Source organism: Psychrobacter sp. TB67, from assembly GCF_000511065.1.
GTDB lineage: Bacteria > Pseudomonadota > Gammaproteobacteria > Pseudomonadales > Moraxellaceae > Psychrobacter > Psychrobacter okhotskensis.
Genome location: NZ_AYYA01000030.1, coordinates 1 through 57671, shown reverse-complemented (window position 1 = coordinate 57671; position 57671 = coordinate 1). Strand labels below are relative to the sequence as shown.

Sequence of the window (57671 nt, the reverse complement as noted above, 5' to 3'; positions counted from 1 at the left end):
ACATGGTCGACGACCGACTGCTTATCACCACTCATCAAAATGACATTGATGCCAGCATCTTGCAGCGCCTTAATTGCTTGCGGCGTATCGTCTTTTAAATCGTCCGCTAGGGCAAACGCCCCCAACGCTTCATCATTAATACTAATGGCTACGGTACTGGCGATTTGCCATACCTTGGGCATCAGCTTTGGCAATGTTAAATTAGCAAACTCTGCGCTACCAACTTTTACCAGTCCCAACCCTTCGATGTTTGCCTGTATGCCTGCACCTTTGATGACGCTAATATCAGTGACAGTCATTAACGGTAAGTTGCGTTCACTAGCCGCGTTAATCAATGCCGTCGCTAAAGGATGGCTAGCGTGCACCTCAACGCTTGCAGCAATTTGTAGCACATCATCGACGGCAAGCGACTTATCCACCATCACCTGATCGACGATACTAGGCTTACCCATGGTTAATGTGCCCGTCTTATCGAGCACCACGGTATCGATATTGCCTGCCGCTTCTAGGCTTTGCGCGTCTTTGAACCAAACTCCATGACGCGCGGCGACCCCCATACCAGCCATAATAGCCGCTGGCGTGGCTAAACCTAAGGCACAAGGACAAGCAATGACCAGCACCGACACTGCATGCATCAATGCGGTATCAATCATACCCGTTAGCCACCACGTCAGCCCAAAAGTGATCAAAGCAATGGCAACAACGACTGGGACAAAAATAGCCGTTACTCTATCAGCAAGGCGCGCTAGATTGGCTTTTGAGCCTTGTGCATCGCTGAGCGCTTGTACCATATCACCCAGCTTGGTATCGCTACCTTTAGCACTGACGCGATAAAGCAAACTGCCGTTTTCGACCAGTGCTCCTGCTAATAAACCATCGCCTACTTCTTTTTTGAGCGGTACCGACTCACCCGTTAAATGACTCTCCACACACCAACCGCTACCATCGATAACGACCCCATCCGTTGCAACACGGCTGCCTTGTTTGGCACGCAAAATATCATCAATTTGCACATCTTTAAGAGCCACATTATGAAAATCACCATTTGGCTGTTGCTGTTCAACTTCATCAGGCGTTAAGGACAACAATAAATCGATACTGTTAAGGCTGTGCTTTTTAGTGCGCTCTTCTAGATATTTACCCGTTCGCACAAAAGCAATGACCATGACGCCTGCTTCAAAATACACAGCAGGGCTATTGCCAGTTCCATGACCACCAGCGTGACCACTTTGCAATAGACTGTTTAACGTGCCATCGCCATGGGTCAGCCATAGATAAGTCGAGTACGCCCATATGGTTACCGTACCAATGACGACCAGCACATCCATATTAGCAAGACCACCTTTGATGGATGCCCAAGCGCTTTTATAAAATGGCAATGCCAGCCCAAATTGGACAATGGTCGCTAGGACAAACTGAATCCAAACCGGTGGCATCCACGCCATACCAAAACCTGTCAGCATACCTGCCATACCCACTAAAAACGGCAGCAAACATAACCACAAGCCAATCAAGCGCCACGGGTACTGAGTCGCGGTATCTTTATCCGTTTGGGCAAACAAGCTATCAGCTGCCTGCAAATTGGCGACGAAACCAGTTTTATTTACCCATTCTTTGACTTGCTCAGGCGTCGTCTGGGTCGGATCATAATCGACATTCGCGGTCTCGCCAGCGAAGTTCACACTCACCTCGTATACCGACGGCTTTTTGTTTAGTACCTTCTCGATTCTTGAGGCACAGGCCTGACATGTCATGCCATCAATGGCCAGCTGCAGGTGTGCACGCTCCGGTGCAAGCGTTGTATTGGACTGAATATCAGTCTCAACTTCATAGGATTGCTCAGTGGCGGTACGGGTAGCGTCATTCATAGAGAGAACTCGTTATTGCGTTAAAGCGCATGATAGCGTTTATACATTTGGGCATTCGTTTGCGCGAAAAAAAACTCAGCGACTTGATAAAATTTTTAGGCAAAAGCGTATTTGAAGACCAGTTTTCTAAAACTACTGGGATAAATATTAAATGGTTATGATTGGCGATAATTCAAATTTTTCTATTGTTTCAACGCATCAAGACCTATTCGTACATACATAAAAAGCAGTTAGTTATTGCTGCCTCATTATTTTTTAGCCATTAAAAAAACCAGCCATCAGAGCCGGTTCTTTTATAAATAAAAAAATCTTAAGAGTTAGCGACGGTGGCATCAAAGCCTGCTTCCTCGATAGCCGATGCAATAGCTTCTGCACTGGTCTTACTATCATCGAAGCTAACTGTTGCTAGATTGTCAGTGAGATCAACAGTAATAAGATCTAAACCATCAATCTCACCAGTAGCAGCATGGACACTTGCCACACAGCCACCGCAAGTCATGCCATCAATTTTAATAATACGTGTTTGATTTGCCATGGTAGGCTCCTTATTTTTGTAAATGAATTTTTATTAATTAGGACGTGTCTTCAATTCACTCGATAGTTATCTAAATGAGCTAAAAATGGCTAAATCTTGCCAAACATCGTCAAATAGCTGATTAATATCCCGATATTATCTGCGCTGTTTTTCTTATTTAACGGCAATTTATCTCATTTTTATCACCATTTTTGAAATGAAGACACGCCCTAGTATTTTTATAAGTCAAATAAACTGCTTTTATAGTTTTTTATAACATTCACTTTAAATGCAGGATGTCACTCTAGCATAAGCCGAATTGAAGCGAACAACAAGTTTGACTGCTAATATCTTTAAGAAAGCACTTTATTAAACGACTTTTTCTTTATAAGTGCCTCACCGCTAATCATGATGATGTGGATTTTGCGGTGAATCAATCGGAAACGGCTGGGTAACATAATCGACCATGCTAATCGCGGCAGTTAACGCATGGATACTGGTATCGGTATCATCATAGCGTACGGTAGCAACGTCCTTAGCAGGATCAAGCTCAATCTCAGTGACTCCTGTAATATTCTTAAGCGCGGTCATCAAGCTATCAAGACCTTCCGCGTCATCGATATTGTCGATACTGACGTGTGCAATTTGTATGGCCATTGTCTTACCCTCTTATCGTTTATAGCATTAATGCGTATCTAATACCTCAAAGCCTTTGACCAACTCATCAATCTGCTTGAGTTGACGTAAGAACGGCTCTAACTGACTGGTTCTTAAGGCACACGGACCATCACATTTTGCGGTTTCTGGGTTCGGATGCGCTTCCAAAAATAGCCCTGCCAACCCTGTCGCCATACCTGCACGTGCAAGGGTGGTGATTTGCTCACGGCGTCCACCGGCGCTATCACTACGACCGCCCGGCTGCTGCAAACTATGGGTTACATCAAAGAATACCGGTATATCCATCTGCTTCATGGTATCGAAGCCTAGCATATCAACGACCAAATTATTATAACCAAAGGCACTACCACGCTCACAAAGGATGAGCTTATCGTTACCACCTTCAAGGCACTTGTTAACGATGTGACGCATCTCATGTGGGGCTAAAAACTGGGCTTTTTTAATATTGATAATCGCATCGGTCTTCGCCATCGCATGCACCAAATCCGTTTGACGCGACAAAAATGCTGGCAACTGGATAATATCCGCAACCTCAGCGACGGGCGCGGCTTGATACGGCTCATGCACATCAGTAATAATCGGCACTTGGAACTTTTCTTTAATTTGCCCCAGCCAATCGATACCCTTCTCTAAACCTGGGCCGCGATATGAATGCAGACTTGAACGGTTGGCTTTATCGAAACTGGCTTTAAAAACATAGCCGATACCCAAACGCTGGCAAATCTCGACATACTGCTCGGCAATCTCGAACGCCAATTCTTTTGATTCTAAAACATTCATGCCACCGAACAATACAAATGGCTGGTCGTTGCCTATATTAATCGTATTGCCACTTGGCGTCGTAAGCTTTATATGCGATTGTGCAGTTAATAAATTTTCCATAAAGTAGTGACCCTCATTATTGTTATATACTGTTGTTATGAACAGTTATTATTAATATTACTCTCCCATATTGTAACCGATAGCCCAATGAATAAAAGTATCCAAGCGTAATTACATCTCGCTGATACTGTAGATTACTTAATCAAACCACTATTGCTAGGGCGTGTCCTCATTTTAAAAATGGTGATAAAAATGAGATAAATTGCAGTCAAACAAGGAAAATAGCGCAGATAATATCGGGATATTAACCAGCTATTTAACGATGTTTGGCAAAATTTAGCCATTTTTAGCCCGTTTAGATATGATCAATTGAATTGAGGACACGCCCTAGAAAAAACTATTAAAAAATGGCTAAATAAACAGTCAAAAAAAAGACCAATCCGCAGATCAGTCTTTTCATTTATATTAAAAATTCATTTTAAAACAGTAAAGCTTTTAATATTATTTAGTGTCGCTATAGATTTTTGCGGCTTTTACAAAGCTGTTAAACAGTGGATGACCACCACGTGGCGAGCTGGTAAATTCAGGGTGGAACTGTACCGCAACGAACCAAGGATGATCAGCAATCTCAACCGACTCGACCAAATGCTGCTTGGCAGAATAACCCGATATCGTCATACCTGCTTGCTCTAATGGCTCGATATAGCGATTATTCATCTCATAGCGATGGCGATGACGCTCAGTGATATTGGTTGAACCATAGATTTGCGCAAGCTTACTACCAGCCACCAGTTCCGCTTGCTGCGCGCCTAAACGCATGGTGCCACCGAGGTCTGAATCATCGCTACGAATCTGCAATTCGCCGCGCTCATCCAACCACTCGGTAATCAAACCGATGATAGGCTCAGCGGTCTTACGATCAAACTCAGAAGAGTTGGCATTAATATTAAGTACGTTACGGGCATATTCAATCACCGCCAACTGCATACCAAGACAAATGCCTAAATACGGAACGTTGTTTTCACGAGCATAAGTGATGGCTTTTATCTTGCCCATCGTACCGCGCTCACCGAAACCGCCTGGTACTAAGATAGCATCAGCATCATTTAGCTGCACAAGTAAAGTATCGTCATCTTCTAGACGTTCAGCATCGATGTAGTCAATCTTCACGTCTACTTTATGAGTGATACCTGCGTGAAGCAATGCTTCGTTAATAGACTTATAAGCATCTGGTAGCTCAACATATTTGCCAACCATCGCAACAGTCACTGTTCCTTCTGGATTCAACTGTGCTTCAACCACTCTGTCCCAATCGCTCAAATCAGCTTCAGGCACATCAAGACCGAAACGCTCACAGATTAGATCATCAAGATCCTGCTCGTGTAATGTGCGCGGTATCTGATAGATACTTTGTGCATCTTCACACATAATGACCGCACGCTCTTCAACGTTAGTAAATAGCGCAATCTTGCGACGGTTGTCTTGTGAGATATGATGATCAGAGCGACAGATTAAGATATCAGGCTGTAGGCCAATAGAGCGCAGCTCTTTTACGGAATGCTGCGTTGGCTTGGTTTTGGTCTCACCAGCACTAGCAATATAAGGGACTAGGGTCAAATGCATTAGCATGGCTCTATTACGACCAAGCTCTACTTGCATCTGACGTACGGCTTCCATAAACGGAAGTGATTCGATATCACCAACGGTACCGCCAATTTCGATAATAGCGATATCATACCCTTCGCCACTGGCAAGGATTTTGTTTTTGATTTCATCAGTGATATGCGGAATCACCTGTACCGTACCACCCAAATATTCACCGCGGCGCTCTTTATTCAAAACGTTTTGATAGATACGACCACTGGTGAAGTTGTTGCTCTTACTCATCTTAGAGTGGCGTAAGAAGCGCTCATAATAGCCCAAGTCCAAATCGGTCTCAGCGCCATCTTCGGTGACGAACACTTCGCCATGCTGGAACGGACTCATCGTACCTGGATCGACGTTGATATACGGATCCATTTTGGTCATCGTCACGCTCACGCCACGTGCTTCAAGGACTGCGGCAAGAGAGGCTGCGGTAATACCTTTTCCTAGTGAGGACACTACCCCACCGGTCACAAATATAAACTTGGTCATAGTACTCTGTCGGTAATTGGTAAAGAAGGATTTTACTAAAAATACGCTACAAAATATAGGGCAAAAGCGCAAACTCTTTAAAACACTCAGTTTTTAACGCTTAATTGTCATAAGTGCGTAATCATCGTAAATACGTAGCTATTATAACCCACTGCGGCTTTAAAAAGGTCACAACAAAAAAACTCACCCCGAAGGATGAGTTTTTTATAATACGTTTTCTAATGTTTAGATTAGAATTTGTATTCAATACCCGTACCTACAATCAAGTCATCTTTGTTATTGTCACGGCTGATTTGCCCTGCATAAATATGACCCGTGGTCGCTTTATTGAATGCATATTCTCCACCAACTGCGATTTCATTTACATCAGCATCTTTTACGCCTTTTTCGTCAGTGGTATTAACATACTGTGCTTTAACTGCCCAAGGTGTTGCACCAACTTTATATTTACCACTAATTAGCCAAGATTTTTCATCTTCACTGGCTTTGTTAACGCGGTTGTTGTTAACGATGCTATAATTATCGTAGTATTGGCTTTGTTGGTATAGAGCACCTAAAGTTAAGCCCGAAACCATATTCATTTTGCCCATATCTAAACCAGCAACCAAACGCCACGTATTATCAATCACGCCAGTATTTACATTGTTAGCACCCATGTCTTTGTCATAAGCACCGGCTAGATAAACACCATTTTTGTCATAGGCTAATAAAGCAGAATAACCGTTATCTTTTACTTTTCTATCACGATAGACTGCAGGCTTCGCACCAGATGCTGCGGAAACGAGAATATCACCGTCGGCATCAGTTTCTGATAATGCGGTAGCTGCCATAAAACTCACTGGCATACCGACAATAACAGGTGATTGATAGGCCACCATATTGTTAGCACGGTATTCACCTGAAACACCCGCATTTTTAATATCAAATAAGCTATCATTAAACACGTCAACTTTGTTTTGTGCAAGTTTCAATGGGGTATCATGGCGTCCCGCTAGTACAGTACCTAAAGTGTTGTGGGCTAAGCCTACATAAGTATTACGTGATCTAAACTGTTGGCTATCGTCATCAACATCAATACCATATTCCAATTGATAGACTAATTTAGTGGTATCAGTAAGATCATCTTCACCTTTAAAACCGATACGTGATTGATTAGAGTTAAGTTTAAATGTATCTTCATCTGTCTTGTTAGCTGCATCGTAGTCTGTACTAACATAATCTAAGGTTAAAAATGCTTTACCATATACAGTTGGCGCAGCATGGGCAGCAGAAACTGAAAGTGCAGCGACGGCTGTGGCTAAAAGTAATTTTTTCAAAGGATATCTCCACTTTACGATTTGAGTGATAAATGGTCTAAGATCATTAGATATATAATGGCAAGGTCCTATACCTTCGAAACCATATATATAGCGAGCCATAAGAACTGCTTAGACATAACTTTACCAAGCAAATATTACAGTAAGATGAAAAAACCAAAGTTTACACAAATGTTATTATTAATTTTACGGATTCTGTTATTTAAGACACGCTGTTGTTCAAGACACAGTATTGATTACAAAACAAAAAAACCCACCCCGAAGGATGAGTTTTTTATAATACGTTTCTAATGTTTAGATTAGAATAAGTATTCTAGACCGCCACCGATAGCGAGTACATCAATATCACCACGTAAGTCGATTTCATTAACATTGCCGTCTTCGTCTCTCGAACCAAAACGACCATTGTTTAATTCCGCTGAATTTAGACCAGCATAGGCATGAGCGATCATATTATTTTTAAACGCATATTTGCCACCTACAACGACTTGATTTGAGTCATTATTCTCAAGACCACTGATATTGTCGGTTTTGTCATACTGAATATAAACAGAGGCTGGACGGGCAAAATTCGAAAGACCCATTTCAGCACTCACCACTAAACCGTCCTCTGTTGCAGTAGTAGTACCGGCATAGTCAGCTTCTTGATATAGAACGCCTAACTTTACAGGAGCTGCGATATATTTACCTAAATCGACGCTAGCACTGCCACGGATAATATCACCACTAACACTCATGTCTTGCTCATAAGCAATACCAGCGGTAATGCCTGTACCTGGATCAAACATCAATGAGGCACCATAGCCTGCGTCACGATCACTCTCAGATATAAAGTCTTCATCAGCACCATACATCAGCGCAAGCGCTAATGGTAGGTCATTGTATTTAGGCGCTTTCCAAACGATTGAATTATTGATACGGTTACCAACGGTCGGGGTCAAAATATTAGCAAAGCTGTCGTTGTTGTTCAGAGTACTAGAGCCAAGATTATCCCAATAACCTTCATTAACTGATACGTTATTGATATAGTCAATGACTGTGTAGTTACGACCAAAGCGGAATTCACCGAAGTCTTTATTTTTTAAACCTAAATAAGTATCACGACTTTTGAAGCCAATGTTATCGCTACCACTATCATCAACTTGAACGCCGTACTCTAATTGGTAAATTACGTCAGTGTTGGCCGTTATCGCTTCAGAGCCTCTGAAGCCTAAACGTGAAAGCTTAGAATTAACTTGTAATGAACCGTTGTCTTCATTAATTCTGTTATTATTATCCATATTCTGACCATCAATTTCAGCATTAACGTAATCAGTAGTAACGAATACTTTACCATAAACGGTAGGTGCTGCCTGTGCTGCAGATACAGATAGGGCGGCGATTGCTGTCGCTAAAAGTAGTTTTTTCATGGGGGTATCTCCACTTTACAATTGTAGTAATGAGCAAGCTGTGATTAGCTGGCGCCCATAATGGTATCGTCACAAATCCTCAAAGATATAATGTGTAACTAGCTACCGAGATTAGTCAGAAACAAGTGTGGCGAAGTTCTATTACAGTAAGATAAAAAACCATGACTCACATGACTGGGATTAAACAACGTAACTGCCATGTAAACTTAAGTCTTATGCGTCCTACTGCGTAACATCCGTTACCAAACTCATACTTAGAGTATAAGCATAACAACTTTGACATAATTTGCAACATATTTTTAAGTCTTTGATGACGAAAAATCCTTAAACCCATATTTAATCTAAGGTTTAACGATTATTTAGATAAAAACAAAAAAATACCCCTACTCGCCATTGGCAAATAGGGGTAACTTTTATAAATAAATAAAAGAAATACATTGCTTTAAATATGCTTGAGTAATACTAAGTATTGAAGGACTACTCAACCATGGGTAAGTAGCCCCAAAATAACGTTTAAAAATAACGAACTAGCAATGCGTATTGGCTTTTAAGTCTAAACGCGCTTGATGCAATAATGGCTCAGTGTAACCACTTGGCTGCTCACGACCTTTAAAGACCAAATCGCAAGCAGCTTTAAAGGCGTAAGAATTATCAAAGTTATTGGCCATTGGCTGATAGCCATTATCGCCCGCATTTTGCTCATCGACGACTTTTGCCATGCGCTTCATGGTATCCATGACTTGTTCTTCGCTTACCACGCCGTGATGCAACCAGTTAGCGATATGCTGACTTGAGATACGCAAGGTTGCACGGTCTTCCATTAGACCTACATCATTGATATCTGGTACTTTAGAACAGCCAACGCCTTGGTTTACCCAGCGTACGACATAACCTAGGATACCTTGAGCGTTATTATCAAGTTCTTGCTGCTTTTCTTCTTCTGTCCAGTTGGTATCTTTGGCCAATGGAATGGTCAAGATATCATCTAAGCTGGCACGCTCACGGGATTTTAGGCTATCTTGTACATCGGCAACATTGACCTCATGGTAATGCATGCTGTGCAAAGTAGCGCCCGTTGGGGATGGAACCCAGGCAGTACTCGCACCAGACTTAGGATGGGCTGCTTTAGTATCCATCATCTCTTTCATCTCATCAGGCTTCGCCCACATACCTTTACCAATCTGAGCCACACCCTGTAGGCCAGTCTCCAGACCGATATCAACGTTCCACTGCTCGTAGGCTGGCTGCCATGCTTGTGACTTCATATCACCTTTAGGGACAAAAGGCCCAGCGTTCATACTGGTATGCATCTCATCACCCGTGCGATCTAAGAAGCCGGTATTGATAAAGATGACGCGCTCTTTTGCTTGGCGAATGGCTTCTTTTAAGTTGACCGTCATGCGGCGTTCTTCGTCCATGATGCCGATTTTTAGAGTATTGCGCTCTAGACCCAATAGATCTTCTGAAGCGTTGAACAAATCATTGGCCATTTTGACCTCTTCAGGGCCATGCATTTTTGGCTTAACGATATACATCGAACCTTTGCGTGAGTTCGATAGCGCAGTTTTACCTTTCAAATCATTTAAAGACAATAGCGGCGTGATTAAGCCATCCATCAGACCTTCAAAGATTTGCTCTTGCCCATTACCCAAGTCGACCAAGATGGCTGGGTTTTGCATCAAGTGACCAACGTTACGAATCAATAGTAGTGAACGGCCTGGCAGGATAAGCGTGCTGCCATCTGGTCTGATATATTCACGGTCTGGGTTTTGTTTACGCGTACGGGTCTTGCCACCTTTTTCAAAGGTTTCTTGCAAGTCACCATTCATTAGACCAAGCCAGTTACGATACACTTCTACTTTTTCTTCTGCATCGACAGCAGCGATTGAATCTTCGCAATCTTGAATTGCCGTAATCGCTGATTCTAATAGTACATCTTTAATACTTGCTGGATCATCTTTGCCCACTGGATGATTGCCATCGATTTGAATCTCAGCATGCAGGCCGTTATTCTTGAGCAAAATACCAGTAGGCTGCTCTGCTTCACCAACGAAACCAACAAATTTCGCGGCGTCTTTTAGCTCAGTGCTATTATCACCTTGAACAATTTCAAGTTTGCCATCGACCACTTTAAAGCCGGTCACATCGTTATATGACCCTGATGCTAAGGCAAAATGTTCGTTTAGAAATGCTTTGGCATAAGCAACAACAGCAGCACCGCGCGTTGGGTTATAACCACCTGTTGCTTGTTGGCCATTTTCGTCACTGATGACGTCAGTACCATATAATGCATCATATAAACTGCCCCAACGCGCGTTGGTGGCGTTCAATGCGTAGCGAGCATTACGGACTGGTACGACCAGCTGTGGACCTGCAATATGGGCAATCTCGTCATCGACGTTTTGAGTACTGACTTTGAAATCATCACCTTCTGGTAACAGATAGCCAATTTCTTGCAAGAATGTTTTATACGCGGGGTAATCAATTTCGCCATCTTTGGCAGGGTTGTCCAGATGCCATTGGTCAATCTGCGCTTGAATCTTGTCACGAGTTTCTAGCAGCGCTTTGTTACGCGGGGTAAACTCTTTGATGACCTTTTCAAAACCTGACCAATAGCTGTCTGAATCAACACCGACTTTCGGCAGCACTTCGTTTTCAATAAAGTCATACAATTGCTGGTCGATGGCAAGAATGCCTTTTTGAATACGATTGGCGTTAGAAGACTGGCTCATATTGTTATCCTTATCTGTTCGTGAGGTGTGTTAATGCTAAGTTGCTACAATAACGGTGTGAAAATATGTGCTCTTGGAGCATTTATCCCTAGTTTGCTTTGCGGTGAATAAATAGCAAACATGACAATGCGAACTGTTGGTGGTGATTGAGCATCTATTAATGTAATAACTGTTTAAGACTGAATTTGTCTGATGCAGCGTCTGTGATTTTGGGATTGTCTGTAAGCAGAGCTGTCTATAATTCTTAGGTTTTAATACAGGATTGGCACTTGATATAATGCCTATCGCCCGCTACTAAGTAATGATCAATAGTAAGACAAAATGCCTGAAAAGCAAAATCTCATCCTACTATCAAATAATAAAATAAACAAGGAAACGTCATTCACCAAGTAAATACTTAGGCTGTATAATAATGATACTCTATAAGCCACCTACTCTAGAGGCTTTAATCAATACTTTAGAGTTAGACCATTATACGTTCAGTATAAACTGTAAGTAATCATTACAGCATTCATTTATGCTTAACGGTTATCTATTTAACTTTTAATATTTGATTAAGAGATGTTGAACCTTCGACTATGGCAAAGACTATGAATAATGAAAATATGAAAATCAATAACAGTAATGACAAGGCTGTGAGCGACAGCCATACAGAAGAATACAAGATAGAAAAAGACGGTCTAACAGAGGAAAGTATGGAACCAGACAGTATCGATATCGCACAGCTGCGCACCCCTATTAAGGTCGACTTATCTGCTGTCTATGATTTTTTGGGAGCGCGAACCACACAGGCTTGGGTGGAGGCTGCCAGCGCTGATGTGCCTTTAATCATCCAAGATCATGCCAATTGCGAAAAGAAAGCAGCCGGTACAGCGATGAATCTACTATTCCGCTATGAGTTTTCTTACGACTTACAGCGAAAATTGGCGCAGTTAATACGTGAGGAGATGCTGCACTATGAGCAAGTCCTAGGCATTATGAATGAGCGCGAGCAAGAGTGGGGATATCTGAGTGCGGGGCGTTATGCCAAAGGGTTGCTCAAGCATAAACGTACGCATGAGCCAGCAGCAATGGTTGATGTATTAATCATCGGGGCGTTTATCGAAGCGCGCTCTTGTGAGCGCTTTGCCGCGCTTGCTGAAGTCATCGATGATGAACGCTTAGCCAAGTACTACCGTTATCTATTAAAATCAGAGAGTCGCCATTTTGAGGATTATTTGGCACTGGCACAATCGCTATCTGACGACAATATCGATGAGCGTGTCGCATTCTTTAAAGAAGTAGAAGCAGAGTTGATATCCAGTCCTGACACTGAATTACGCTTTCACAGTGGTACACCTGCTGAGCGCTTCAGCTGATAGCTTCTGTCAAATAAGCGCTATGCAAAGATACTCATATCGTATCCATAAAAAAGCCAACACTAGCGTCTTAAACCATGCCTAGCGTTAGCTTTTTTATTTGTCTGTACAGAATATGATGCTCAGTTATGACTGTTTCTTATCTTCCATAAGTGGACTGTCATACTGCTTGGTATTTTTTGCGACATTATGCGGATCATGATCATCAGTCGCTTGCTCTGCAGCGGCTGGATTTGCCTTTTGTAATGCATCATCAGGGACGATACCATTATTATCATCTGCATCTTTGAGCTGATGGTTATCATGGTTAACTGTATCATTAGACTTATTCATAACCGATCCTTATTATAATAACTTTCTTCCACATCGAGCATTCGATAACTTGACTATACTCATATTAATAATGCTCAGATTAGCAATATTCAGAAATATCTTGCTAAGAAATCAGTCTTTTTCATCCGGATTTAAGACACGAGTTTGAGCGTTATCAACGTTGGCATATCGATTCATATCCGTAATACCTTCACTTTTTGGCGCTTCACTGCCCACGGTATCTTCGTTAATATTGTCATCAAACGGACTGCTGCCCTGTTGATCACGGCGATCTGGCTGGCGTGCAGGATTGTCATCGTCATTCACGTGCTCTGAGTCCACTACCTCTTCTTCGAAAGTGTCAGTACCTTTATTATGATTGGTATGGTTTTCAATATCAGTGTGCTGATTGGCTAAATTTTTACTCACTTCTTGAGGATTAGCACCGTCAATAGGGGTTCTGCTTAACGCGGGATCTTGAGGTTCCATGGTTATGTCCTTAATTGTTGTTTTAATTGGCTAACCAGTATCTATTGTCAGCACTTTATTTTTGATGATATACCCAGACTACATAAGTAGGTACACAATTATTAAATATTATTATTTTTACTCAAATCATGAGCATTGAGATCTGCCACGTTTTTCCCACCTGCTGGTAAGTTCTCTTCTTTACGTGGGTCGGAATATATCTCGTCTGTTTCCTGTGAGTCCTGCTCTGGTCCATCGATATCAGGTTCGTGTTTACGGCCTTCATAGCTGTCTGGCGCATTGTCCGGGTGTAAGGCTGCTGGATCACGAACAGCTACCGCTTCTTCATGATTTGGCTTGGTATTATCTGGCATAGCGTGTCCCTCGCGTTTATGATGTTAATTGTTCATTTGACCTGATCGTTGATATTGTTGTTGCTATTGATATCTTTGCTATCAATATCGCTCAAACGGCTCCTTACTTATCTGTCCGTAACTCTTCATCAATAAAAGAGGTTTGCTCTTCTTCACTCAGTTTTTCGGGAGTATCAACATTTTTGTCATCGTTTAGATTTTTTTCGATTTGTTGATTATCGGCCTGCTCTGCTGCTTTTTTGATGTCTGAAGTATCGTTGTTAGTATTACTCATGGTGCAATTCCTATTATTATTGTTTAGTGAACCAATAGTCCTCTATGACACAGATTTATAAACTTGGATACTATCCTAGAAGAGTAAATCGACTGGTTTAATTTTCAATTGAACTTATTTTTGCCATAGCATAGGACTGACATTAATTATAAGTAAGTCAAGCAATAGCACACCAGTGTACTGCCGTATCAATATGTGAATAAATGTGAGGTTACCAGACAGTTTGTAACTTATTTTCGCCACAAAAAAACCAAGCATCGGTGATTACCAACGCTTGGTTCAGTGGATAGTTAAGATTGTCGTAAAGCAAACCCCATCGCTGAAAGGCCATCAATATGGTTACATTGAATAACCAACCACGAACTACAGCATCCAAGCCGTTTATGATTAAAGGTCTTGCCTATACTGGCTCGCCAACGTGATTGATTACCCGTAATAAATGGTCTTGAGCAATATGCGGCGCTTCGTCAGCAGCTGGTTGGATTTGCTGCCAAATACCATCGCCATTAAGCGCCCAAGCTTGGACATTGTCTTGCAGATAGTTAAGTAGCCCATCTTGATATATCTGTTTAAACAGTTTTTTATCTTCGATCGGAAAGGCGACTTCGACGCGATGGAAGAGGTTACGATCCATCCAGTCAGCACTGCCGCAATACAAGCGCTCATCACCATCATTATAAAAGTAATAAATGCGTGTGTGCTCTAAAAAGCGCCCAATAACCGAGCGTACAGTGATGTTTTCAGACAAGCCTTTGACTTGGGGGCGCAGACAACACATGGAGCGCAAAATTAATTCTATTTTGACACCTGCCTGCGAGGCATCGTATAGCTTATCGATCAGGCGACGTTCCGTCAACGCATTAACTTTGATAATAATATGCGCGCGCTTGCCAGCCTTGGCATGGGCAATTTCATCATCGATAAAGCTCATTAACTTTTCGTGCAAGGTAAATGGCGCGTGCAACAGTTTTTTTAGATTGGCAGGCTTGCCCATACCCGTCAGTTCTTGGAAAATTTTGTGCACGTCTTCTGAGATGTCAGGGTCAGCGCTGAACAAGCCGTAGTCGGTATAGACTTTGGCATTGGCCGCATGATAGTTGCCGGTGCCTAAATGCACATAACGGCGAATGCGATCGTCTTCGCGGCGCACGATAAGCATCAGCTTGGCATGGGTCTTGTAGCCGACAATCCCATAGACCACTACTGCCCCAGCCTCTTGTAAAAAATTGGCGACGGCGATATTGGACGCTTCATCAAAACGGGCGCGTAGTTCGATGACAGCCGTGACTTCTTTGCCATTACGAGCCGCAGCAGCCAGTGCCTTGACGATCTCTGAATTGGTGCCTGAGCGGTACAATGTCTGCTTAATCGCCAATACTTTGGGATCGCTCGCCGCTTCCCAAAGCAGATTGATAATCGGTGAAAACGCATGAAAAGGATGATGCACCAAGACATCACCTTTGCGCATGGCAGAAAATATACTGGTACTCTTATCAAGCTTGTCCAGCTCGCGGCGAAAGGGTTTTGGCACGATATGGGTAAAAGGCTGATAACGCAGCTTGGGTATGTTAAAGTCGAACAGCAAGCGCGTCAGGTTCACAGGGCCATTGACGCGGTACAGCTGATTGTCATGTAGCTCAAACTCATTAAGCAGGTAATCACTAATCGGTGTTGGGCAATCAGTCGTTACCTCGAGCCGCACTTTGTCACCAAAGCGGCGATTTTCAAGCTCGCCTTCTAGCGCCTTGGCAATATCATCGACATCATCGGCCAAGTCCAAGTCTGCGTTGCGCGTGAGTCGGAACTGATGGCAACCCGTGACATTCATACCGGGGAACAGCTCGCCGATATGCTCATGAATGACAGCCGATAGCATGACATGGTGCTCTTTGCCACCGGTCAGCTCGTCTGGCAGACGAATCACGCGCGGCAGACTGCGCGGCGCTGGGACAATCGCCAGATTAATATCGCGACCAAAGGCATCTTTGCCTTCTAAAGTGGCGATAAAATTGAGGCTCTTATTAACCAATCTTGGAAACGGATGCGCCGGATCGATACTTATAGGGGTCAGCACTGGTGAGACTTGCTCAGTAAAATAGCGTTTCATCCATGCCGATTGCTCAGCATTCAGCTCGTCACGTTTTAGATAACGAATGTCTTCCTTGGCAAGCGCTGGCAAGATGTCTTCGTTCAAAATACGATATTGCTTATCAATCGCCTCATGGGTGACGGCGGATAACTCTGCCAACACTTCACTTGGGCGCATGCCATGCGGACTACTGACCACATCACCGAGGTTTAACTTTTGCATAATGCCAGCGACACGAATCTCAAAGAACTCGTCTATATTTGATGAAAAAATAATCAAGAAAAATAGGCGCTCAAGTAACGGATGACGAGAACTGGCGGCTTGTGCTAAGACCCGCAAATGAAACTGTAATAAGGACAGGTCACGATTGATATAACTGCTGGGTGAATAGCTACCATCTTCAGAGCGCTGCCATGCAATATCGGTCAGCTGCTGGCTCAGTTGCTGTATATTCAGCTCGTTAACAGTGGCATTATCGTTAGTCATGACACTTTTATTCTGATTATTAATATCCACCATACTGCCATCCCCTGTCATTATCGATATATCATCACTGATGTAATTTATTTTTACTGCCATTACCTATCTTTTTTTATGGCTAACTTCACTGTATCCGTAACTTTATTTAATCACTTATTTTAAACAAATTTATTTTGATACCTAGGGTCTGTTGAACATTCAAATGTGGCACTGGCAGTGGCTATTTTTTAGACAATACGCAGTGAAATGTTTGACGCCTAGTCGTTCTAGGTTAGACAATTTCGCCATGTATTGGCAAAAAACAGTCCTGCCCTGAAAGGCTGATACTAAAATCACCTCAAACGTTGTTGTAAACCTAGCTAAGGTCTCGACATTATCGTCGGTTTACGCCTGATTTGATAAAAGGTTTGGGACTATTTTAGCAATCAGCAGTCCTGATATTTGAATGTTCAACAGACCCTATATATAGTGGCGTTCATAATATAGTGACGTTCTATCATTGCAACCATATGACTATCAATCATGTCATGAGTTTATCGTACTACTTACCCTGCTATTTATCATTCAAAAAACTACTGTTAGTAAATACTCATTAAGCCGCTTGTGGCAAGACCGCATTCTTCATACGTTTTTTAATAATACGCTGTTTATTACGTAGGCGTCTATCACTGCGATTGTCTTCATAGTATTTAGGATTGGTCAGCATACTAATGAGTAGCGCGGATTCATCACGATTGAGATTGGCAGCAGATTTATCAAAATAATGGTGCGCCGCCGCATCGATACCATAGATGCCATTGCCAAACTCGGCGACATTTAGATAGGCGGTCAAGATACGCTGCTTGTCCCAAAATGTTTCGATCATCACGGTGATTACCGCTTCCTCGCCTTTACGAATATACGAGCGATGCGACGTCAAAAATAGATTTTTGGCCAGCTGCTGAGTAATGGTCGAGCCGCCAGCCGAGGTGGTGCCAGACTCCTCATTTTTTTTCATCGCCAGCTCGATGCCCTTTATGTCAAAGCCATTGTGTTGGCTAAACGTCGAGTCTTCGCTCACTATTGCCGCTTGCTTGGCTGATTTGGCGATGGCATCGTACTCAGCCCACGTCTGCGTGACCGTACCGCCGCTCAAGCGATGGGTAAGCATAAACATGCTGTTGTTAATTGGCTGCGTTTTCCAAATTAATAGCAGTCCTGCCACCAGCATATGAAATGCCACGACCAATAACATGAATGCCAATAACACTCGTTTCATAAATTTGCCAAAACTTGCCATGCGTGCGCTACCTGAGTGGATAAAAAGATAATAAGATAAAATTGAGAATCATAAACTGCAGCTCATCTTACCTAATCTCACAATCGCTGTCATTATTTACCCCATTTCTTTATCATGTCATAACGGCTAAGCCACATTGGTATGTCGGCTTAAAAACAGCACACAAGTATTTTGCGACAAGGCTTAACATAAGAGTAGAAACATGCATAATGATAATAATATAACCCTATTACGGAACCGCGTTATGGCAGCGTGCCCTGAGCTTAATGACTCTAAAAACCTCGATGAATGGTGGTTGCTTGGTACTTCTGGCTGTCATCTATGTGATGTCGCTGAGCAACTATTAACACAGTTTCGGGCGGTACAGCCACTTACCTACCAATATGTCGATATCGCTGACTTCGATGAGTCATTGATGATGGAATTTGCTACCAGCATTCCGGTGCTCCTGACAAAGACGCAGCTTCTAAATTATCCATTTTCAGTCATGGATTTACAGCAGTTATGGAATAGATAAGCGAGAGGGATAATGAAAAACTTGAGCCCAACTTTAAAAAAAGTCACCGAAATTGAAGATCTGCGCCGAGTCGCCGCGCGCAAAGTACCGCGCATGTTTTATGATTATGTCGATTCAGGCTCATGGACTGAGACCACTTATCGCAGCAACGAGACTGACTTCGATCGTATCAAATTGCGCCAGCGCGTCTTGGTCGATATGGACAACCGCAGTCTAGCGACAACGATGATTGGCGAATCAGCCAAGATGCCTGTCGCCATTGCGCCAACGGGATTCACAGGCATGATGTGGGCAGATGGTGAAATTCATGCCGCGCGGGCAGCTGAAAAGTTCGGTGTGCCCTTTTCATTATCGACCATGAGTATCTGCTCTATCGAAGACGTCGCTGAAAATACCAGTGCGCCGTTTTGGTTTCAGCTTTATGTCATGCGTGATCAGGACTTTATGGCAAATTTGATTCGCCGTGCCAAAGCAGCAAACTGTTCTGCGTTGATTTTGACTGCGGACTTACAGGTACTGGGACAACGTCATAAAGACATCAAAAACGGTCTATCCGCACCGCCGAAACCCACATTGGCTAATATTTTAAATTTAATGACCAAGCCAGAATGGTGTCTTAATATGCTCGGCACCAAGCGCCGCACCTTTGGCAACATCGTCGGTCACGCCAAAAATGTTGAAGATATCTCATCGCTGTCAGCGTGGACTGCAGAACAGTTTGACCCTCGCCTAAGTTGGGATGATGTGGCACGTATCAAAGACGCATGGGGCGGCAAGCTCATTATCAAAGGTATTATGGAGCCGGAAGATGCTATTTTAGCCGCGCGTAGCGGTGCGGACGCGCTAGTGGTCTCCAACCATGGCGGCCGTCAATTGGATGGAGCGCTGTCTTCTATCTCTGCGCTTTCTGACATTGTGCAGGCGGTCCATGCCGAAAACAGTGATATCGAGGTGTGGCTCGACAGCGGTATTCGCTCCGGTCAAGACGTGCTCAAAGCAATCGCGCTTGGCGCGAAAGGCACCATGATTGGACGAGCATTCTTGTATGGGCTTGGTGCTTATGGTGAGGATGGGGTACGCCGCGCGCTTGAGCTTATCTATAACGAGTGCGATATTAGCATGGCGTTTTGTGGTCATACCGATATCAATCAAGTCACAGATAATATATTGGTCAAAGGAACGTATGAGCAGCTAAAATTGGCACCGCCTTATATCACTGATAATGCCACCCCTAGACGCTGATTGCTTTTTGCTTTTTTGCCGATGGCTTTTTAGGAGTGGCTTTTTAGGAGTGGCTTTCTTTATAGTGGCCTTACCCTTTATAATCGCCTTAATCTTTTTAATTGATACTCGGCTTTTATGACCATCCAACAGCTTTTAAAAACGGCACCCGTGACCACCCTGCTATTAGTCAGCTTTATCGGACTTTTTATCATGCAGGTGCTGACAGGTGTCGATGCCAATAACCCCTCAACTGAAGCGCTGCTAAAATGGGGTGCCAATGCGCTGCCTTTTACCATGGGCGATGATCCATGGCGCTTGGTCAGCAGCGCGTTTTTGCATATTGGCTTGATGCATTTATTGTTTAATGGTTTTGCCATGTATTTTTTTGGGCAAATCGCCGAGCCGATGTTTGGCTCCGCTAAATTTTTGGCATTGTTTTTACTCGCGGCCATCGGTGGCAACTTACTGAATAGTTATGTGACGTGGCAGAGTATCTTGGATGGCACGGGGCAACCGGGGCTGTCGGCCGGTGCCTCTGGTGGTATCATGGGCATCGGTGCCGCTCTTTTGATAGCTGCGCTGTTTAAAATATCGGTCAATGGCTTAGTGCTCAATTTAAAAAGTCTGATATTGATTATGGGCATCAATTTAGTATACGGCTTTGCGGTGCCTGGCATTGACAATGCAGGACATATTGGCGGCGCGGTGACAGGATTGATCATTGCACTCGCCATCGGTATCGTTCATCGCCAACGTACGGCAGCCCTCATGCAGACGGTCGCTCTCAAACAGAGTCGTTATCAAGATAATATTCAAAACAACATTCAAAGCACCGCTCAAAATAACGAGCAAAGCAACATCCAAAACAATGAGCAAACCAGCTATATCGAGCAGCCAACGATGAGCAATATTAATTTGGATAATAATGCTCATTTTGATGACACTCGTGTAAACTTACCTATAAATATGAACGATAATCGTGCCGACATCATCGAGCAAAAGACAGCGGCCAAACCTGCCCTTATGTGGCAGCTGCTACCATGGCTGGTAATGTTGTTCATCAGCATTGGCTTTGTTTGGTGGTGGCAGGATATTCATCAGCAAATACTACAAGTGCTAAACGCTGTTGAATAAACGCTGACCCTTATCTTTGATCATTAACCTGCACATAGAAACAAACAGCTGATTTTAGCTTTCCTTATTCTTCTATGGTTACCCAGCTATTTTTACCTACTGACGAGACTTAATTATGTTTACACTTTCAGCGCTATCCGCTACCTCTACGCGCGTCTTGCTTAGCACTTTGACCGCCACTGCACTATTCAGTGTCGCTAGCATATCCAATGCCGCTTTTTTTAATAAAAACTTGCCGGCTGATCCAGATGCTGAGCTCAGCGTTGGCGTTAACGTCATGGCAGTCAACTCAGCCTATGACTTGGAAGACAGCACCGATATACGCGTATTGCCGGGTGTGTTTTATGATAACAATAAATTCTATGCACGCGGGGCGCAAGCGGGCGCTTATATCATTAATGATGGTACCAACCAGCTGTCTGCTTATGCGCAATTCGATGGTAATGAGTTCGATCCTGATGATGCCAGAGGCGCGCTTGCTGGTCTGGACGAGCGTAAATCCTCAGCTGCTGCTGGTCTGACTTATCAGCGCAATACTCCTGTCGGCGGCTTTCGTGCGCAAGTAGCGACCGATATTTTGGATCGTAGTGGCGGCAATACGGGGCGCTTGACTTATCTGGCCCGAATCACCAAAGACAAGCTGACGGTCTATCCAAGCATTGGCTTTGAATTTCATAATGCAGATTATAACGAATACTACTATGGCGTGAGCGAAAAAGAATCTGCTGAAACGGGCGTTGCAGCTTATAAATCTAATTCGAGCTTGAACCCGTACATCAATGTCAGTGCCAACTATGATTTCAATGAGCGCTGGGCAGGATTTGCCAACCAAAGCTTGAGCTATCTACCAAATGAGCAACACGATAGCCCTATGGTTGACTCGCGTACTGAAGCCACGACAACGCTTGGTCTACTTTATAAGTTTTAAGATTTGAAATTTAAGGTTTAATAAGTTTAAGAAGTTTGATAAAAAAGCTGAGCATTTTGCTTGGCTTTTTTATTGCGTTAATTCGTTGATATGAGACACTAGCCTATATAGTTCGTACAAAATAAAAGTGTCATTTACTTTATCTGGATGCGAGGTTGATAGAAATTTTCTTGCTTGCTGTGCCTACGCAGACAGAGGCTGCGAAAGTTTCTATCAACCTCGCCATAACATTCTTAGAGTAAATTAACTATAAGATAAATTCCAGATTTGATTTTATATACAGGATTGCACCATTATGTTCCACGCTACCCTTTGGATGATTGGAGCACTCACTTCATTTTGTTTAATGGCCATTGGTGCTCGTGAGCTAAACGGTGAGATTGGTGTTTTTCAGATCTTATTCTTTCGAAGTATCGTCGGACTATTGGTATTATTGCCCATACTATCGTTATCAAGCTTTGCATCAAACGCTTCATCGAAAAAAGGTCGTTTTTCATTCCCCAAGCGTATTAAATTACACGTAGTCAGAAATCTATTTCATTTCGCGGGGCAATATGGCTGGTTCTTGGGCATAGGACTCCTGCCCTTGGCGACCGTTTTCGCTATCGAATTTACTGTCCCTTTTTGGACAATAATCATCTCGTATCTCTTCCTAAAAGAATCTATAACTGTAAAAAAGGTTATTGCCGTATTTTTAGGAATTCTTGGGGTAATCGTCATCGTACAACCCAGCTTAGATGTCGCTCACTATGCGTCACTTATCGTGTTGGGCGCTGCCATTTGTTATGCCTTTTCCCATGTGGCCACAAAATCACTCTCTAATACTGAAAGCCCAATCACCATTATTTTTATGATGTGTTTGATACAAGCACCTCTGGGGTTACTCTTATTTATAGAAGGGTGGACAGCGCCAGTAGGTATTCAGTGGCTATGGCTTGTCATCATAGGCATAACGGCACTATCGGCGCATTATTGTATGACCAAAGCCATGCAACATGCAGAGGTCACATTCGTGGTCACTATGGATATGTTCAGATTACCGCTCATCTCAATCATCGGTGTGCTTTTGTATTCTGAAAGCTTTAGTGCAGCTTTAATCATTGGTATGCTGCTGATAGTAACGGGTAACTCGTTAAATATATATTCTAGGAAAAAAGATAAAGGTAGTATTGCTCGATAGCGCAGTTAAGCATATTCAATAGGTTCAATATCATCTAAAAAATGTAAATCATCAGTCTCAACCAAACGCAGCTCATAAGTAGACTGCAGATTTAACCAAAACTGAGCGCTACCACCAAAATACTTGGCTAAACGCAGGGCAGTGTCTGCTGTAATGCCACGCCTCTCACGTATGATTTCATTAATACGTGCAGGTGTGACACCAAGCTTCAGCGCCAATGCATTGGCACTCATACCCAGCGGCTCAAGAAAATCCTCTCGTAATACTTCGCCCGGGTGAATGGGACGCATACCGTTTTTAGTCATAGTGTTTCTCTCTTCTATATTCTATATTCTATATTCTATATTCTATATTCTATATCTTTGATAACATCTCTTATAAAATTAATGATAGTCCACAATTTCTACATCTATAGCGCCTTGATCTGTCCAAGTGAAACAAAGTCGCCATTGCACATTGATGCGAATACTGTGCTGACCTTCTCTATCACCACGTAAAGCTTCTAATCGGTTGCCAGGTGGAGCTTTCAAGTCTTCTAGCATAGTTGCATTATCTAGTAGTAGTAATTTACGTTCTGCAACATTTTTAATGGCTGACCAGCGCTTTGTTTTTCCAGCAGAAAAAAGAGTTTGAGTATCACTACATTTGAAATTAACAATCATACAAGTCTCGATACCCTTTATTTATGCTTTTAAAATAAGTTGTAGTGCTACTACTTATAGTATATCGATAATCGATAAACATCAATAATGATATGTAAACACACAGAGTATCGCTTTTCGCACCAATTAGGTGTTTTTCATTGAAGCAAGATTTAGCCCTAATTGTAGCGAAAAGCGGGATTAGCTCCCACACTAAACCTAAATACAAAAAAAAGACCTTGCCACATTAAATGACAAGGTCTTTTTAATTCTCTATATAGTCAGTTCAAAATAAAATTGTTATGGCCAGGACAAATATCATAAAACAATTTGGATAAGTCGTTTTCCATCCAGCCTTGGCGTAGAAACTTCACCTGAGCCCATTTCTTTTCGATAGGGTTCAGATCAGGGCTGTACGGCGGCAACCATAAAATACGATGACCATGCCTATTCAGTAGCTTTTGAATACGCTTACTCTTATGAAATCTGGCATTATCCATCACAATCACGCATTTGGTTTTAAGACTTGGAATAAGTGTGAACTTGCACCATTCGTAGAATATGCTGCTGTTAATGTTGTGCTTAAAGTAATCTAGTGCAAACAGCATCTTTTCATACAGAGCACCGATAACGTTGGTTCGCTTTTTACCTTGCCAATTGTAGCTATCAATACAAGGTGTACCAATTAATGTGTACCCATGAGAGCGAATAGTCTCGTGCTCAAAGCCGCGCGCGTATATATAAACAATGGGATAGCCTTGTTGTTTAAAGATATCAAGCTTATTCTGATATATCGCTCTTTTGATCGGACAGGCTTTTGGATGTTCTAAAGTCTTTTTTTTGACTGATACCAAGGCGCTTTAGGGCATGATAAATGCCTGTTTTACTACAGTTTAGACGACGTGCTCGCTCATACTGGTAATCGTCGGGATGTTCTTTGACATCATTCAGTAGCACATCATCTGGTATTTTATAGGGCTTGGTTTGCCTGGTTGTTTTGCTATGAACACGTCTCTTCCAGTTTTGTATGGTGGTTGGGCTGAGGTTATAGAATTTAGCTGCCTCGGCAAAGGTCATACCCTCGTCTAAGCTTTTTAGTACTTGTTTGCGAAAATCTAGCGAGTAAGTCATGGTCTTTATAATAACAATTGAATTTGATAATTAGTTTATAACATTTTTAAGTGGGATTGACTATATTTATCAGCCTGCTATAAACTAGCCTTTAAGCTTTCTGATAGAGGCAACATTACAGCCTTTATAAAGGATTTCACTCTTAGCGTTTTGAATATTGGCGGATGATTTATGATAGTTATTCAAACGCAGCGCGCCCGTCATAATACTAAAGTTATCTTCATCACCAAACACGGTATCAACATCGTCAGAACGACCTAAGTTAATAGGTAAAAATCTTTTCTTGCCATTTAGATTGGCTTCTGCAAAGGTCGGTAAATACTCTTTGTTAAAACCGTAAGTCACGCTGACTTTTTTGTTGCTTTGGCAAGTATAGTTGACTTCTCTAATTTTAACGGCAGTATCATAGCTTTCGCTCGCTTCCATTACTTGGTCCGAGTAAGCTATGGCAGAACCTGAACCCAACATCGCCATTATAATGCCAGCTGATGATAGAGCGGCAGTTAACTTTTTCATAAATTACCTCAATGATATAAATAGAATGGTCATAGATAAGAGTAATATGGACGTTAGCGACGAACTATTTTTAGTTAGTCTAATCGTTTGCTCTTATTGTCTTTGTCGTGATTTAAAATTTTTTTAAAACTTTGATTCACGAGCCCTTATCTATGTACTCATTATAAGCAAAATTTTTGTTGGTGCTGTTATAACTATTATTATGCTTGTTGTTTGAGCGTAAGACATTGTTGCGCGCGATGTAGGTGATTCAATTGATAGACAAAAAAAGACCTTACACACCCTTTTACAAGAGATGGCAAGGTCTTTTTATCAATCAGAATATCGAATTTAAAAATCTGGGTAGCGAGGAAGACAAGCGCAAGTGCTACTAATTGTAGAATCAGCTTATCTGACAATGCTAGTCAGGTTTTTGGATTGATATTAAGAAGGATGCACCATATCAGCAGGTGTTACCCACTCATCAAACTGCGCTTCAGTTAACAGCTCCAATTCAACGGCAACTTGCTTCAACGTTTTGTTTTCTTTATAAGCTGTCTTAGCGATTTTCGCTGCGTTTTCATAACCGACATGACGATTCAGTGCCGTGACTAGCATTAATGAGTTGTGCAAGAAATCATCGATTTTGTCTTTTACCGGTTCGATACCAACGGCACAGTTGTCGTTAAAGCTATTACACGCATCGCCTAACAATTGGATAGATTGCAATAAGTTAAAGGCAATCACTGGCTTATAAACGTTAAGCTCAAAGTTACCTGACGCGCCTGCCATGCTGATAGTGACGTCGTTACCCATCACTTGTGCCACAACCATAGTCATTGCTTCTGACTGCGTTGGGTTCACTTTACCCGGCATGATCGATGAGCCTGGCTCGTTCTCTGGAATGGTCAATTCGCCTAGACCACAACGCGGACCTGATGCTAACCAACGCACATCATTAGCGATTTTATTCAAGCTAGCGGCTAGTGTTTTGAGTGCGCCAGAAGCAAATACTTCGGCATCACGAGCCGCTAGTGCTTCAAATTTATTTGGCGAGGTGACAAATGGTAGACCTGTCAATGTCGCCAATTGCTCAGCCGCTTTTACCGCATAATCAGGGTGGGCGTTTAGACCCGTACCAACCGCTGTACCGCCTAGTGGCAATTCATATAGACCTTGTAGCGCGTTGTCGATGCGAGTCAATGAATGGTCAAGTTGGCTGACATAACCGCTGAATTCTTGACCTAAAGTCAAAGGCGTGGCGTCTTGCAGGTGCGTACGACCGATTTTAACGATACTATCGAATTCTTTTGCTTTTGCGTCTAATGTATCGCGGAGTGCTTTTACCGCTGGAATCAATAGGCTATTAATCTGACGAGCAGCAGCCACACGAATCGCGGTTGGGAAGCTGTCGTTGGTAGACTGTGCATGGTTGACATGGTCATTCGGGTGAATCGGCGTATAGCTGCCACGCTCAGAACCAGCGATTTCATTGGCACGATTAGCAAGCACTTCGTTCATGTTCATGTTTGACTGGGTGCCAGAACCCGTCTGCCAGACGACTAATGGAAACTGATCGGTTAGACCGCCATTGATGACTTCGTCAGCGGCTTGGACGATTAAATCGCGCTTATCGCCTTCGATACGCTCAAGGCTCGCATTGGTAATGGCAGCGGCTTTTTTCACTAGCGCCATTGCTTCAATCATTGGGCGTGGCAAGGTCTCGCCACCGATTTTGAAGTTTTCGCGGCTACGCTGAGTTTGCGCACCCCAATAAGCGTCAGCTGGGACTTCCACATTGCCCATGGTATCTTTTTCGGTACGAGTTGCCTGATTCTGTGTCGACATAACTACCCTCTTTGATGGTTTGTTGTATAGCTGCTTTGAAAAAAGTGCAACACACGCTGCACATAAAGGAAAATACGATGTAAAGTGGCGTTATGATAGCATGACTAGGGCGCGTTGAATATTCACAAATAGCCATTGCAGCTGTCTAAAAGTACCAGCCATCATCAATTTAATACATTATTGGATAGTATATCTATGCATCCTGAGTCAGAAAAATCTACCGTTAGCAATCCGCCGAGACGGCAATTTACCCGCCAACGTCGTAAGCTAACGGCTAGCGAGCGTAGACAATACGCGCGTATGGCAAGTTTACATTTAATTAAATTGCAGCAGCGCTTACCGCCGCATGCAAAGATTGGCTTATATTATGATGGCTTTGGCGAGCTGCCCACTCAGCCACTATTGGACTGGTGTCAACACTTAGGCTATTTTTCTTACTTGCCAGTGGTTGGTTCGTTCGGTCGTGATAGTAAGGGAAACGTAGATAAACACCTGCGCTTTGTACCTATTTATCAGTCGAAACTGCTGAATATACCGACGCGAATTCATAGCTTAGGGATGAAGCAAAATCATCATCGTCGATTATTATGGGCGAGAGAATTAGATGTGATTGTCTGTCCATTAGTAGCGGTTGATAAAAGCGGTAATCGTATGGGCATGGGTGGTGGCTTTTATGATACGACTCTTAGTAAAAGCTATCAGGCAGGGTTAAAAAAACCGTTGAAAATTGGCTGGTGCTACGACTTTCAAGTGGTTGAGCAATTAGAGCGTCAACCGTGGGATGTGCCGCTAGATGGCTTAATTACGCCAAGTGGCTTAAGGTGGTTTTGATGACTAATAAGAAAACCTCTGATGATAAGTCTAGTGCCGAGAATGTTGAGCAGCATCTGGGACAATTAGAAAAAACAGAAGTCACTAGAGAGCAGTTATATTATAGTCAAGAGCAGCCCTTTAATTCTGATGAGATGACAAGGCTAGTCAATGAAGATCGTCTAAATAAACTGCTGGCGCAAAGCGATGAGTTTTTGAGTAGTTTAAGCGGTGAGTTGAGAGGTTTTGATGATTAGGTATGACACATGAGCACAAAAAAAATTTCTATGAGGACAGTCGCTAGCTACTTCCGAAACAAACCACCACGATTCTTTTTCGCTATTTTGTGGGTTGTATTTGTCTACCAGATTATTATGTCGGGCTTTGAGCCAAATCCTTATGCGCTAGAGATGATTGATGCTCCTGAGCCGCATTCATATGATATAGAGCTCGTCGTCATATTGGTGGTTGCGATGCTTTTCCATTTAAGCTTTCTCGTTACTATCGATGTATACATGCGTAGCCGGTGGAAGTTTTTTACCATGCTGATTATTACCACATTATTTTTACTTTGCTTCGGTATGGTGGCAATGCATGCACCGCCGTCACTAGGCTGTATGATTTTTTGGACTTTCTTATCATTTTTACTGTTTTTAGTTATTTGCTTTTGTCAGACTTGCTCATTCTTTTTACGTTGTGTATTCCGTAGAACCTAGTAATGAAGATAGGAAATTTCATACCTAATTAAAAATACAAGTTACCCTACAACTGCTGGCGCAAAGTGATGAGTTTTTGAGTAGTTTAAGCGGTGAGTTGAGATGTTTTGATGAAGATGGTCTTTGATTTGAGTAGGGTGCGCCCAGCGCACCGATAGTCGAGATTAACTTCTTTTCTGGTGCGCACCCTACTCAGCTCAGCTAGTAGAAAAATGCTTGACGTTTCAAAGTTGGGTTTGAAATCTAGTCTCTAACAACTGAATTAGCCTATTTCTAACTTACGAATTAAATCTATTATATAATTACGCTCTTCTTCGTATTTAGCCTTATCAATAGCAAATACTTCCATATAAGGATCACTTCTCACATACGACCATTGTATTAATTCAGGATCGCTCTTTGATTTTTCAGATAATAGAACTCTAAGCCCTTGTAACAACAACTCTACTTCATTTTGACTAAAATCTTGAATATTCATAATAGCTATCCTGCATTTAATAGATTGTATTTTCTAAAGGTTAGCTTTAATTAAAAATCAATGAAAACTGTAAGGTGCACACGGTACACCCTACAAAACTACTGAGAATTTCACGCATGTTAAAAACCTACAGCACCATCGCCGCTATCCAACCAAACACTAATAACGGAATATTATAATGCAAAAAGGTTGGCACCACGCTGTCTTCAATATGGTCATGTTGTCCATCAATATTCAAACCAGAGGTTGGTCCCAATGTCGAGTCTGACGCAGGCGAACCCGCATCCCCAAGCGCGCCAGCCGTACCAATAATCGCCACCGTCGCGAGTGGTGAAAATCCTAAAGAAATACAGAGCGGCACATAAATCGCAGCAATAATCGGAATGGTCGAGAATGATGAACCGATACCCATCGTAACTACTAGACCAATTCCGAGCATGACCAACGCAGCGATGGCTTTATTACCCGCAAACAAGTTGGTCGCGCCATCGATAAGTGGTGCAATTTCACCTGTCGCTTTCATGACTTCGGCAAAGCCCTGCGCGGTAATCATAATAAAGCCAATCATCGCCATCAATTTGATACCATCATTAAAGACCGTATCCGCTTCACGCCACTTGACCACGCCGGTCGCCATAAAGACCGCAAAGCCAAACATTGAGCCAAGTAATAACGAGTCTGTGTAGAGCTGTACGACAAAGGCAGTGACAATAGCGGCTAGAGCAACCAGCGTTTTCATCTTGCTTTGTGTTTGCGCCTCAGTGGCGGTTTTACTTAAAGAATCGCCTGCTACCACTGCACTTTTTACCACATCGTGCGCTTCTTTATCTATCGCCATTTGCTGATAGTGGCGCGGTTTACGGTAACTGATAAATACCGCCGTCAGCAAACCAAACAACATACCGAGCGCCGGAATCGCCATTGCCTTAGTGACTGAAATATTACTAATATCAATGCCCGCTTCACCGACGTTTTTTAACATGATTTGATTGAGATAAATATCACCGAAACCATATGGGATAAACATATAGGTAGTGACCAAACCAAAGGTCAACAGACAAGCAATCAAGCGTCTATCAATTTGCATACGATTAAAGGCGAGTAATAACGGCGGCACAAGCAGCGGAATAAAGGCAATATGAATGGGGATTAAGTTTTGGCTAAAGCAGCTCATGGTGATTAAGCCTGCAAACAGCATATACTTAATCATGCCACTGGCGCCACCGGCATCAATGCGCTTGATGACCGCCCCTGCCAATGATTGCGGCAAACCAGAATGAGCTATCGCTACCGCAAAAGCGCCCAGTAGCGCGTAAGATAGAGCGATTTGTGCCCCATTGCGGATGCCTTCTTGAAAGGCCTCTAGCGTATCAGTGATACCGAGACCCGCTAGCAGCCCGCCCGCCAGCGCACCGATCAATAAACTGAGCACCACGTGCACGCGCGCTAGTGACAGCCCTAACATGATGACGACTGCCAATAATACTGCGTTGATGGTCATATGTTGCCCCTTGCTCTTTATAACCTGGTCTGGTTAGGATTTATTAGTATTTTAAGACCTATCAATATCGCTCTAACGCCTAAAATGCTTTACTCTAAAAAGCGAGGTTTCGGACGCGCGTCAGTTTACCTCATTTTGCCCATAAAACCTACGCATAGAACCCAATAGATATTGGCTGCCTACTAACAATAAGTACTTTGTCTATGCTGACTTTCAATGATTACTCATAAAATTAACACAGCGATGAATCGCTGTATTAAAGAAGATATAACTATTTAACAAAGATAAGCGCATGACTTGGTCACCAAGCCTTGCAATTTTATCTGTGAGCACCATTTATCTAAACATGAACCACTAACTTGACTTTACAAGTCTGGTGAACGAGGAAGAATATATGAGTGAACATAAAATTGCCCAAGACAATATCGACATCGATGTCGACGTATCATCTAACGTTTCTGATGATAATGCGCTAAATATCTCAGCTGACGATACGTTGGAAAATGAGTCAGAGTCGACGCCTGAATCTACTCAAGACGATGCTGAAAACATGAATGCTAAAGACAAAGGTGAACAGAACTATCTACCGCTACTGGCATTGAGAGATGTGGTCGTGTATCCACATATGCAAATTGCCTTGTTCGTAGGGCGTGCGCCATCGGTCAAAGCCGTTGAACTGGCACAAGCTGAGTATGGCAATAAAGTATTGGTCGTGGCGCAAAAAGACTCGCTGACCGAAGACATTGATCAAGATAACTTGTATCAGTACGGAACCGTGTGCCGCATCGTCAGCACCATGCCTCATGACAGCGATGAGAATTGTATCAAAGTATTGATCGAAGGTCAGTACCGTGCGCGCGTCGATAACATCGAAAATCACGACAAATTATTAATGGCGAGCTTTGAGCGTGCTGACCTTGATGTCGACATGGATGAGAGCCAGCAAAAAAATACCATTCAAGCTTTAACTACACTGTTTGAAAGCTATGCGGATGCTCGTTTGCGTAATGCGCGTGAGCTAACTCGCGTGGCAAAACGCATCGATGATTTGCTTGAACTGGTTTACTTCATCTCAACCCGCGTGTCGATGGATCTTGAGGTCAAGCAATCGTTCTTAGAACATGACGATATCAAAACCCATATCAATACGTTAACTGAGTACTTAGTCAAACAAAGCGCTGAGCAAAATATCGAACAAGATATCCAAGATGCCGTTCGTCAGCAGATGGAAGACAATCAGCGCGAGTACTTCTTAAATGAGAAAATGAAAGCCATTAAAAATGAGCTGTCAGATATGAATGACGGCGCGTTCGATGGTGAAGATGATGTGGCTGAGCTTGAGCAGCGCCTAGAAGATGCTGACTTGCCAGAAGATGTGCGCAAAAAAGCCGAGCAAGAGTTTAAAAAGCTAAAAATGATGCCGCCTGCCTCGAGTGAATCATCAGTCGTACGCAACTATATTGAATGGATCTTGGATACGCCGTGGAATGCCACAACCAAGGTTTCGATTAATTTAGAAAAAGCCAAAACGGTACTGGATGAAGATCATTACGGCTTACAAGATGTGAAAGATCGCATCTTAGAATACCTCGCCGTACAATCACGGGTGAAAAAACTGCGCGGTCCGATTCTTTGCTTAGTCGGTCCTCCGGGTGTTGGTAAAACCTCATTGGGTGAATCGATTGCGCGTGCAACGGGTCGTAAGTTTGTACGTATGGCGCTCGGCGGCGTACGTGATGAAGCGGAAATCCGTGGTCATCGCCGTACTTATATCGGTGCGATGCCGGGTAAAATCGTCCAATCACTGGCAAAAGTCGAAGTTAAAAACCCGCTATTCTTATTAGATGAAATCGATAAAATGGCGCAAGACTTCCGCGGCGATCCAGCATCGGCGTTACTTGAAGTGCTAGACCCTTCACAGAATGATACCTTTAACGACCATTATCTCGATATGGATTTAGATTTATCACAAGTGATGTTTATCTGTACCGCCAACAGCATGGATATTCCGCCTGCCCTACTTGACCGTATGGAAGTGATTCGTCTACCGGGTTATACCGAAGAAGAAAAGGTCAATATTGCGCAGAAATATCTTGTGCCAAAAGCGATCAAAAATAATGGCCTTAAAGAAGGTGAAATTGAGATTGTAGAAGCGGCATTGCATAGCATCGTGCGTAGCTATACGCGTGAAGCCGGTGTGCGCAACCTTGAGCGCGAAGTCAATAAAATCTGCCGTAAAGTGGTTCGCGGTTCAGTCGAAACTCATGGTGCACGCGCTCCGAAAAAAGCAGAACGTGAGCTGGTCGTAGTCGATGACAAAAACATCGATGACTATTTAGGTGTGCATCAGTATGACTATGGTCTGGCAGAAGAAGAGCCTGAGATTGGTCGTATTACGGGTCTTGCTTGGACACAAGTCGGTGGTGAGCTATTAACCATCGAAGCGGTAGCGATGAAAGGTAAAGGCGAGCTGAGCTTTACCGGTTCACTCGGCGACGTCATGAAAGAGTCGATTCGTGCAGCGATGAGTGTGGTGCGTGCCCGCGGTGACAGCTTAGGTATCGATTATGAGACCTTTAAAACCACTGACGTCCACGTACATATGCCAGAAGGCGCGACGCCCAAAGACGGTCCATCGGCTGGTGGTGCGCTTACCACAGCGCTGGTCTCTGCCTTGACTGGTATTGCCATTCGTCCAGATATTGCAATGACAGGCGAGATTACCTTACGCGGTAAAATCCTACGCATCGGTGGTCTAAAAGAGAAGCTACTTGCTGCACATCGCGGTGGTATCAAGCATGTGTTGATTCCAGCGACCAACGAGCGTGACTTGGCCGATATCCCTGATAACGTCAAAGCTGGTCTGACTATTCAGCCAGTCGCGACGATTGATGAGATATTAAAAGTTGCGTTGGTGAGTATGCCAGTACCGCTTAAACCTGCTAAGGTGACGGTTGATAAAACCTCAAGCAAAGCACTGCATAGCTAATCTGATTCGTTACTAATCCAGTCTTACAAATTAAAGAGCCGCTCATCGTCATGATGGGCGGCTTTTTTTGGTAATAATAAAAAACAATTTGGTTAAGACCCTGTGCTATATTTTAGACAAATGTTTATTAATTAGGAAAGTACAATGTTAAATCATTTAAGGGTGCCTCTAGTTGTAATAAGCACATTACTACCCCTCGCTTTATTAGGCTGCCAAACCAACAGCCTCAATCATTCAGCACAAACCAGTACCGTTATCGACGATAAAAACTGGTCAGCGACCACGCTTGAATCCAGACTGTTTCAAACCACCACAAAATATGAGTGGCAACTAACCCATGTCAGCAATGATAAGGGTCGAATCAAGCCTTTTAACCAAAAGCTGCCTTTGATAATGGAGGTACATCCAAGCCTTTTAACTTTCACAGAAGGCTGTCAGCGTTACCAAGTTTCTTTTGATATGTGGTTACCATTACCGTACCTTTACGGGCAAATCGATGTCAGAGAACTATCTGATAACTGCACCACAGTAAACCATTCAATTATCGAAAATTTGAGTAATAAAAACACAATCAAAAACAAAACAGGAAATGTCGTAAATGGTGTTTTTATACCCTATTCAGATACAGCTTTCAGATTTGATCCAGTACTACCAAATTCTACACAGAATTCTAACAAGACATTAAAACAGCTGGCTCTAAAAACCAATAAAGGAAAAACACTGATTTTTTCGGGTACGCCCAAGCCTGAATATCGTGTGGCGGGCATACCGCTTACCAATGAATTATTAGAGCGATACCAATGGCGTCTTATTAGTGCAACTGACGATACCAATAAAACTATTAATAAATTTAATCGTCCAGATGTACCTATTACTGCAAACTACAGACTTGGTTCACATGATTATAGCCATCCTCAGCAAAGTAGTTTTAGCCAAGGTGTTGGGTTTTCTGTCGGATGCAATGGGGCTGGTGGGTCTTATGCTTTATCTACTAATCAAACGTTGCTAATTGGTGGCAACCCTTCAACGATGGTAGGGTGTGGTGATGACATTGATGATATTGAATCAAGCCTTAGCCGCCTAATGCTTTATAGCTCTAGTCAGTTAACACTGATCAATCTTGATAAGCAGAGAGTATCTAATCCTTCTAATAACTCTGAATCCAGCTATCTCCTTACTCAAAAGTTAGAATCAGGCGAAACCTTAGTATGGCAAAACGAAGTAAAGAAGACACCGTAAACCCTTTTCAAATCCATACGATACTTACATTTATTAACCGATTGTTGCGCTTTTAATGAATATCTATGCCGAGTCGTTGGCTATACTGATTGCGACATAAACGAATGTTGCAACAAAGCCAGTAACGATTATAAATATAAAGACTTGAAACAACTATTTACATAAACGGAGAAAACGATGAAAAAAGTAATTCTTGCAAGCGCGCTATTATGTGGTTCAGCTTTAGCGATGACTGGTTGCCAAACGGTAGAAGGTCAGATGCAAACCGGTAATCCACTTAACCAACCTGCGCTAAAATCGACGATCAATGCAGTCGCTGGTAACAATAGTGAAGTGGGTCAAGTATTCCTACGCCCAGTAGATGGTGGCGTACAAGTCTACGGTAAACTGATGAACTTGCAGCCAGGTAAGACGGTATCATTGCATATTCATGAAACAGGTAGCTGCGGTAATATGGGTAAAGCGGCAGGTGGTCACTTCAACCCAGATAACAAACCGCACTCTAACCCTGATGATATGAATGGTCATGCGGGCGACTTGCCGAACTTAACCGCTAACGCAGATGGTGTTGCTACTATCAACTTTGTAAACAAGAAAATATCTGCTGCTGATGCCGGTAAATATAGTGTCAACCGCCTAGCCTTTATCGTTCATGGCGGCGTAGATGACTATACTAGCCAACCAGCTGGTAATGCAGGCGATCGCGTTGCTTGCGGTATCATTGAAAAGATCTAATAGTTTTTAACTAAACTATTAACCTTTAAAGTTTAATACGTTTAATAGCATAAAAACTGATAGTAAAAAAACCTCTTAGATAATCTAAGAGGTTTTTTTATGGTTTAAAGATATAGCTTCGAGATAAAGTGGTTAAAGAAATTTACTCTTCTACCCATTCACCTTTGCGCCAGTACACACCCCAACGCGTGGCCTTACCGTTTTTCTCAGAGCCGATATACTGCTCTTTTTTCTTACGTGACCAGCGCAAGATGGTTGGATTGCCATCAGGATCTTCGTCTGGACCTGCGAACAGATACTGGAACTTATCTTCCATCTTATCTTTGATTTCGCGTAGCTCAGCCAGCTTTGGCGGACGTGTTTCGCGTACTTTCGGGAACTTAGAGGCTGCTAAGAACATCCCAGCCGCCCCTTCACGCAAGATAAAGTAATCATCGTGCTTGGTTGATTTTAGCTCTGGTAGATGAATAGGATCCATACGCGGCGGTGCAGCTTCGCCGGTTTTGAGTACCTTACGAGTATTGTCACATTTCTGACAAGCAAAGTAAGGACCAAAACGTCCGGTTTTTAGCTCCATCTGCCCATCACATTTATTACAGTCAATGGTTGGGGCATCTGAACCCGGTACTTCAAACTTGCCTTCTTCTAAGATATAACCGTCGCAATCGGGATTGTTACCACAGATATGTAGCTTGAGACCGCCATCAACGATATACCCGTTCATCGCGGTACCATCTTTTGGGCAACGTTTCTTTTCCATCAAATCTTTAACTTCAGCTGCTTCGTCATCACCTTCAGCATCATCAAGATTAGCAAACGCCTCGACTGGCATTAAGTTCTTGGTGCCTTTACAGCGCTCTTTTGGCGGTAAGTTATAGCCCGTACAACCTAAGAACACACCCGTTGAGCCAGTACGCAGCTGCATTGGACGACCACAAATATCACAATGGACATCTGGCACATCGGTCGGATCATTGGGCCGCATGCCATCTTTTTCTTTGGCGCGATCAAGCGTGGTTTTGAAGTCGCCATAAAAGTTATCGAGGACATCTTTCCAATTTGTATCGCCTTCTGCGACATGATCGAGCTTGTCTTCAAGCGCGGCGGTAAAGGTGTAATCCATCAAATCCGGAAAACTTGCGGTCAGTCTGTCGGTGACGATATCACCCATTTTTTCGGCAAATAAACGCTTATTTTCAAGCTTTACATAACCGCGATCTTGAATGGTCGAGATGATAGACGCATAAGTCGATGGACGCCCAATACCTTTTTTCTCCAGCTCTTTGACCAAGCTTGCCTCGGTATAACGCGGTGGTGGCTTGGTAAAGTGTTGACTCGGATCAAGCTTATCGAGCGTTAATTTGTCGCCTTTTTTGACATCTGGAAGCAAAGTATCGTCGGTTTTCGCTGGTGGCATGACTTTAGTAAAGCCATCAAACACCAATGTACGACCGCGGGCTTTTAGCTCAACATCATTGGCAGCGACGAATAGATTCACTGACAGGTATTTTGCAGGGAGCATCTGGCAGGCCACAAACTGACGCCAAATCAGCTCATATAGACGGATGGCATCACGCTCAACCCCTTTTAGCTGGGTTGATTTCATATTGACGTTAGACGGACGAATCGCTTCATGCGCCTCTTGTGCGCCTTGTTTATTACCGTAAAAGTTTGGCTTTTCTGGCACGTATTTATTGCCATAGCTGTCTTCGATATAGCCACGTACGGCGGCAAGGGCATCACCAGATAAAAAGGTCGAATCGGTACGCATGTAAGTAATATGACCGGCTTCGTATAAGCGCTGTGCCAAAATCATGGTTTTCTTAACCGAAAAACCTAAGCGCGTGCTTGCTGCTTGCTGCAATGTCGAGGTAATAAACGGCGCACTCGGACGTGATTGCGTTGGTTTCTCTTCACGCTCTTTGACGATAAAGTCGTTGGCGTTAAGCACTTCTAAGACTTTATCCGTCTGCTCTTTATTGACAAGCTTTAGCGTTTTGCCACCTTGCTTGGTTGCTTCTAAACGAATGGCAATTTGCTCAGCGTCTTTTTTACTGCTAGCAACGTGAGTATCAGCATGAATTTGCCAGTATTCTTCTGGAATAAAGGCACGAATTTCATGCTCACGCTCGACCACCAAGCGCATAGCGACCGACTGGACACGACCTGCAGAAAGACCGCGAGCAACCTTTTGCCAGAGTAGTGGCGATACCATAAAGCCAACGACACGGTCTAAAAAGCGCCGTGCTTGTTGGGCGTTAACACGGTCAATATCGAGCTTTGATGGTTGCTTAAAGGCGTTTTGAATAGCGGTTTTGGTAATCTCGTTAAAGACCACGCGCTCATATTTACTATCTGCGCCACCGATGACTTCTTTGAGATGCCAAGCGATGGCTTCCCCTTCTCTATCCATATCCGTTGCCAGATAGATTTTATCAGCGTCTTTGGCTAAGGCTTTCAGCTCTTTGATGACCTTGGTTTTGTTTGGCAATACTTCATAGACTGCCGCCCAGTCATGCTCAGGGTCGACACCCATCCGTCTGACTAGTGCTTGCTGCGCTTTTTCTTCTTTGCTCAGACTGTCATCTTTTTTACTGGTCGCTGGCTTCTTCGCGCTTTTACTCGCACCAACGGGTAAATCGCGTATATGTCCAATACTCGAGCGAACGACGAAGTCATTACCGAGGTATTTATTGATCGTTTTTGCCTTGGCTGGTGACTCGACAATCACCAAAGACTTGCCCTTTGGACTGTCTTTAGTTTTGTCAGCAGCCGCAGCTGGACTTTTTTTAGTTGTGGTTTTTGCCATATTTGACGACACCATAATATAAGTAGTTTAAAAGTAAGGTTAAATTCAGCAGCACGGCAATTTATGGAAGCTGATCATCATAGCTCAGCGATTTATTGTAATAATAGCTGCTGATATAAAAGGGTATAAAGCAAGCAACGACGCCGATACGAGTCATAAAACAGCAATAAAGGTACAAAGACGTTACACTGCTAGGCGCTGAACTGTCAACTGTAAATAATTGGGGCACCGCAAAACTGCTTGCTTATTGCCCATTAATGGAGACTAAAAAACGATTTACTAGCTCTGGCGCTTTTTTTGCATCTGTAATGCCCACGCTTCGAGCTGTGTCTTCAGTACTAATAAGTCTGACTCAATCATTTTTTGTTGATAATGAGGGTTGGTCACTGGGCGCACATAGGCGATATCTTCCCAATAAATAACAATGCTATTTGACTTAATTAATAAGGCTTTTACAAATGGCTCAATACTGGCGGGCAATGCCAATGGCACTTTATCCAAGCTAAAATTGGCTTGATGAGGCACATTATTTACGTTGCTGTTTGCATTGCTATCTGGTCGCCAGTAGCCATCGAGGACCTGATAGCGCGTCAGCGGCAATTTGACATTGTCTAGCACCAACCCATACTGCCCAAGCATCCCGCGACCATACTCATTGTCCTTGCCCCTGATCCAATCGGGACAAGCCACCAGTTTTGGATTCAACTGTAAGCGACGGGCGGTCATGCGCAAATGATCCAAGCGCTGATCGATACCGCTCGGTTTGAGCGCCATCATACTCCCTAATACGAATAGTACAATGGCGATCGCAATCCATATTCCCATAACAATCTGACCTTTTAGCTGAATTAAAATGCGGCTGAGACGACACTAGCGCCGCGATTGAGCAAAAAACTATTAGCGAGTAACTGGATGGACAGTGGTTTGTCATACCAGTCCTTATAATGAGCACGAACCATAAAAAATCAAGCAGGGTTGATAGAGCGCTGCGTTGATAATCAGCTGATAGCCACTTGCTTGGCAAAGTCCCCTTATTTGACAAACCTACTATTTATACTGCCATATCAATCAGTTAGTACGTAAAAAATAAGTTTAATAACAAGATACAAAAAGTTGTACACGGTAAAAAGTGCTATGATAAACCATAATTTTAGACGCGCGCAGGTTTATTATGAATTATCTTATTAAGTCAAACTCATCGACCGCTGCTTTAGCCAGCAAACTGACAAACAAATTCATGAGTAAAACCAGTATTGTCCTAGCGCTGATAAGCGCTGCATTATTTACCCTATCAGGCTGTGCCACGACCCAAAGTCTCACACCGCAGCAGTGCCAAAGCAGCAATTGGCAAGAAGTCGGCTACGCAGACGGCATCCGTGGGCGCTCGGGCGCATACTTTGGTCAATATACCAATCAATGCGCCAGCGTGGGCGGTGCTAGCCCCAACCGCATACAATGGGAGCAAGGGCGACAGCAAGGTCTCAAAAGCTACTGCACCGAGCTCAATGCTTATAAACTTGGTCGTGAAGGCTATGACTGGCAGGCTGTCTGTCCACTTGAAGGTATTGAAAAGTTAGAAGAAGCTTACTCGCAAGGGCGCTACTATTATATTCGCCAGCGTGATCTTGATTACCTACGCACGCCTTACCCATTTGGCTACAGACATGCAGGTTTTGGTTACGGCTATCGTCCATTTGGCTACGGCTGGTAAAAAAAGAAAACCTCACTAACGACTTAATTTGAGGTTTAAGTAGTTAATGAGGTTGGAGAAAATTTTATTATTTTAATTGTTTTTATTATAGCGGTGCTGGTGGTCTTGCTGGTTGGGCTATTGATTTATCTAGCCAGTTTTCTAATATAAAGTCAGAGCTACTAGCACTAACTCACAGTGCTTAAACTATTCAATGCTTAAGTTATTCAGTATTTAGCTACTAAGCTATTCATTCACAAATGCGATTTTGGTCAGTCCAGCGTTACTTGCCGCTGCCAAAACTTGAGCAACCGTATCGTACTTGCCTTCTTTATCTGCACGTAACTGTACCGCTGGATTCTTACCAGTCGCGCCTTGTTGCTGCAAGCGTGTCTCTAACTCTTCCATACTGATTGGATCACTATCCCAGAAGATCCCTGCATCTTTATCAATACTGACTTGAATCGCTTCTGGCGGCGTTTCATTGAGCGCGGCACTAGTCTCTGGCAAATCTAAAGGCACCGTCGGATTCAGCACGGTCGCTGTCAATAAAAATATAATCATCAATACCAGCATGATATCGATCAGCGGAATGAGGTTCATCTCATCCATGCTTCGTACGTCATCATCACCCAATTGAAATGCCATAGTTACTCTCAATGCTTTTGGTTATTTTCACACAGCCAAGCCGTTTTTTGACCTGTCGTTTGAGCCTTTACAGACCTAGCGCTGGCAGATTTAATGCTTGCAAGATCAACACTATCTATAGCTGCTTTGGCACAGAATTACTGTAGTTATTGGTATGCTGAGTCTCGCTCGTCGTTGAACGACTGCTTGGTGCAGCGTGCACTTGTGAGGCGCTAGCAGCATGGCTCGCGGTTACCTTGGTAGTATCCACAAGACCCGTTGATTGCGCCAATAAATCATGCGCTCTATCGTTGGCTTGATACATTATGCGGCGATTGATACGTACTGCAAGGTTATAAAACACCACAGCTGGAATCGCTACTGCAATACCAAGACCTGTCATAATTAGAGCTTCACCGACTGGCCCTGCAACCTGCCCCAATCCTGCCTGACCACTCATACCGATATTGTGCAAGGCATGGAAAATACCCCATACCGTACCAAACAAGCCGATGAACGGTGCAATCGCTGCCGTCGTACCAAGAATCGGCAGACCGCGCTCACTAGCAAAGCGATAGCGACCGATATGCTTGAGCAAAGTCTGCTCAGTCACCAAGCGGCGAGTGGCAGCATCAGTACCAGCCAAGTCAGACTGTTTGGCTTGTAATTGCTGACTCAAATCATCTGCAACATTGGCGGCCAATTTGCGGCTTTGTAGCACACGAATAATGCCAGTCACCCAAGAAAGTATAGATAAAGCAAGCAACAAAAAGAACAAAGTTTTTGTCACCATGTCGCTGATTTGCCAGTATTGCATAAAGTCCATGTCAGACTCCTTAATGTGTAATGCCATTACATGATACTGAGGTAAATATCATGTTTAGTTTTATAATGAAAAATGATTAATAAATACGTTGTTATAAAATGTGAGCTATCAAGGAACCGCGTAACTGATCGGTAGAGTTACATCACCTACCACGGGTACGCCATTCTTAGTAAAGGGTTTGAACTTGCCAGATCGAACTTGACGTCGGGCTTCTTTGTCTAGTAGCGGATTACCTGATGATTGAGCAACTCGCACGTTATCGATGCCGCCTTGTTTGTTGACTCGTAATACTAAGACAACGTTGAGCGTATCACCAGAACGAGCTCTACGTGCGGCGCGCTCAGGGAAACTAAAGTTTGGCGCAGATGCCCAGTTGGCTGAGCTAGCAGTAAAGCTCACAGGCTCATTACTCTGTGCTAAAGCAGCTGCTGCTTCTGCCTCAGCTCTTGCTTGTGCAGCGGCGGCCTCTGCGGCAGCCTTCGCCTGAACGGCAGCTTTGGCATCGGCGACTCTTTTGGCTTCTTGCTCTGCCCTAGCTTGTGCCTCTTGCTCAGACTTTTTGGCTTGTCGCTCTGATTCAGCTTGGGCAGCTGCTTGACGTTGTGCTTCAGCTGCTGAGTTACCAACCTTTGGTTTCGGTAGCGGCTCTTTTGGGGCTACTTTTTGACTGGTATCAGGACGAGGCTTTTCTGACGCTATCACAGGCGTCACTTTCGGCTCTGTATTTTTTACAACAGGCTCTTTTGGTTTTACGGGTGTCTCTGTTGGTTGTTTAACCGGCTCTTTAGGCTTTGGTTCAGGTTGCGGCGCTGGCTGAACTTGCACCTCAGGCTGTACTTCTTTTTTGGCTGTGACTGTTTGTTTTTCTACTTCAGTTGAGACCGTTTTTGCCGGTAATGACACAAACTTTATCTCAAGTGGTGACATCTCTTTTTTTGGCTCAGGTTTGAGTTCAGGCGTTTTTATTGCCACTAGTGCAATTGCGGCAAGCACATGGAGTCCTAGTACTGCAACAATAGCTAGCAATAACGACTTAAGTGGTGGCGCGTCTAAATCCGTTGAACTCATAAAAGCCTAATGTTTATTACTCAGAGTAGAATGGCGTAGATAATAATGCAAACGATAATTATTATCAATAATAATTTACAATATTTTCGCTATTTAATACATCTCTGACACATGGCATTGCTTAGTAGTTTTACCTCTCAGAACGCTCATTTCTATGAACATTCCCTACTTCACTACTATGAATCTTATCTTTACATCAAATGATACGTTGCGTTTAATATAACAAGTACTGTTAATAAAAACCATTATCATTTATATTGATAATGAGTCTCAACTACTTTATTATAACGTCTGTCCTGTCTACCCATACTATTTTTATAAAAACTATTCGTATAAAAAATTAGTAATTGGTACTAAGTAGACTATTTATTTTATGCTTTTTATCTCAAGCATCTTTCAGACTTAATATTTTTAGCATTTTTCATCTGCAATTATTTTAGACAATTGCTTCAACATTTTTTGATAGATCGAGTTCATTATGCCGACACCTTTATTATCTAGCAGATCTACCGCCTCTTTTTTCAAACGCCCATTATTGAATGCTGCCATGACAGCGTTGTTAGCTACGGTAGTGGCAGGATGTAGCTCGCCTGAATCCAATGACTCTGAGCCAGCAGACGCCAAAACCGAAAACCCAACGGCTGATGAATCACAGAACGTTGCCAGTAATGACGCTGTATCTGCTGAGAAAATCATGGTCAATACCGTAAAAGGTGATGTTGAGCTGGCTATGAACCCATCGCCACTTGTCGTTTATGACATGACGTTGATGCAAGACTTGGCGGCGCTAGATGTGGCAGTCGATGGTATGCCTGGTGGTCTATTATTAAAGAATCTACACTCAGAAACACAGCCTGATCCAAAATCGGTAGGTACTGTGTTTGAGCCGGATCTTGAAGCGTTGAATGCAATGCAGCCACAAGCTATTTTGGTCGGTTCACGCATGGCAGAAAAATACGACGAGCTATCAAGTATCGCGCCGACATTGGACATGAGTATTGATACAGCCAATATCTATGAGTCAAGCAAGCAGCGCCTGCATGATCTAGGTGCATTGTTTGGTAAAAGCGATCAAGCTGCTAAGCTACAGCAGAACATCGATGGACTTATCACTGAGACCAAAAGTCTAACGAAAGAAAATAAAGGCACTGGCCTAGTCGTCATGGTCAATGGCAACAAAATGTCAGCCTATGGTGACAAGTCTCGATATGGTTTTATCCACACTGTGTTAGGTGTATCAATGGCAGATGACAAAATTGCCGATGCACCTCATGGTCAGCCGATATCGTTTGAATATATCCAAAAAGCCAATCCAGATTGGTTATTTGTCATCGACCGTAGTGCTGCAATTGGTGAAGACGGTATTGGCGCCAAGGCTGTATTAGACAATCCACTAGTTGCTCAGAGTAATGCATGGAGCAAGCAGCAAGTGGTTTATTTGAGCCCAGATTCTTACTTAGCATTTGGCGGCTACTACCAGTGGATGCAGGATCTAACGACGATTAAAGATGCTTTTACTAACGCTAAATAACATCGTTGCTTATACAAACGATTGTTGCACAAGTAAGTATTATTACCGTTAACCCTGCTCATTTTTAAGCCAGTAGAGATTATGTCGTTATTTTCACACCGTACTCATGCTAGGCTCAAATCCAGTACTGCTCCATTAGCGTCAAGCTGGCAGAGCGGTACTGGCAATGCGTTACATCGACGTACTGTCATACCACCATGGTTCATCAATACAGCAAGCCTCATTCTTATGGGGCTTTTGGTGTTATTGAGCTTATCTATTGGGGTGGCTGACTTTTCGTGGTCAGGTATCTTGCAGAGCCTGCTGACTCAGAGTGCCAATTCTGATAGCTCGCTGCTATTGGTTAGTCGTATACCGCGTACCATCGCCATTATTTTGACTGGTATTGCGATGGCAGTGGCTGGCATGATTATCCAAGTAGTATTAAAAAATCGCTTTGTAGAGCCATCTATGGTTGGTGCAACTCAGAGCGCTGCACTTGGTTTGCTGGTGGTCAGTCTGCTGTTCCCTGCCAGTGCGCTCATTGTCAAAATGGGCGTGGCAACCATCGCTGCCGTTTTTGGCATGATGCTATTTATGCTGCTCATTCACCGAATACCGCCCACTGATTTTTTGATGATTCCACTGATTGGCATTGTTTTCGGCGGCATTATTGAAGCAGTCACTACCTTTATCGCCTATCAAACCGAATCGCTACAGATGCTCAGTGTTTGGCAGTTTGGGGATTTTTCGGGCGTATTGGCAGGGCGCTATGAGCTGTTGTGGCTCACGGGCGCGCTGTGCGTATTGGCTTATATTATTGCTGACAAGCTGACCATCGTTGGTTTGGGTGACAATATTGCCTTAAACTTAGGTATTAGTAAGCGTCAAGTCACTTGGATTGGCGTGGGTATGGTAGCCATGATGAGCGCTGTCGTGGTCGTGACTGTAGGCATGATTCCTTTTATTGGGCTGGTCGTGCCAAACATTGTGAGCCGACTGATGGGAGATAAGTTGCGTCGTAGCTTGCCTGCAGTCGCGCTACTTGGTGCTTCGGCAGTATTGCTGTGCGATATTATCGGTCGCTCGATTCGCTATCCATTTGAAGTGCCTGTTGCCACCGTATTTGGCGTGGTCGGTACAGTGCTGTTTTTATGGCTATTATTGCGCGCGCCAGCTGAGCAATAAGACTAAGCAGTAAAGCTGAATAATAAAACAGCAATCTTTAATCGATTAACCACTCACTTACCGTCGTTCATTTTTTGCCTTATTTAGATAAGCTTGGCATCATAGGATTTATTTATGTTCTCATCAACTAAGCTTACTGCCACAAAGGCTCGTTCTACGGAAACCAACACAGCGATAGATAACTCATCTGCAGCAGATGGTCAGTATTCAGCTGCTGCCCAAGGTCAGTTGGCAAAGCTTTGGGCATGGATAGCTGCGCATCCGAAATCCATTGCAGCTATTATTCTACTGATCTCAATGACCTTGTTTATGACACTCAATGTCAATGGCTATTGGGACTTTGCGCTACCGCTACGCGGCAAAAAACTGCTGGCACTGATGGTGGTTGGCTATGCGATTGGCGTGTCGACGTTATTGTTTCAAACGTTGACTCACAATCCAATTCTAACGCCCTCCCTACTCGGGTTTGATTCGCTCTATGTTCTGTTGCAGAGCTTACTGGTTTTCTTTTTAGGGGTGATTAGTTTTACCAGTCTCGATCCTATTGCCAAGTTCACGCTAGAGATTGTCCTGATGTTTGGGGCATCTTTATTATTATTTAAGCTATTATTTTCTAAAAGCAGTCAGGATCTGACACGCTTGATATTGGTGGGCGTTATCTTTGGGGTGTTGTTCCGCAGTTTATCAGCACTCATTGCACGGCTGATTAACCCTGATGATTTTGTGGTTGTACAATCTGCTAGCTACGCACAGTTCAATACGGTCAATCCTCAGCTATTAGGCATTAGCCTATTTATCTGTGTCATCACTGCGGTGTTTGTCTGGCGCTGGCGTTACCAGTGTGATGTGCTGATGCTCGGACAAGCCCAAGCCATTAACCTTGGTATCAATTATCAACGTCTGGCATTTGGCCTATTAACTGTTATCGCAGTGCTAGTCGCCACAGCCACTGCACTGGTCGGTCCAGTGACTTTCTTTGGTCTATTGGTTTGTGCATTGACCAATCGTATCGCTCGACACATGTATCATACTGAGCGGCTGATATTGGTCAGTTTGGTCGCTATGATTTGCTTGGTGTTGGGTCAGACACTCTTTGAGCAAGTGCTAGATATGGCAGGCGTATTGTCCGTTGTGATAGAGCTAGCAGGTGGCCTCGTGTTCTTGGCATTGATATTTATGTCTCAACGCCGTTCGTTATAACGACTTAGCCGACATTGTTTATTTAGCTGATGCTGTTGATAAAGAAAGCCCTAAGACTTTTTTAAATAAGACTGACTATGATTAAACTAAATAATATCTCTCACCATATTGGTAAACAACAAATCTTGCATGACATTACGTTGTCCCTCCCAACGGCGCAGGTGATTGCTTTGATTGGGCCTAACGGCGCTGGGAAGTCTACGTTGTTTTCTGTCATGGCTCGCTTGCAACCACTACAATCTGGGCAGGTGAGCTTCGCTGTAGATAATGAGGAACGTGACATTGTCAGCTGTCAGGCGCGCACACTGGCCAAAACTGTCGCTATGCTTGGGCAAGACAATCATGTGCAAGGACGTCTGCGCGTACATGAGCTACTGATGTTTGGGCGTTACCCTTATCATCAAGGGCAACCGACCGCTGACGATCAGCAAAAAGTGCAAGAAATCCTCGAGCGCTTTGAGCTTGAGCCACTTGCCGAGCGTTTCTTGTCAACGCTATCGGGTGGACAGCGACAGCGCGTGCTGATCGCTATGATTGTCTGCCAAGATACACCCTATCTATTGCTCGATGAGCCACTAAATAACCTAGACATGTATCATGCTGGTCGCCTCATGCGTGAGCTACGCCAGCTTTGCCACAATCAGCAAAAAACCGTGGTAATCGTCCTGCATGATATCAACCAAGCGGCACAGTTTGCAGATACAGTAGTTACGATGAAAGCAGGAGAAGTGACGGCTGTTGGTCGCCCTGCTGATGTTATTACTAAAGAGACGATGAAAGATTTATACAACGTCGATGTCACTGTCCTAAATCATCAGGGTCGTCCAGTGATTGTTGATGCAGTTTAAGTACAGCATTTTGCAGACGAAAAAAGGAATTTTTGATGCATAAGATCCTATTGAGCCATCGATGGATAAACTATAAAAATCTATCTATATTAATTTTAGTAATTAGCTTTTGCTTATTCATTTTTAATGCTTTAAATAAAGAGATATCAAATACCTTTTTTTGGCTAGGAATCACTTTATATGCTTTAAGATTGGTGGTTATTCCTATGGATTTTACTCAAAACATCTCTTCAGTAGACTACATAAAGAACTACGATGAAAATAATACATGGCATAAATGGGTGATGCTAGGTGAGAGATTTTCTTCCTTTATTTTTACTGTCTTGATAGCATACACAATATTTTTGCAATTCAAGTGATAACTAGGGCATGCCTTTAATGCAGTACATAGCTATTTACCGAATTAAAAGCCTACCTTAGAAATCTGGCAATATTACCTACCCTTTTGCAACGCCTTCAATCGACTTTGACGCCCTTTCCACCATAGATAAACACCAGTAATAGACAACACTGTCACAGCCAAACCTATCAATGCTAAAAATATTTGATACAGCAAATGGCCAATACCTTGACTGATATGCCCCATATGTAAGGTCGATAGCCATTGATCGGCTTTGCTGCCAAATGATGAACTTTGATAGCCAAAATTTACACGCTCGATGCTACCAGTCCTTGCATTGACGGTAATAGACGAAGCGCCGCCTTTTTTACCAATATCTCTATCTGTTTTAAAACGCAGCTGCCATTGACCCTCATCTTCAATCCAGCGTATGCCTAAAAACTCTCGTACTAGCATACCCTTACTTTGGGCAGCGATGTTTGCCTGCTCACTTAAATAAGCAATGCTATTGGCTTTGTTGACCACATCAACAGCCTCGTCATCGACAACTTCATTGCTTACAACCTCAACTCTAGTCGCTGGTTCTGCACCAGACGCCTGCTCTGCTTTTTCTGATTGTTTTCTTGAGTTCTCCTGTCTTTCACCCCTTTCCTCGAGTGCTACGACAGCGTGCATCACAGGTTGATATACCTCTCTTAGGTTAAAACCAACACTGGACCATGCGATGACAAATAAAATCCCCCAAAGCCATAACCCAAAGGCATGGTGTAGATCATAATTCAATTTAAACATATTACTTTTGGTACGAATTTTCCACGCTGGTAACCAGCGTTTCAAAAAGGAGGCACGTTTTTTAGGCGATGTTTGGTTCTGTGCTTTTTTCTTAACCGCCCTAGGAAATGTTAAGTAGAAGCCAATAAAGCAATTAATCGTCCATACGAGCGCGACAATCCCTAGTAGCAATTTTCCAATATCACCCAGTAATAAATCGCGATGTAACCAAAACACTTTCCACATGGTGTTGTGCCATGCCCACTCATCTCTATCACGAGTACCAATGATATCGCCAGTATAAGGGTGGACATAAACTTGTTGAAACGGTGCTTTTGGTTGGTTTTGGGCGGCTTTTCCTCGCGCTCTATCTACCGAAAATACGGCTGACCTCTCTGCTGCTATCGAGGTTGGCATGCTAGAAAAAGCATATTGTGGATACGCACTGATGACCTTATCATGAAGCTCTGCAATAGGCAGATGTGATGCGTTTTGTTTCTCGACCTGAGCCAGTTTATGGTTGAAGATATCATCTAGCTCGTCATGAAATGCCAATAATGTGCCAGTAATACCAGTAATAATTAAGAAAGCTGCCATGGCAAGCCCAGTATAACGATGGAGCCATAGGCAAGCTTGACGAGGATTGAATGAAATCATTAGTCTTAGTTCTTTGTCATTTGTTGTTTTGGTAGGTACTTATCAGTTGGCACGTCATTGCTGTTACAGCCAATGTAAAAGCTAGTAGGCAATAAAAAGCCAGCTCCCGTATAAGACAGCTGACTTTATAAGTACGATTAGACTTAAATTCGATAAGCTAGATTAGAACTGATAAGTTAAAGACGTTTTGATATTACGTCCCATTTCAAAATCCGTATAATTATCATCTAAAGCATTGTTACGTGAGGCATGGCTGGCATAGGTCTCATCAAATATGTTATATACGCCAAGCGTGGCTTTTAAGCCTTCAACTTGAGTGGGTGTATAGCTCATAAAGATATCATGCACATCATAGTTAGGCTTTTTAGGCTGTACTGTCTCAGCTTTTGGCGTGACTGACGCAACATAGGTACTGCGCCAGCCAAGCTCGGTGGTATTCGTTGGCTGATACGCCAAATTGACCATATACTTGTCGCCAGACTCAGAGCTACTACCGCTCACTGATGAGATATTGTAGCCAGTATCATCGCCTTCACTGCGGGCGCGAGCGTAGCTGAGACCCATGCTAAAGTTATCTGCTCGATAGTCGGCTGATAGCTCTACGCCTTTGATTTTATAGTCTTCGTCTTTATTGATGACCCCTTGGCATTTGCCGCCCAGCTGACCGGTCGCACAGTCTAAACCCACTCTATTACTGCCTGCACGGACGAATTCGATATAGTTTTCGATATTGGTCTCAAAGTACTTGGCGCTCAGTTGTAGTGCGTCGTCGCTTGTGGTCAGGTCGCGCAACGTCGTGGTAATACCGACTTCTGCGTTATCGCCTTCTTCCGCTTTTAGATTTTCATTAACAAAAGTATCTTGACCATTGGCATTAAAGATAGCTTGGCTCAAGTCTGGGCCGTTAAAGAGCTGTGTATAACTGGCAAATATTTGCGTACGTGGTGCAATTTCGTAGCTGGCGGCCAAGGCACCGACGACATTGTCATAGGTTTTGCCAGCAGAAACGAACTCTGGAGACTCATAACGATCATAACGGACGCCAGGCGTTAGAGTAAACTTACCCATTTGCCATTGGTCTTCTAGATATACAGAGGTATTAGTCGCTTCATCAGTACCACTGACGGGGATAGTCGTACCACGTTGGACACTATTATAATCTGACTCTTTTTTGTAATGCTCAACGCCAGCGATTAGCTTATGCGTACCGGGTACACCAGCGAAAACACTGCTATCAATCAAGCTGGTATTTTGAACTTTAGCGCCCGTGGTTTTAACCTCAGCATCAAACTCAAAGCCTGGGTTTTTAATATAGTCAGAGTCACGCAAAATTTGCGTTTTTGATTGATAAACATTGGTATCGACATCTATCAAGCGATTGACTGGGTTGTAGGTATAATCGAGGGCATAAGTATCGCGTTTTACTTGCTGCGGGATAATAGGATTCCAGCTATCAGGACCTGGGCTCGCTGGAAAATCTGGACGCAGTGGGTATTTACCTTTGTTTTCGGTACGGCTAAAGCTTGCGCCCACATGATGATCATCAGCAATATAAGCACCCGCTTTTAAGAGGATGTTTTCGCCTTCGCTGTCTTTAGTCTGAATGTCGCGGCCCTTGCCATCCTCGCCCGCTTTGGCATCACGTTTGCCATAATAAGCCAGCAAGTCGATATTGTCTGTTGGTGCGCCATAAACCGTGGCTGAGGTCAATAGCTCTTCATTATTACTGGCATAACCAGCATGGAGCTTGGCACCGATTTTTTGACCAGATTTGAGTAAATCTGCCGCATCCACGGTTTCAAAAGCTACCGCGCCGCCTAAGGCATCATTACCGAGCGTTACCGAGTTATTACCGACTGATACTTCTGCTTGTTTTAATAAGTCCGGATCAATCGTGACATCGCCCATATGATAGAACAAAGCGCCTTCTTGACGGGCGCCATCAATCGTAACTTTTAGGTTGGTGTCATCTAGCCCGCGTACGCGTATACGCTGGTTGACAGCCGATGTGCCACCTATAGTAACGCCTGGTACCACATTCAAAAAGTCACTCAAATGTCCTGCCTGCTGAGCTGGCGTATAGTCTTCGATATAGACAGAGCCTTCTTGTACACGGTCACGCACAGCGCTATTGGCAGTTACGGTGACGGTCTGCAACGTGGTGCTGGGCATATCTTCATTGCTGGCTGCACTCGCTACTTGCGAGCACAATACCGCTGCCACACCCATGGATAAAACGGTTAATTGACTAGAAAAACTGACGGCACGCATAACAAACTCGATTTATTAATTATAAGGATTTAGAAAATATGGTTATTAAAAACTCTTGGCATTAGAAACTTCAAATATTAGAAGCAGTAGATAAAAGCCCTTAGCAAACGACTTTTAAGCAAGCAGATATCTTAGTAATATCTGGCGCATCTATGCGAATAACATTATTAATCTTAATGATAATTATTAGCATTTCAATTATGGCAGGTATAATAACCAAGTCTTAACAATTTAGCAATAATAAATATCAGAGATATAATAATCATTAAATAAGCGTGGCGTGGTTGGCTTTATAACCGCTTCTCATTCGATCATTTTAAGTAGCCTAACCATTGGAGGATATGTCATCGAACCAATAATAATATGTTAATGTAATCATACATTTATAGTGCATGAGTCAGAGACCATTAAAAAATTCCCGCGCTGAAAATCGTATTTATTAAGTAGGACAAATTTAACAAGCACAGCCAAACGTCTCGCTACGTTACTTAACGTTTAACCTAGCTACTTGCCTTTTATGTACTACTGTACTAGAATACTGAAACAAGTTAAGAATCCCTTTTCTTTTTTACTAAGATTAAAGTTATGAGCACTGACCCTTATCACAGTTTAGTGACCCATTTGGCAAGTTGTACTGACAGCGCAGATATCGAAGCCTTGCTAACTGCCTTACTGACAGACAAAGAGCAACATGAGATTGCCAATCGTATTCGTATTTTTGACTTGCTGGCGCGCGGCGTTACCCAACGTGAAATATCTGAGCAGCTAGGTGTCGGTATTGCCACTGTGTCGCGCGGTGCCAAGGCAATGCACACTCATGATGTGAGTGCCTTGCTGATGACTCATCAGCAAAACGACTCATAGACAAAACGCGTAAGCCATTAACTATCTTGATTTCTCTTATTCTTATCTGATACACATTTGAACCAATTTGGATATTGTTATGACCTCTCCCGACTCAAAACCTAACCAGCCTGCTGCTATTGACATTCCTAGTAAGCCACAACGCATTAAACTGACACAGGATATTGATTTCTTTTCGTTGTTTAAACGTATTGAGCGCGCTTTTGATACTTGTTATTTGCTCGAATCATTGGGCGAAGATGGACATATGGCGCGTCATCATGCGATTGGTTTTGACCCCGTAATGACCATTGCTGCCATCGATCGTACAACCTTAGCGATTACTGATAATAAAACTGCTGAAACCAGTCATTATCAAACGGATAATCCTTACGAGCTACTGCGCACAATTACCCCGCAACACGTCATTGCTCGTGACCAAAGCGGTGGTCTCGTTGGTTATTTGGGTTATGACAGTGTCAATTTCTTTGAGCCCAGTCTTAGTGCTAAGGCGAGCGACGATTTTGAACCGTTTAAATTTGGCGTCTATTTGGATGGTTTGACGCTCGATAAAATGACCGGTGAGATTTTCTATTTTTATTATCCGACTGCGCAGCAAGACAATCGCATCGAGCAAATCAAAGCCTTACTTGATGCGCCAATTCCAAATTATAAGCCACCGACGGTTGCGTTTTTGGGTGATGGCATGAGTCAAGATGAGCATGCCAAAGCGGTCATGCAAGTCAAAGAAGACATCATCTCGGGGCGTATCTTTCAGTGTGAGGTCGGATTTAAATCCAAATATCGTATTGCGGGCGATAAGATGCCGATTTATGAAAAGCTGCGCGCGGTCAACCCATCACCGCATATGTACTTTATGAAATTTGCCCAGCAGTGCATCATTGGAGCGTCACCAGAGCTGTTATTTCGCTTACGTCAAGGCGAGATGGAAACGTATCCACTGGCAGGCACAGCCAAGCGCGGCGTTGATGTCGTCGAAGACCGTCAACTTGCTCGCGCATTGCTCAACGATGCCAAAGAGATTGCCGAGCACAATATGCTAGTCGATTTGCACCGCAACGATATTGGCCGTGTGGCACAATTTGGTACGGTAAAAGTACGTAGCCTCATGGATATCAAACGCTTCTCACACGTGCAACATATCTCTTCTGAAATCGTCGGAATCTTACATCCTAATGAAGATATGTTTAGCGCCCTTGCCAGTAACTTCCCTGCTGGGACGTTGTCAGGCGCACCAAAAGTTGAAGCGATTAAAGTCATCAATGAGCTGGAGCCAGATGGTCGCGGTGCTTATGGCGGCGCGCTTGGATCGTTTAATTTCAATGGCGATTGTATCTTTGCTATTCCTATTCGCAGCCTATTCATCAACGGCGAATCCGCTTATGCGCAAACTTGCGGCGGTAATGTTTATGACTCCAATCCTGCTGACGAATATCTAGAAATTCAGCGCAAATTGTCCGCCATGAAAGTGGTCTTAGACAGCTTTATGAATCCCTAAATTGTGTATATTTTGCCAAAGAGTTGATAACCCATGAATGTTTTAATTATAGATAACTACGACTCGTTTACCTTTAATCTTTACCAATATATCGGTGAGATTTTGCAGACGATGGACGGCGATAAAGCCGCCAACGTCATTGTTAAACGTAACAATGAGATAACGTTAGCAGATGTACAAGCCATGAATCTTGACCGCATCATCATTTCACCCGGTCCTGGTGCCCCTGACGACCCCGCCTACTTCGGGATTTGTGCCGAAGTCATCGAAGTGATGGGTAAGACGACGCCAATATTGGGTGTCTGCTTGGGCTTACAAGGCATCGCGCATGTATTTGGCGGTGACGTGGTACGCGCCAGTGTGCCGATGCATGGCAAGGTCTCGTCGATTCGACATGATGGCGCAGGTGTTTATGCAGACTTGCCACAAGAGATTGAAATCATGCGCTATCACTCACTGATGGTAAAAGCAGATACCCTACCAGATTGCTTGACTGTGACAGCTGTCGTCACCAATGACGCTCATGTTGACTTAAACTTGGCAGAATCAGCGCTAGCAGGTGATGAGATTATGGGACTCCAGCATAAAGACTACCCCATCCAAGGCGTACAGTTTCACCCAGAATCATTTGCGACCGAAGGGGCCAAGCGCTTGCTAACGAATTTTTTGCTACAGGTATAAATTATCATGCTTACCTTAGACCCAAATAAATCCAGATTACCGATATATCAACGACTATGCCGTGTAAGTGTATTTGCGAGTCTAATGCTGTGCGCTTCTTTTAGCTCAGCCGTTGCTCCTATACAAGCGAACTTTATACTAGGTATGGACATACAAGGTCAACGCTTAAATCTATATCGAGATTGCGAAGAAGGCAGTGTGACTTGCGATAATATGCTGCTGGTTGCCCCTGATTTGGGTCGATTGTTGCAAACAAAGCAGCTTGGAGATAGGCAAAATAAATTACCTTATGCCGTAAAGCTTTATCCTGCTAAGACCAAGCATAGCTTATGCAAAGATGGCGTGACTCCTTGTAGATTCCAAGGCTATCGCTTTGAGGATAATGACTTTAATGGATTTATAGACCCATCAAACAAGGAAATAACGGTAGGCAGTCAATGGAGAGAAGATAGCGCGACCTTTTCCTACCAAGAAAATTCAACTTATTTGCCATTAGCGTCGCAAGCGGGTCTAATTGATTCTTTATATAAAACTTCTGACAAAGATTTAAATAGTAGCTACCGACTTGTCGGAAAAGACATAGAGAACGTATACGGTCAAGATAGCCTGAATGCGTTCAAAAATGATTAGGTTAGACGGATAAGGCAGCGTTCAAAGGACTGCGAGGCAGATTCTCGGCATCTACCGAGAACCCAAGCTGAAAAAGTCTGTTTTATTCAGCAAAATAACGCTCGAATGGAAGAGTATTTTTTGTGGATTGACTAAAGCCATGTTCTTATTTTGAGAATAGACCTCTTGCATAAGTCTATGCTTTAGTGAAATTGGTCGCGTAGTATTGGCAATGTTAGCACCAGCAATGCCTATTTATAAATCATCAAAAAAGGTCTGTTATAAGTGGTTCCATTATACCAGTCTGTTTTAAGTAGTCTGTTAATAGGTTTAGAGGGTGAAATAGCTGGTTCCGTTGGGGGTATACCTTATAAGAAATTGTATAACTAACGTTATTTCAGAAAAATCGATAGGCAAATAAAATGAATAATATAGATAAACTAACTGAGCTAAATTACTATTTTTTAAAATTAAGAGAAATTTTACTTCAGGAGGGTGAACACAACTATATAAGAGGAATTAATGTAATTATAAATAGAATACAGTCTTCGTTAGAATATAACGAAGACGCTAAAGCAACCATTAAAAGCGTTGGAGACACCTACAGTCTTATGAACTCTGGTAATGGTAGCTTTTCTGATTTCTTCATTTGGAGAGAAGACTTTAACGAAAGAGTTGAAGCAAACAAAGTGTTAACAAAGTTGAGAAGTGATATAACTAGTTTAATAGTAAGTGTTGACAACAATTTATTGAATAGCCGTTAGTATCCAACAGTTCGGTGCCTGTATAGGGAACCGAACCAGTGCGAGCGTCTGATTGGTTCGCCATAGGTATGCCTAACAATACTATCTACTAATGTATTTAAGATCATCACGATAGGCATGTAAATGATAAATTGTAGTGTTATCTTGATTAACGAACAGGACGAACAGCTATGAAAAAAAGGCTAGCAACATTTTTACTGACTGGCATTCTGCTGACAGGGTGTCATAAAGCCATTGTTACTCAAATAAGTAGTTCTCAAAACGTAGTTTCAGCCGTAAAATCAGCTGTTGAAAAAGAATTTGAAGACATTGCAGTACAAGCTAATCAAGGCGATGCTGAGGCTCAATATAGCCTTGCAGTAATGTATGACGAGGGCGAAGGTACACGTGAGGATAACGCTAAAGCCATTGAGTGGTATACAAAATCTGCCAACCAAGGATATGATCTTGCTCAATATAACCTTGCAATTATGTACGACGATGGCGAAGGGGTAGATCATGACCCCTGCCGTCAAATCCGTACAGTTAAACTTGGGAGATTTAATTACGCAGCTTGACGATAATAATCAAACCACACCTGTCTTGGCGATTTATAGCCCAAGCTCTTTTGAGTTCTCGTTTGGTTGTAATATAGTTCAATATATCCAATGATATCGGTAATGGCGGCAAATCTAGTTTTATAGTCTTGGTGATACACCAGCTCGTTCTTTAATATGCCCCAGAAGCTTTCTATGGGTGCGTTGTCAAAGCAGTTGCCTTTAGCACTCATTGAGCCTGTAAACTGATGCTGCTTGATGATTTTGTGATAAGCGTGGCTACAGTACTGACTGCCTCTGTCAGAATGCACAATCAGCCCTTTGCCTGGTCGTCTGTTCTTGATTGCCATATTTAGTGCACGACAGACTAAATCAGCAGTCATGCGTTTATTAATGGCGTAGCCAACCAGCTCTTTGGTGTATAGATCTTTGACCCCTGCTAAGTACAGCCAGCCCTCATTTGTCCAGATATAAGTAATGTCACTGACCCAAGACTCATTAGGACGCTTGGCATCAAACTGCTGATCGAGCACGTTTGGATAAACCAGCTTGTTGTGATTAGAGTCGGTGGTCACTTTAAAGCGCTTATGACGTCGGCATTTGATGCCGTGCTCTTCTTTGATGCGTCTCACCATGTATAGGCTAATGTCATGGCCTCGCTCACTTAGATGCGCATGCAGACGCTCATATCCATAGCGCTCCTTTGTTTCACTGTGCGCGGCTTTAACCAGCAGCTCAGACTGGTTGCGATGTATCTGTTGATCGCTGATATCACGACTCAGCCAGTCGTAGTAGCTAGAATGCTTAACCTTTAGTACACGGCACATAGCTGTGATACTAAATATCTGCTGGTTATCCTTAATAAAGGCGTACTTTACTAACTGTTTTTCGCGAAGTACGCCGTGGCCTTTTTTAATATCTCTCGCTCCTCCTCGGCAACTTTAAGTTGTCGCTTGAGCTGCTTTATTTCTTGAAGCGCTGTCATAAGATCAGGATCATATTGTTCTGTGCCGATAAGCTTGCCTTGATTGGCTTTGTTATGCCAATTTGATAGCGTTTGCATGGCAATGCCAAGCTGCTTTGCGGTAGCCGAGATATTGCCATTATTGTCTGATATCTTCTTGACAGCTTCTGCTTTAAATTCGTCACTGTAGGTTCTTACTTTCTTGGTCATGATAAACTCCGATTAATACGCTTAGTTTACCAAGTTTATCTCTACGGTTTCTTCAGCATAGCTCA

At 43.2% G+C, this 57671-nt stretch carries 53 protein-coding genes (1 of these 53 running past the window's edge); 23 read left to right on the top strand and 30 right to left on the bottom strand.

What is annotated here, in order from left to right:
• The 8 genes from W293_RS0104680 to W293_RS0104645 all read right to left on the bottom strand — a co-directional run.
• Positions 1-1868 carry the 5' portion of a heavy metal translocating P-type ATPase gene (locus W293_RS0104680; protein ID WP_025651351.1) on the bottom strand. Its footprint begins 493 nt before the window's first position, so 1868 of the gene's 2361 nt are visible here — the first part of the coding sequence; it begins with the start codon at positions 1866-1868; its stop codon lies off the left edge, out of view.
• A 310-nt stretch (positions 1869-2178) separates the two neighbouring features.
• The gene (locus W293_RS0104675) at positions 2179-2403 is read right to left on the bottom strand and encodes a heavy-metal-associated domain-containing protein (protein ID WP_025651350.1); all 225 of its coding nucleotides are present in this window, start codon (positions 2401-2403) and stop codon (positions 2179-2181) included.
• A gap of 381 nt (positions 2404-2784) precedes the next feature.
• A complete protein-coding gene (locus tag W293_RS0104670) occupies positions 2785-3039 on the bottom strand; it encodes a heavy-metal-associated domain-containing protein (protein ID WP_025651349.1) in 255 nt (84 codons plus the stop codon).
• Positions 3040-3066: 27 nt separating this feature from the next.
• On the bottom strand, positions 3067-3942 hold the full coding sequence (kdsA, locus tag W293_RS0104665; protein WP_025651348.1) for a 3-deoxy-8-phosphooctulonate synthase: 876 nt from the start codon (positions 3940-3942) through the stop codon (positions 3067-3069).
• Between the two features lie 441 nt (positions 3943-4383).
• On the bottom strand, positions 4384-6018 hold the full coding sequence (locus tag W293_RS0104660; RefSeq protein WP_025651347.1) for a CTP synthase: 1635 nt from the start codon (positions 6016-6018) through the stop codon (positions 4384-4386).
• 230 nt (positions 6019-6248) lie between these two features.
• Positions 6249-7436 (bottom strand): porin, encoded by a 1188-nt coding sequence (locus tag W293_RS0104655; protein ID WP_037028812.1) that lies wholly within the window; start codon positions 7434-7436, stop codon positions 6249-6251.
• Between the two features lie 197 nt (positions 7437-7633).
• Positions 7634-8743 (bottom strand): porin, encoded by a 1110-nt coding sequence (locus tag W293_RS0104650; protein ID WP_025651345.1) that lies wholly within the window; start codon positions 8741-8743, stop codon positions 7634-7636.
• A gap of 527 nt (positions 8744-9270) precedes the next feature.
• A complete protein-coding gene (locus tag W293_RS0104645) occupies positions 9271-11475 on the bottom strand; it encodes a malate synthase G (protein ID WP_025651344.1) in 2205 nt (734 codons plus the stop codon).
• Between the two features lie 590 nt (positions 11476-12065).
• Here W293_RS0104645 and W293_RS0104640 point away from each other — a divergent pair.
• Positions 12066-12833, top strand: coding sequence for a tRNA-(ms[2]io[6]A)-hydroxylase (locus W293_RS0104640; protein ID WP_025651343.1), 768 nt, complete (start codon positions 12066-12068; stop codon positions 12831-12833).
• Positions 12834-12959: 126 nt separating this feature from the next.
• Here W293_RS0104640 and W293_RS0104635 read toward each other — a convergent pair whose 3' ends face one another.
• The 6 genes from W293_RS0104635 to mtgA form a co-directional block, all read right to left on the bottom strand.
• Positions 12960-13166, bottom strand: a complete 207-nt coding sequence (locus tag W293_RS0104635) for a hypothetical protein (protein ID WP_025651342.1) — start codon at positions 13164-13166, stop codon at positions 12960-12962.
• A 111-nt stretch (positions 13167-13277) separates the two neighbouring features.
• On the bottom strand, positions 13278-13634 hold the full coding sequence (locus W293_RS0104630) for a hypothetical protein (RefSeq protein ID WP_025651341.1): 357 nt from the start codon (positions 13632-13634) through the stop codon (positions 13278-13280).
• A 101-nt stretch (positions 13635-13735) separates the two neighbouring features.
• Positions 13736-13987 (bottom strand): hypothetical protein, encoded by a 252-nt coding sequence (locus W293_RS0104625; protein WP_025651340.1) that lies wholly within the window; start codon positions 13985-13987, stop codon positions 13736-13738.
• A 103-nt stretch (positions 13988-14090) separates the two neighbouring features.
• Entirely contained in the window at positions 14091-14261 is a 171-nt protein-coding gene (locus tag W293_RS17330; protein WP_167514313.1) for a hypothetical protein, read from the bottom strand.
• 400 nt (positions 14262-14661) lie between these two features.
• Positions 14662-16836, bottom strand: coding sequence for a polyphosphate kinase 1 (gene ppk1 / locus W293_RS0104615; RefSeq protein ID WP_025651339.1), 2175 nt, complete (start codon positions 16834-16836; stop codon positions 14662-14664).
• Positions 16837-17422: 586 nt separating this feature from the next.
• On the bottom strand, positions 17423-18109 hold the full coding sequence (gene mtgA, locus W293_RS0104610; protein ID WP_025651338.1) for a monofunctional biosynthetic peptidoglycan transglycosylase: 687 nt from the start codon (positions 18107-18109) through the stop codon (positions 17423-17425).
• A 244-nt stretch (positions 18110-18353) separates the two neighbouring features.
• On the opposite strand from mtgA, the gene W293_RS0104605 reads away from it, so the two are divergent.
• The 5 genes from W293_RS0104605 to W293_RS0104585 all read left to right on the top strand — a co-directional run bounded on the left by W293_RS0104605 (position 18354) and on the right by W293_RS0104585 (position 23092).
• Positions 18354-18626: a glutaredoxin family protein gene (locus W293_RS0104605; protein ID WP_227502374.1), complete on the top strand. Its 273-nt coding sequence runs from the start codon at positions 18354-18356 to the stop codon at positions 18624-18626.
• A gap of 12 nt (positions 18627-18638) precedes the next feature.
• Entirely contained in the window at positions 18639-19868 is a 1230-nt protein-coding gene (locus W293_RS0104600) for an alpha-hydroxy acid oxidase (protein WP_037025673.1), read from the top strand.
• 117 nt (positions 19869-19985) lie between these two features.
• A complete protein-coding gene (locus W293_RS0104595; RefSeq protein ID WP_025651335.1) occupies positions 19986-20984 on the top strand; it encodes a rhomboid family intramembrane serine protease in 999 nt (332 codons plus the stop codon).
• Positions 20985-21099: 115 nt separating this feature from the next.
• Complete coding sequence (locus W293_RS0104590) at positions 21100-21912, top strand: MipA/OmpV family protein (RefSeq protein ID WP_025651334.1); 813 nt, start codon at positions 21100-21102, stop codon at positions 21910-21912.
• A 295-nt stretch (positions 21913-22207) separates the two neighbouring features.
• Positions 22208-23092, top strand: a complete 885-nt coding sequence (locus W293_RS0104585) for a DMT family transporter (RefSeq protein ID WP_025651333.1) — start codon at positions 22208-22210, stop codon at positions 23090-23092.
• A gap of 5 nt (positions 23093-23097) precedes the next feature.
• Here W293_RS0104585 and W293_RS0104580 read toward each other — a convergent pair whose 3' ends face one another.
• The 6 genes from W293_RS0104580 to fumC form a co-directional block, all read right to left on the bottom strand.
• Positions 23098-23397: a HigA family addiction module antitoxin gene (locus W293_RS0104580; RefSeq protein WP_025651332.1), complete on the bottom strand. Its 300-nt coding sequence runs from the start codon at positions 23395-23397 to the stop codon at positions 23098-23100.
• 78 nt (positions 23398-23475) lie between these two features.
• Positions 23476-23754, bottom strand: a complete 279-nt coding sequence (locus tag W293_RS0104575) for a type II toxin-antitoxin system RelE/ParE family toxin (protein ID WP_025651331.1) — start codon at positions 23752-23754, stop codon at positions 23476-23478.
• A gap of 260 nt (positions 23755-24014) precedes the next feature.
• A complete protein-coding gene (locus tag W293_RS16710; RefSeq protein WP_156915633.1) occupies positions 24015-24587 on the bottom strand; it encodes a transposase in 573 nt (190 codons plus the stop codon).
• Entirely contained in the window at positions 24514-24864 is a 351-nt protein-coding gene (locus W293_RS0104565) for an IS630 transposase-related protein (RefSeq protein ID WP_025651329.1), read from the bottom strand. The genes W293_RS16710 and W293_RS0104565 overlap by 74 nt, the downstream gene beginning before the upstream one ends.
• Before the next feature lie 84 nt (positions 24865-24948).
• Positions 24949-25380: a hypothetical protein gene (locus tag W293_RS0104560; protein WP_025651328.1), complete on the bottom strand. Its 432-nt coding sequence runs from the start codon at positions 25378-25380 to the stop codon at positions 24949-24951.
• Between the two features lie 423 nt (positions 25381-25803).
• The gene (gene fumC / locus W293_RS0104555; RefSeq protein ID WP_025651327.1) at positions 25804-27207 is read right to left on the bottom strand and encodes a class II fumarate hydratase; all 1404 of its coding nucleotides are present in this window, start codon (positions 27205-27207) and stop codon (positions 25804-25806) included.
• 195 nt (positions 27208-27402) lie between these two features.
• Here fumC and W293_RS0104550 point away from each other — a divergent pair, with 195 nt between their 5' ends.
• Genes W293_RS0104550 through W293_RS16080 form a run of 3 tightly spaced genes read left to right on the top strand, consistent with a single transcriptional unit; the run spans position 27403 to position 28733 of the window.
• Positions 27403-28038 carry a 5-formyltetrahydrofolate cyclo-ligase gene (locus W293_RS0104550; RefSeq protein ID WP_025651326.1) on the top strand — a complete coding sequence of 212 codons (636 nt, stop codon included), beginning with the start codon at positions 27403-27405 and terminating at the stop codon, positions 28036-28038.
• Positions 28038-28274 (top strand): hypothetical protein, encoded by a 237-nt coding sequence (locus tag W293_RS0104545; RefSeq protein ID WP_025651325.1) that lies wholly within the window; start codon positions 28038-28040, stop codon positions 28272-28274. Before W293_RS0104550 ends, W293_RS0104545 begins: the two co-directional genes overlap by 1 nt.
• A 9-nt stretch (positions 28275-28283) precedes the next feature.
• Entirely contained in the window at positions 28284-28733 is a 450-nt protein-coding gene (locus tag W293_RS16080) for a hypothetical protein (RefSeq protein ID WP_025651324.1), read from the top strand.
• 262 nt (positions 28734-28995) lie between these two features.
• Here W293_RS16080 and W293_RS0104535 read toward each other — a convergent pair whose 3' ends face one another.
• Positions 28996-29211, bottom strand: a complete 216-nt coding sequence (locus W293_RS0104535) for a hypothetical protein (protein WP_025651323.1) — start codon at positions 29209-29211, stop codon at positions 28996-28998.
• 127 nt (positions 29212-29338) lie between these two features.
• The gene (locus W293_RS0104530; RefSeq protein ID WP_025651322.1) at positions 29339-30712 is read right to left on the bottom strand and encodes a Na+/H+ antiporter family protein; all 1374 of its coding nucleotides are present in this window, start codon (positions 30710-30712) and stop codon (positions 29339-29341) included.
• Positions 30713-31106: 394 nt separating this feature from the next.
• On the opposite strand from W293_RS0104530, the gene lon reads away from it, so the two are divergent.
• The 3 genes from lon to W293_RS0104515 all read left to right on the top strand — a co-directional run bounded on the left by lon (position 31107) and on the right by W293_RS0104515 (position 35675).
• The gene (lon, locus tag W293_RS0104525) at positions 31107-33701 is read left to right on the top strand and encodes an endopeptidase La (protein ID WP_025651320.1); all 2595 of its coding nucleotides are present in this window, start codon (positions 31107-31109) and stop codon (positions 33699-33701) included.
• A gap of 144 nt (positions 33702-33845) precedes the next feature.
• A complete protein-coding gene (locus W293_RS0104520) occupies positions 33846-34940 on the top strand; it encodes a hypothetical protein (protein ID WP_025651319.1) in 1095 nt (364 codons plus the stop codon).
• A 177-nt stretch (positions 34941-35117) separates the two neighbouring features.
• A complete protein-coding gene (locus W293_RS0104515; protein WP_025651318.1) occupies positions 35118-35675 on the top strand; it encodes a superoxide dismutase family protein in 558 nt (185 codons plus the stop codon).
• A 142-nt stretch (positions 35676-35817) separates the two neighbouring features.
• Here the strand turns inward: W293_RS0104515 and topA are convergent, their stop codons facing one another.
• Both topA and W293_RS0104505 read right to left on the bottom strand, forming a co-directional pair.
• Complete coding sequence (gene topA / locus W293_RS0104510) at positions 35818-38484, bottom strand: type I DNA topoisomerase (protein WP_025651317.1); 2667 nt, start codon at positions 38482-38484, stop codon at positions 35818-35820.
• A 279-nt stretch (positions 38485-38763) separates the two neighbouring features.
• A complete protein-coding gene (locus W293_RS0104505; protein ID WP_025651316.1) occupies positions 38764-39309 on the bottom strand; it encodes a hypothetical protein in 546 nt (181 codons plus the stop codon).
• Between the two features lie 346 nt (positions 39310-39655).
• Between W293_RS0104505 and W293_RS0104500 the strand changes: the two genes are divergently transcribed.
• Positions 39656-40195, top strand: a complete 540-nt coding sequence (locus W293_RS0104500; RefSeq protein ID WP_025651315.1) for a DUF2799 domain-containing protein — start codon at positions 39656-39658, stop codon at positions 40193-40195.
• A 225-nt stretch (positions 40196-40420) separates the two neighbouring features.
• On the opposite strand, the gene W293_RS0104495 is transcribed toward W293_RS0104500, so the two are convergent.
• The 3 genes from W293_RS0104495 to W293_RS0104485 all read right to left on the bottom strand — a co-directional run bounded on the left by W293_RS0104495 (position 40421) and on the right by W293_RS0104485 (position 42695).
• Positions 40421-40822: an ExbD/TolR family protein gene (locus tag W293_RS0104495; protein WP_025651314.1), complete on the bottom strand. Its 402-nt coding sequence runs from the start codon at positions 40820-40822 to the stop codon at positions 40421-40423.
• Positions 40823-40937: 115 nt separating this feature from the next.
• Positions 40938-41627, bottom strand: a complete 690-nt coding sequence (locus W293_RS0104490) for a MotA/TolQ/ExbB proton channel family protein (protein ID WP_025651313.1) — start codon at positions 41625-41627, stop codon at positions 40938-40940.
• Between the two features lie 108 nt (positions 41628-41735).
• Positions 41736-42695, bottom strand: coding sequence for an energy transducer TonB (locus W293_RS0104485; protein WP_025651312.1), 960 nt, complete (start codon positions 42693-42695; stop codon positions 41736-41738).
• 478 nt (positions 42696-43173) lie between these two features.
• Here W293_RS0104485 and W293_RS0104480 point away from each other — a divergent pair, with 478 nt between their 5' ends.
• From W293_RS0104480 to W293_RS0104465, 4 genes are all read left to right on the top strand, one after another.
• On the top strand, positions 43174-44226 hold the full coding sequence (locus tag W293_RS0104480) for a siderophore ABC transporter substrate-binding protein (RefSeq protein WP_025651311.1): 1053 nt from the start codon (positions 43174-43176) through the stop codon (positions 44224-44226).
• 81 nt (positions 44227-44307) lie between these two features.
• On the top strand, positions 44308-45393 hold the full coding sequence (locus tag W293_RS0104475) for an ABC transporter permease (RefSeq protein WP_025651310.1): 1086 nt from the start codon (positions 44308-44310) through the stop codon (positions 45391-45393).
• Between the two features lie 114 nt (positions 45394-45507).
• Positions 45508-46593 carry an iron chelate uptake ABC transporter family permease subunit gene (locus tag W293_RS0104470; RefSeq protein WP_025651309.1) on the top strand — a complete coding sequence of 362 codons (1086 nt, stop codon included), beginning with the start codon at positions 45508-45510 and terminating at the stop codon, positions 46591-46593.
• 77 nt (positions 46594-46670) lie between these two features.
• Positions 46671-47441 carry an ABC transporter ATP-binding protein gene (locus W293_RS0104465; protein ID WP_025651308.1) on the top strand — a complete coding sequence of 257 codons (771 nt, stop codon included), beginning with the start codon at positions 46671-46673 and terminating at the stop codon, positions 47439-47441.
• A 433-nt stretch (positions 47442-47874) separates the two neighbouring features.
• Here W293_RS0104465 and W293_RS0104455 read toward each other — a convergent pair whose 3' ends face one another.
• Positions 47875-49149: a PepSY-associated TM helix domain-containing protein gene (locus tag W293_RS0104455; RefSeq protein ID WP_413771502.1), complete on the bottom strand. Its 1275-nt coding sequence runs from the start codon at positions 49147-49149 to the stop codon at positions 47875-47877.
• A 222-nt stretch (positions 49150-49371) separates the two neighbouring features.
• The gene (locus tag W293_RS0104450; protein ID WP_025651305.1) at positions 49372-51480 is read right to left on the bottom strand and encodes a TonB-dependent receptor domain-containing protein; all 2109 of its coding nucleotides are present in this window, start codon (positions 51478-51480) and stop codon (positions 49372-49374) included.
• Positions 51481-52065: 585 nt separating this feature from the next.
• On the opposite strand from W293_RS0104450, the gene W293_RS0104445 reads away from it, so the two are divergent.
• From W293_RS0104445 to W293_RS0104420, 6 genes are all read left to right on the top strand, one after another.
• Positions 52066-52344 carry a Trp family transcriptional regulator gene (locus W293_RS0104445; RefSeq protein WP_025651304.1) on the top strand — a complete coding sequence of 93 codons (279 nt, stop codon included), beginning with the start codon at positions 52066-52068 and terminating at the stop codon, positions 52342-52344.
• Positions 52345-52423: 79 nt separating this feature from the next.
• Complete coding sequence (locus W293_RS0104440; RefSeq protein ID WP_025651303.1) at positions 52424-53842, top strand: anthranilate synthase component I family protein; 1419 nt, start codon at positions 52424-52426, stop codon at positions 53840-53842.
• 33 nt (positions 53843-53875) lie between these two features.
• A complete protein-coding gene (locus tag W293_RS0104435; RefSeq protein WP_025651302.1) occupies positions 53876-54523 on the top strand; it encodes an anthranilate synthase component II in 648 nt (215 codons plus the stop codon).
• Positions 54524-54607: 84 nt separating this feature from the next.
• Entirely contained in the window at positions 54608-55153 is a 546-nt protein-coding gene (locus W293_RS16705) for a hypothetical protein (protein WP_025651301.1), read from the top strand.
• A gap of 401 nt (positions 55154-55554) precedes the next feature.
• Positions 55555-55896: a hypothetical protein gene (locus tag W293_RS0104425; protein WP_025651300.1), complete on the top strand. Its 342-nt coding sequence runs from the start codon at positions 55555-55557 to the stop codon at positions 55894-55896.
• 170 nt (positions 55897-56066) lie between these two features.
• Positions 56067-56453, top strand: coding sequence for a tetratricopeptide repeat protein (locus tag W293_RS0104420; RefSeq protein WP_025651299.1), 387 nt, complete (start codon positions 56067-56069; stop codon positions 56451-56453).
• Here W293_RS0104420 and W293_RS0104415 read toward each other — a convergent pair.
• Positions 56441-57606 (bottom strand): IS3 family transposase gene (locus W293_RS0104415; protein ID WP_156915601.1). Its coding sequence is split into 2 segments (ribosomal slippage): positions 56441-57348 and positions 57348-57606, totalling 1167 coding nucleotides; the frame shifts between segments, so codons are not numbered across the junction. The genes W293_RS0104420 and W293_RS0104415 overlap by 13 nt on opposite strands.
• Between the last annotated feature and the right edge of the window lie 65 nt (positions 57607-57671).

What these genes read in the sequence shown, in the direction of transcription:
- W293_RS0104675 (WP_025651350.1), bottom strand. Translation starts at nt 2,403, where the DNA reads ATGGCAAATCAAACACGTATTATTAAAATTGATGGCATGACTTGCGGT.
- W293_RS0104670 (WP_025651349.1), bottom strand. Translation starts at nt 3,039, where the DNA reads ATGGCCATACAAATTGCACACGTCAGTATCGACAATATCGATGACGCG.
- kdsA (WP_025651348.1), bottom strand. Translation starts at nt 3,942, where the DNA reads ATGGAAAATTTATTAACTGCACAATCGCATATAAAGCTTACGACGCCA.
- W293_RS0104660 (WP_025651347.1), bottom strand. Translation starts at nt 6,018, where the DNA reads ATGACCAAGTTTATATTTGTGACCGGTGGGGTAGTGTCCTCACTAGGA.
- W293_RS0104655 (WP_037028812.1), bottom strand. Translation starts at nt 7,436, where the DNA reads ATGGCTCGCTATATATATGGTTTCGAAGGTATAGGACCTTGCCATTAT.
- W293_RS0104650 (WP_025651345.1), bottom strand. Translation starts at nt 8,743, where the DNA reads ATGAAAAAACTACTTTTAGCGACAGCAATCGCCGCCCTATCTGTATCT.
- W293_RS0104645 (WP_025651344.1), bottom strand. Translation starts at nt 11,475, where the DNA reads ATGAGCCAGTCTTCTAACGCCAATCGTATTCAAAAAGGCATTCTTGCC.
- W293_RS0104640 (WP_025651343.1), top strand. Translation starts at nt 12,066, where the DNA reads ATGAATAATGAAAATATGAAAATCAATAACAGTAATGACAAGGCTGTG.
- W293_RS0104635 (WP_025651342.1), bottom strand. Translation starts at nt 13,166, where the DNA reads ATGAATAAGTCTAATGATACAGTTAACCATGATAACCATCAGCTCAAA.
- W293_RS0104630 (WP_025651341.1), bottom strand. Translation starts at nt 13,634, where the DNA reads ATGGAACCTCAAGATCCCGCGTTAAGCAGAACCCCTATTGACGGTGCT.
- W293_RS0104625 (WP_025651340.1), bottom strand. Translation starts at nt 13,987, where the DNA reads ATGCCAGATAATACCAAGCCAAATCATGAAGAAGCGGTAGCTGTTCGT.
- W293_RS17330 (WP_167514313.1), bottom strand. Translation starts at nt 14,261, where the DNA reads ATGAGTAATACTAACAACGATACTTCAGACATCAAAAAAGCAGCAGAG.
- ppk1 (WP_025651339.1), bottom strand. Translation starts at nt 16,836, where the DNA reads ATGACTAACGATAATGCCACTGTTAACGAGCTGAATATACAGCAACTG.
- mtgA (WP_025651338.1), bottom strand. Translation starts at nt 18,109, where the DNA reads ATGGCAAGTTTTGGCAAATTTATGAAACGAGTGTTATTGGCATTCATG.
- W293_RS0104605 (WP_227502374.1), top strand. Translation starts at nt 18,354, where the DNA reads ATGGCAGCGTGCCCTGAGCTTAATGACTCTAAAAACCTCGATGAATGG.
- W293_RS0104600 (WP_037025673.1), top strand. Translation starts at nt 18,639, where the DNA reads ATGAAAAACTTGAGCCCAACTTTAAAAAAAGTCACCGAAATTGAAGAT.
- W293_RS0104595 (WP_025651335.1), top strand. Translation starts at nt 19,986, where the DNA reads ATGACCATCCAACAGCTTTTAAAAACGGCACCCGTGACCACCCTGCTA.
- W293_RS0104590 (WP_025651334.1), top strand. Translation starts at nt 21,100, where the DNA reads ATGTTTACACTTTCAGCGCTATCCGCTACCTCTACGCGCGTCTTGCTT.
- W293_RS0104585 (WP_025651333.1), top strand. Translation starts at nt 22,208, where the DNA reads ATGTTCCACGCTACCCTTTGGATGATTGGAGCACTCACTTCATTTTGT.
- W293_RS0104580 (WP_025651332.1), bottom strand. Translation starts at nt 23,397, where the DNA reads ATGACTAAAAACGGTATGCGTCCCATTCACCCGGGCGAAGTATTACGA.
- W293_RS0104575 (WP_025651331.1), bottom strand. Translation starts at nt 23,754, where the DNA reads ATGATTGTTAATTTCAAATGTAGTGATACTCAAACTCTTTTTTCTGCT.
- W293_RS0104565 (WP_025651329.1), bottom strand. Translation starts at nt 24,864, where the DNA reads ATGACTTACTCGCTAGATTTTCGCAAACAAGTACTAAAAAGCTTAGAC.
- W293_RS0104560 (WP_025651328.1), bottom strand. Translation starts at nt 25,380, where the DNA reads ATGAAAAAGTTAACTGCCGCTCTATCATCAGCTGGCATTATAATGGCG.
- fumC (WP_025651327.1), bottom strand. Translation starts at nt 27,207, where the DNA reads ATGTCGACACAGAATCAGGCAACTCGTACCGAAAAAGATACCATGGGC.
- W293_RS0104550 (WP_025651326.1), top strand. Translation starts at nt 27,403, where the DNA reads ATGCATCCTGAGTCAGAAAAATCTACCGTTAGCAATCCGCCGAGACGG.
- W293_RS0104545 (WP_025651325.1), top strand. Translation starts at nt 28,038, where the DNA reads ATGACTAATAAGAAAACCTCTGATGATAAGTCTAGTGCCGAGAATGTT.
- W293_RS16080 (WP_025651324.1), top strand. Translation starts at nt 28,284, where the DNA reads ATGAGCACAAAAAAAATTTCTATGAGGACAGTCGCTAGCTACTTCCGA.
- W293_RS0104535 (WP_025651323.1), bottom strand. Translation starts at nt 29,211, where the DNA reads ATGAATATTCAAGATTTTAGTCAAAATGAAGTAGAGTTGTTGTTACAA.
- W293_RS0104530 (WP_025651322.1), bottom strand. Translation starts at nt 30,712, where the DNA reads ATGACCATCAACGCAGTATTATTGGCAGTCGTCATCATGTTAGGGCTG.
- lon (WP_025651320.1), top strand. Translation starts at nt 31,107, where the DNA reads ATGAGTGAACATAAAATTGCCCAAGACAATATCGACATCGATGTCGAC.
- W293_RS0104520 (WP_025651319.1), top strand. Translation starts at nt 33,846, where the DNA reads ATGTTAAATCATTTAAGGGTGCCTCTAGTTGTAATAAGCACATTACTA.
- W293_RS0104515 (WP_025651318.1), top strand. Translation starts at nt 35,118, where the DNA reads ATGAAAAAAGTAATTCTTGCAAGCGCGCTATTATGTGGTTCAGCTTTA.
- topA (WP_025651317.1), bottom strand. Translation starts at nt 38,484, where the DNA reads ATGGCAAAAACCACAACTAAAAAAAGTCCAGCTGCGGCTGCTGACAAA.
- W293_RS0104505 (WP_025651316.1), bottom strand. Translation starts at nt 39,309, where the DNA reads ATGGGAATATGGATTGCGATCGCCATTGTACTATTCGTATTAGGGAGT.
- W293_RS0104500 (WP_025651315.1), top strand. Translation starts at nt 39,656, where the DNA reads ATGAATTATCTTATTAAGTCAAACTCATCGACCGCTGCTTTAGCCAGC.
- W293_RS0104495 (WP_025651314.1), bottom strand. Translation starts at nt 40,822, where the DNA reads ATGGCATTTCAATTGGGTGATGATGACGTACGAAGCATGGATGAGATG.
- W293_RS0104490 (WP_025651313.1), bottom strand. Translation starts at nt 41,627, where the DNA reads ATGGACTTTATGCAATACTGGCAAATCAGCGACATGGTGACAAAAACT.
- W293_RS0104485 (WP_025651312.1), bottom strand. Translation starts at nt 42,695, where the DNA reads ATGAGTTCAACGGATTTAGACGCGCCACCACTTAAGTCGTTATTGCTA.
- W293_RS0104480 (WP_025651311.1), top strand. Translation starts at nt 43,174, where the DNA reads ATGCCGACACCTTTATTATCTAGCAGATCTACCGCCTCTTTTTTCAAA.
- W293_RS0104475 (WP_025651310.1), top strand. Translation starts at nt 44,308, where the DNA reads ATGTCGTTATTTTCACACCGTACTCATGCTAGGCTCAAATCCAGTACT.
- W293_RS0104470 (WP_025651309.1), top strand. Translation starts at nt 45,508, where the DNA reads ATGTTCTCATCAACTAAGCTTACTGCCACAAAGGCTCGTTCTACGGAA.
- W293_RS0104465 (WP_025651308.1), top strand. Translation starts at nt 46,671, where the DNA reads ATGATTAAACTAAATAATATCTCTCACCATATTGGTAAACAACAAATC.
- W293_RS0104455 (WP_413771502.1), bottom strand. Translation starts at nt 49,149, where the DNA reads ATGGCAGCTTTCTTAATTATTACTGGTATTACTGGCACATTATTGGCA.
- W293_RS0104450 (WP_025651305.1), bottom strand. Translation starts at nt 51,480, where the DNA reads ATGCGTGCCGTCAGTTTTTCTAGTCAATTAACCGTTTTATCCATGGGT.
- W293_RS0104445 (WP_025651304.1), top strand. Translation starts at nt 52,066, where the DNA reads ATGAGCACTGACCCTTATCACAGTTTAGTGACCCATTTGGCAAGTTGT.
- W293_RS0104440 (WP_025651303.1), top strand. Translation starts at nt 52,424, where the DNA reads ATGACCTCTCCCGACTCAAAACCTAACCAGCCTGCTGCTATTGACATT.
- W293_RS0104435 (WP_025651302.1), top strand. Translation starts at nt 53,876, where the DNA reads ATGAATGTTTTAATTATAGATAACTACGACTCGTTTACCTTTAATCTT.
- W293_RS16705 (WP_025651301.1), top strand. Translation starts at nt 54,608, where the DNA reads ATGCTGTGCGCTTCTTTTAGCTCAGCCGTTGCTCCTATACAAGCGAAC.
- W293_RS0104425 (WP_025651300.1), top strand. Translation starts at nt 55,555, where the DNA reads ATGAATAATATAGATAAACTAACTGAGCTAAATTACTATTTTTTAAAA.
- W293_RS0104420 (WP_025651299.1), top strand. Translation starts at nt 56,067, where the DNA reads ATGAAAAAAAGGCTAGCAACATTTTTACTGACTGGCATTCTGCTGACA.